52 protein-coding genes and 1 pseudogene (2 of these 53 only partly in view) are annotated in these 56,053 nt (G+C 71.2%); 21 read left to right on the top strand and 32 right to left on the bottom strand.

Annotated elements, in window-relative coordinates; genetic code table 11:
* A pseudogene (locus tag ACBR40_RS20400) lies at positions 1 to 270 on the bottom strand (IS110 family transposase) (it extends 956 nt beyond the left edge of the window).
* Between the two features lie 681 nt (positions 271 to 951).
* On the bottom strand, positions 952 to 2,175 hold the full coding sequence (locus tag ACBR40_RS20395; protein WP_344211293.1) for an oxygenase MpaB family protein: 1,224 nt from the start codon (positions 2,173 to 2,175) through the stop codon (positions 952 to 954).
* 901 nt (positions 2,176 to 3,076) lie between these two features.
* Here ACBR40_RS20395 and ACBR40_RS20390 point away from each other — a divergent pair.
* On the top strand, positions 3,077 to 3,955 hold the full coding sequence (locus ACBR40_RS20390; RefSeq protein WP_371249753.1) for a DUF4352 domain-containing protein: 879 nt from the start codon (positions 3,077 to 3,079) through the stop codon (positions 3,953 to 3,955).
* A gap of 390 nt (positions 3,956 to 4,345) precedes the next feature.
* On the opposite strand, the gene ACBR40_RS20385 is transcribed toward ACBR40_RS20390, so the two are convergent.
* The 4 genes from ACBR40_RS20385 to ACBR40_RS20370 are packed head-to-tail and all read right to left on the bottom strand — an operon-like array spanning position 4,346 to position 6,256.
* A complete protein-coding gene (locus ACBR40_RS20385) occupies positions 4,346 to 5,098 on the bottom strand; it encodes a hypothetical protein (RefSeq protein ID WP_371249752.1) in 753 nt (250 codons plus the stop codon).
* On the bottom strand, positions 5,095 to 5,508 hold the full coding sequence (locus tag ACBR40_RS20380) for a DUF4279 domain-containing protein (protein WP_371249751.1): 414 nt from the start codon (positions 5,506 to 5,508) through the stop codon (positions 5,095 to 5,097). Before ACBR40_RS20380 ends, ACBR40_RS20385 begins: the two co-directional genes overlap by 4 nt.
* A 3-nt stretch (positions 5,509 to 5,511) precedes the next feature.
* A complete protein-coding gene (locus ACBR40_RS20375; RefSeq protein ID WP_371249750.1) occupies positions 5,512 to 5,829 on the bottom strand; it encodes a hypothetical protein in 318 nt (105 codons plus the stop codon).
* A gap of 7 nt (positions 5,830 to 5,836) precedes the next feature.
* Entirely contained in the window at positions 5,837 to 6,256 is a 420-nt protein-coding gene (locus ACBR40_RS20370) for a Hint domain-containing protein (RefSeq protein ID WP_371249749.1), read from the bottom strand.
* 144 nt (positions 6,257 to 6,400) lie between these two features.
* Between ACBR40_RS20370 and ACBR40_RS20365 the strand changes: the two genes are divergently transcribed.
* The gene (locus ACBR40_RS20365) at positions 6,401 to 7,393 is read left to right on the top strand and encodes a fructosamine kinase family protein (protein ID WP_371249748.1); all 993 of its coding nucleotides are present in this window, start codon (positions 6,401 to 6,403) and stop codon (positions 7,391 to 7,393) included.
* 103 nt (positions 7,394 to 7,496) lie between these two features.
* Positions 7,497 to 7,928 (top strand): calmodulin-binding protein, encoded by a 432-nt coding sequence (locus tag ACBR40_RS20360; protein WP_371249747.1) that lies wholly within the window; start codon positions 7,497 to 7,499, stop codon positions 7,926 to 7,928.
* 503 nt (positions 7,929 to 8,431) lie between these two features.
* Here the strand turns inward: ACBR40_RS20360 and ACBR40_RS20355 are convergent.
* The 3 genes from ACBR40_RS20355 to ACBR40_RS20345 all read right to left on the bottom strand — a co-directional run bounded on the left by ACBR40_RS20355 (position 8,432) and on the right by ACBR40_RS20345 (position 11,487).
* A complete protein-coding gene (locus ACBR40_RS20355) occupies positions 8,432 to 8,887 on the bottom strand; it encodes a hypothetical protein (protein WP_371249746.1) in 456 nt (151 codons plus the stop codon).
* 450 nt (positions 8,888 to 9,337) lie between these two features.
* Positions 9,338 to 10,858: an acyltransferase gene (locus ACBR40_RS20350; RefSeq protein WP_371249745.1), complete on the bottom strand. Its 1,521-nt coding sequence runs from the start codon at positions 10,856 to 10,858 to the stop codon at positions 9,338 to 9,340.
* A gap of 194 nt (positions 10,859 to 11,052) precedes the next feature.
* Complete coding sequence (locus tag ACBR40_RS20345) at positions 11,053 to 11,487, bottom strand: Rrf2 family transcriptional regulator (protein WP_344211313.1); 435 nt, start codon at positions 11,485 to 11,487, stop codon at positions 11,053 to 11,055.
* Positions 11,488 to 11,614: 127 nt separating this feature from the next.
* On the opposite strand from ACBR40_RS20345, the gene ACBR40_RS20340 reads away from it, so the two are divergent.
* Both ACBR40_RS20340 and ACBR40_RS20335 read left to right on the top strand, forming a co-directional pair.
* A complete protein-coding gene (locus ACBR40_RS20340) occupies positions 11,615 to 12,364 on the top strand; it encodes an SDR family NAD(P)-dependent oxidoreductase (protein WP_371249744.1) in 750 nt (249 codons plus the stop codon).
* Positions 12,365 to 12,407: 43 nt separating this feature from the next.
* Entirely contained in the window at positions 12,408 to 13,469 is a 1,062-nt protein-coding gene (locus tag ACBR40_RS20335) for a GlxA family transcriptional regulator (protein ID WP_371249743.1), read from the top strand.
* 10 nt (positions 13,470 to 13,479) lie between these two features.
* On the opposite strand, the gene ACBR40_RS20330 is transcribed toward ACBR40_RS20335, so the two are convergent.
* A complete protein-coding gene (locus ACBR40_RS20330) occupies positions 13,480 to 14,037 on the bottom strand; it encodes a hypothetical protein (RefSeq protein ID WP_371249742.1) in 558 nt (185 codons plus the stop codon).
* Between the two features lie 187 nt (positions 14,038 to 14,224).
* Here ACBR40_RS20330 and ACBR40_RS20325 point away from each other — a divergent pair, with 187 nt between their 5' ends.
* Complete coding sequence (locus ACBR40_RS20325) at positions 14,225 to 17,737, top strand: WGR and DUF4132 domain-containing protein (RefSeq protein ID WP_371249741.1); 3,513 nt, start codon at positions 14,225 to 14,227, stop codon at positions 17,735 to 17,737.
* Positions 17,738 to 17,771: 34 nt separating this feature from the next.
* On the opposite strand, the gene ACBR40_RS20320 is transcribed toward ACBR40_RS20325, so the two are convergent.
* Both ACBR40_RS20320 and ACBR40_RS20315 read right to left on the bottom strand, forming a co-directional pair.
* Positions 17,772 to 18,095, bottom strand: coding sequence for a hypothetical protein (locus ACBR40_RS20320; protein ID WP_371249740.1), 324 nt, complete (start codon positions 18,093 to 18,095; stop codon positions 17,772 to 17,774).
* Positions 18,096 to 18,514: 419 nt separating this feature from the next.
* Positions 18,515 to 18,958, bottom strand: coding sequence for a hypothetical protein (locus ACBR40_RS20315; protein WP_371249739.1), 444 nt, complete (start codon positions 18,956 to 18,958; stop codon positions 18,515 to 18,517).
* 326 nt (positions 18,959 to 19,284) lie between these two features.
* Here ACBR40_RS20315 and ACBR40_RS20310 point away from each other — a divergent pair, with 326 nt between their 5' ends.
* Together ACBR40_RS20310 and ACBR40_RS20305 are read left to right on the top strand one after the other, a co-directional pair.
* Entirely contained in the window at positions 19,285 to 21,498 is a 2,214-nt protein-coding gene (locus tag ACBR40_RS20310) for a tetratricopeptide repeat protein (protein WP_371249738.1), read from the top strand.
* A gap of 2 nt (positions 21,499 to 21,500) precedes the next feature.
* Positions 21,501 to 23,045 (top strand): hypothetical protein, encoded by a 1,545-nt coding sequence (locus tag ACBR40_RS20305; RefSeq protein WP_371249737.1) that lies wholly within the window; start codon positions 21,501 to 21,503, stop codon positions 23,043 to 23,045.
* 78 nt (positions 23,046 to 23,123) lie between these two features.
* Here ACBR40_RS20305 and ACBR40_RS20300 read toward each other — a convergent pair whose 3' ends face one another.
* Positions 23,124 to 26,204 (bottom strand): DUF3427 domain-containing protein, encoded by a 3,081-nt coding sequence (locus ACBR40_RS20300; RefSeq protein ID WP_371249736.1) that lies wholly within the window; start codon positions 26,202 to 26,204, stop codon positions 23,124 to 23,126.
* A 234-nt stretch (positions 26,205 to 26,438) separates the two neighbouring features.
* Here ACBR40_RS20300 and ACBR40_RS20295 point away from each other — a divergent pair, with 234 nt between their 5' ends.
* Together ACBR40_RS20295 and prfH are read left to right on the top strand one after the other, a co-directional pair.
* The gene (locus ACBR40_RS20295; RefSeq protein ID WP_371249735.1) at positions 26,439 to 27,560 is read left to right on the top strand and encodes an RNA ligase RtcB family protein; all 1,122 of its coding nucleotides are present in this window, start codon (positions 26,439 to 26,441) and stop codon (positions 27,558 to 27,560) included.
* Positions 27,557 to 28,174 (top strand): peptide chain release factor H, encoded by a 618-nt coding sequence (prfH, locus tag ACBR40_RS20290; protein WP_371249734.1) that lies wholly within the window; start codon positions 27,557 to 27,559, stop codon positions 28,172 to 28,174. Before ACBR40_RS20295 ends, prfH begins: the two co-directional genes overlap by 4 nt.
* Here prfH and ACBR40_RS20285 read toward each other — a convergent pair.
* The 9 genes from ACBR40_RS20285 to ACBR40_RS20245 are packed head-to-tail and all read right to left on the bottom strand — an operon-like array spanning position 28,171 to position 35,751.
* Positions 28,171 to 28,620, bottom strand: a complete 450-nt coding sequence (locus ACBR40_RS20285; RefSeq protein ID WP_371249733.1) for a group II truncated hemoglobin — start codon at positions 28,618 to 28,620, stop codon at positions 28,171 to 28,173. The genes prfH and ACBR40_RS20285 overlap by 4 nt on opposite strands.
* A 50-nt stretch (positions 28,621 to 28,670) precedes the next feature.
* Complete coding sequence (locus tag ACBR40_RS20280) at positions 28,671 to 29,549, bottom strand: phosphorothioated DNA-binding restriction endonuclease (protein ID WP_371249732.1); 879 nt, start codon at positions 29,547 to 29,549, stop codon at positions 28,671 to 28,673.
* A gap of 28 nt (positions 29,550 to 29,577) precedes the next feature.
* Entirely contained in the window at positions 29,578 to 30,597 is a 1,020-nt protein-coding gene (locus tag ACBR40_RS20275; protein WP_371249731.1) for a caspase domain-containing protein, read from the bottom strand.
* Positions 30,594 to 30,941 (bottom strand): hypothetical protein, encoded by a 348-nt coding sequence (locus ACBR40_RS20270; RefSeq protein ID WP_371249730.1) that lies wholly within the window; start codon positions 30,939 to 30,941, stop codon positions 30,594 to 30,596. The genes ACBR40_RS20275 and ACBR40_RS20270 overlap by 4 nt, the downstream gene beginning before the upstream one ends.
* Before the next feature lie 32 nt (positions 30,942 to 30,973).
* The gene (locus ACBR40_RS20265; RefSeq protein WP_344211343.1) at positions 30,974 to 32,044 is read right to left on the bottom strand and encodes a VWA domain-containing protein; all 1,071 of its coding nucleotides are present in this window, start codon (positions 32,042 to 32,044) and stop codon (positions 30,974 to 30,976) included.
* On the bottom strand, positions 32,045 to 32,995 hold the full coding sequence (locus ACBR40_RS20260; protein ID WP_344211345.1) for a VWA domain-containing protein: 951 nt from the start codon (positions 32,993 to 32,995) through the stop codon (positions 32,045 to 32,047). It abuts the gene before it with no gap.
* A gap of 52 nt (positions 32,996 to 33,047) precedes the next feature.
* A complete protein-coding gene (locus ACBR40_RS20255; protein WP_371249729.1) occupies positions 33,048 to 33,932 on the bottom strand; it encodes a DUF58 domain-containing protein in 885 nt (294 codons plus the stop codon).
* A gap of 4 nt (positions 33,933 to 33,936) precedes the next feature.
* Positions 33,937 to 34,926 carry a MoxR family ATPase gene (locus ACBR40_RS20250; RefSeq protein WP_344211349.1) on the bottom strand — a complete coding sequence of 330 codons (990 nt, stop codon included), beginning with the start codon at positions 34,924 to 34,926 and terminating at the stop codon, positions 33,937 to 33,939.
* A 21-nt stretch (positions 34,927 to 34,947) separates the two neighbouring features.
* The gene (locus ACBR40_RS20245) at positions 34,948 to 35,751 is read right to left on the bottom strand and encodes a S1C family serine protease (RefSeq protein ID WP_371249728.1); all 804 of its coding nucleotides are present in this window, start codon (positions 35,749 to 35,751) and stop codon (positions 34,948 to 34,950) included.
* 98 nt (positions 35,752 to 35,849) lie between these two features.
* On the opposite strand from ACBR40_RS20245, the gene ACBR40_RS20240 reads away from it, so the two are divergent.
* Entirely contained in the window at positions 35,850 to 36,239 is a 390-nt protein-coding gene (locus ACBR40_RS20240) for an RNA-binding S4 domain-containing protein (RefSeq protein WP_371249727.1), read from the top strand.
* A gap of 6 nt (positions 36,240 to 36,245) precedes the next feature.
* Here the strand turns inward: ACBR40_RS20240 and ACBR40_RS20235 are convergent, their stop codons facing one another.
* The 6 genes from ACBR40_RS20235 to ACBR40_RS20210 form a co-directional block, all read right to left on the bottom strand.
* Positions 36,246 to 37,457: a DUF1266 domain-containing protein gene (locus tag ACBR40_RS20235; protein ID WP_371249726.1), complete on the bottom strand. Its 1,212-nt coding sequence runs from the start codon at positions 37,455 to 37,457 to the stop codon at positions 36,246 to 36,248.
* Between the two features lie 11 nt (positions 37,458 to 37,468).
* Positions 37,469 to 41,236 (bottom strand): type I polyketide synthase, encoded by a 3,768-nt coding sequence (locus ACBR40_RS20230; RefSeq protein ID WP_371249725.1) that lies wholly within the window; start codon positions 41,234 to 41,236, stop codon positions 37,469 to 37,471.
* A 29-nt stretch (positions 41,237 to 41,265) separates the two neighbouring features.
* A complete protein-coding gene (locus ACBR40_RS20225) occupies positions 41,266 to 42,309 on the bottom strand; it encodes a ketoacyl-ACP synthase III family protein (protein WP_371249724.1) in 1,044 nt (347 codons plus the stop codon).
* 27 nt (positions 42,310 to 42,336) lie between these two features.
* Positions 42,337 to 42,603: a phosphopantetheine-binding protein gene (locus ACBR40_RS20220; RefSeq protein ID WP_344211361.1), complete on the bottom strand. Its 267-nt coding sequence runs from the start codon at positions 42,601 to 42,603 to the stop codon at positions 42,337 to 42,339.
* Positions 42,600 to 43,655, bottom strand: a complete 1,056-nt coding sequence (locus tag ACBR40_RS20215) for a ketoacyl-ACP synthase III family protein (protein WP_371249723.1) — start codon at positions 43,653 to 43,655, stop codon at positions 42,600 to 42,602. Before ACBR40_RS20215 ends, ACBR40_RS20220 begins: the two co-directional genes overlap by 4 nt.
* A 328-nt stretch (positions 43,656 to 43,983) precedes the next feature.
* Positions 43,984 to 45,303 carry a cellulose binding domain-containing protein gene (locus tag ACBR40_RS20210; RefSeq protein WP_371249722.1) on the bottom strand — a complete coding sequence of 440 codons (1,320 nt, stop codon included), beginning with the start codon at positions 45,301 to 45,303 and terminating at the stop codon, positions 43,984 to 43,986.
* 361 nt (positions 45,304 to 45,664) lie between these two features.
* On the opposite strand from ACBR40_RS20210, the gene ACBR40_RS20205 reads away from it, so the two are divergent.
* Positions 45,665 to 45,883 (top strand): hypothetical protein, encoded by a 219-nt coding sequence (locus tag ACBR40_RS20205; protein WP_344211367.1) that lies wholly within the window; start codon positions 45,665 to 45,667, stop codon positions 45,881 to 45,883.
* A gap of 10 nt (positions 45,884 to 45,893) precedes the next feature.
* Here the strand turns inward: ACBR40_RS20205 and ACBR40_RS20200 are convergent, their stop codons facing one another.
* A complete protein-coding gene (locus tag ACBR40_RS20200; RefSeq protein ID WP_371249721.1) occupies positions 45,894 to 48,416 on the bottom strand; it encodes a polysaccharide lyase family 8 super-sandwich domain-containing protein in 2,523 nt (840 codons plus the stop codon).
* Positions 48,417 to 48,561: 145 nt separating this feature from the next.
* On the opposite strand from ACBR40_RS20200, the gene ACBR40_RS20195 reads away from it, so the two are divergent.
* The 3 genes from ACBR40_RS20195 to ACBR40_RS20185 are packed head-to-tail and all read left to right on the top strand — an operon-like array spanning position 48,562 to position 49,683.
* On the top strand, positions 48,562 to 48,999 hold the full coding sequence (locus ACBR40_RS20195; RefSeq protein ID WP_371249720.1) for a DUF1772 domain-containing protein: 438 nt from the start codon (positions 48,562 to 48,564) through the stop codon (positions 48,997 to 48,999).
* A 17-nt stretch (positions 49,000 to 49,016) separates the two neighbouring features.
* Positions 49,017 to 49,370, top strand: coding sequence for a PRC-barrel domain-containing protein (locus ACBR40_RS20190; protein ID WP_344211373.1), 354 nt, complete (start codon positions 49,017 to 49,019; stop codon positions 49,368 to 49,370).
* Between the two features lies 1 nt (position 49,371).
* Positions 49,372 to 49,683, top strand: coding sequence for a hypothetical protein (locus ACBR40_RS20185; RefSeq protein WP_344211375.1), 312 nt, complete (start codon positions 49,372 to 49,374; stop codon positions 49,681 to 49,683).
* Between the two features lie 36 nt (positions 49,684 to 49,719).
* Here the strand turns inward: ACBR40_RS20185 and ACBR40_RS20180 are convergent, their stop codons facing one another.
* Both ACBR40_RS20180 and ACBR40_RS20175 read right to left on the bottom strand, forming a co-directional pair.
* On the bottom strand, positions 49,720 to 50,805 hold the full coding sequence (locus tag ACBR40_RS20180) for a Gfo/Idh/MocA family oxidoreductase (protein WP_344211377.1): 1,086 nt from the start codon (positions 50,803 to 50,805) through the stop codon (positions 49,720 to 49,722).
* Positions 50,790 to 51,494: a ThuA domain-containing protein gene (locus ACBR40_RS20175; RefSeq protein ID WP_371249719.1), complete on the bottom strand. Its 705-nt coding sequence runs from the start codon at positions 51,492 to 51,494 to the stop codon at positions 50,790 to 50,792. Before ACBR40_RS20175 ends, ACBR40_RS20180 begins: the two co-directional genes overlap by 16 nt.
* Positions 51,495 to 51,683: 189 nt before the next feature.
* Between ACBR40_RS20175 and ACBR40_RS20170 the strand changes: the two genes are divergently transcribed.
* From ACBR40_RS20170 to ACBR40_RS20145, 6 genes are all read left to right on the top strand, one after another.
* Positions 51,684 to 52,619, top strand: coding sequence for a hypothetical protein (locus tag ACBR40_RS20170; protein ID WP_371249718.1), 936 nt, complete (start codon positions 51,684 to 51,686; stop codon positions 52,617 to 52,619).
* Positions 52,620 to 52,823: 204 nt separating this feature from the next.
* A complete protein-coding gene (locus ACBR40_RS20165) occupies positions 52,824 to 53,270 on the top strand; it encodes a hypothetical protein (protein WP_344211383.1) in 447 nt (148 codons plus the stop codon).
* A gap of 11 nt (positions 53,271 to 53,281) precedes the next feature.
* On the top strand, positions 53,282 to 53,881 hold the full coding sequence (locus ACBR40_RS20160; RefSeq protein ID WP_344211385.1) for a cell wall protein: 600 nt from the start codon (positions 53,282 to 53,284) through the stop codon (positions 53,879 to 53,881).
* Positions 53,882 to 53,888: 7 nt separating this feature from the next.
* On the top strand, positions 53,889 to 54,668 hold the full coding sequence (locus tag ACBR40_RS20155; RefSeq protein WP_371249717.1) for a MauE/DoxX family redox-associated membrane protein: 780 nt from the start codon (positions 53,889 to 53,891) through the stop codon (positions 54,666 to 54,668).
* Between the two features lie 38 nt (positions 54,669 to 54,706).
* Entirely contained in the window at positions 54,707 to 55,171 is a 465-nt protein-coding gene (locus tag ACBR40_RS20150; protein WP_371249716.1) for a PPOX class F420-dependent oxidoreductase, read from the top strand.
* An 87-nt stretch (positions 55,172 to 55,258) separates the two neighbouring features.
* Positions 55,259 to 55,663, top strand: a complete 405-nt coding sequence (locus ACBR40_RS20145) for a hypothetical protein (RefSeq protein ID WP_371249715.1) — start codon at positions 55,259 to 55,261, stop codon at positions 55,661 to 55,663.
* Positions 55,664 to 55,670: 7 nt separating this feature from the next.
* On the opposite strand, the gene ACBR40_RS20140 is transcribed toward ACBR40_RS20145, so the two are convergent.
* Positions 55,671 to 56,053, bottom strand: partial view of a hypothetical protein gene (locus ACBR40_RS20140; RefSeq protein WP_371249714.1) — the 3' portion only. The gene runs 148 nt beyond the window's last position; 383 of the gene's 531 nt are visible here — the last part of the coding sequence; its start codon lies beyond the right edge, outside the window — the gene reads right to left on this strand; it ends in the stop codon at positions 55,671 to 55,673.

The following is a 56,053-nucleotide window of genomic DNA, read 5'->3' as shown; positions in this document are numbered from 1 at the left end:
CGCGGTAACGGGCCACGGCCAGCGGGTTGATGGCATACACTCTGCGCCCAGTGGCCCGCAGGCAGGACACCAGCAGACCACGCCCGGTTTCGATCGCGACGGGGATCGGGTTGTCGGGACGGTCGCGTGCTCGGCCAGCAGCTCGACCAGGACCCGCCAGCCATGGGCATCGTCGCTGATGTGCCGTTTGACCACCAGCTTGCCGCCTTCATCGACGAGGGCGACGTCGTGGTGCCGTTCACTCCAGTCGATTCCGCATGTCACCGTCACCGGCGCCTCCTTCGTTCGATCCTTGGCTCAGGTGAGCCGCGCAGGGGCACGCCACGCCCTAATGAGAGAGCTCGACGGCTCGACATCCGATCAGCAGTTCGTGGCCCCAGCCCGCCGCAGGTCCGCGTTCTGCGCAAGGGCTCGAGCGCCCGAGTAGATACGAGCGGTGTCTCCTGCGGCCGGCTCACGCCACGATCGTGACCGAAGAAGCGGCCGGGCGGGCGGCGGCCGAGAGGGAACGAGGTGCACAGCCTGAGCAGAGGACTCGAGGTCCGGTAGGACCCGGGCATTGGCTCGGTCCCCGTCAACCGCTACCCGCCGGCCCTCGCCCCAGTCGCACGGCCTGCGGTCAGGAGTCAAGCTCCGATTCGAATCTAGGCATCTGGAGCGAGCGCCCGAGTCGGCGAAACTCGGGGTCGTACGGAGTCATTAGGTTCGAATCCTGCCGGGGGCACTCATCTAGATCGGCATTTCAGCCCCCTGACCTGCGGTTTCACAGCCGCAGGTCTTTTGTTGTGTGCCCGTGGTAGGCAGCAGGCGGTGCCCACATGCAACCGTAAGACCATGATCAGGGGATATCCGCAGGATGATCTTGATAGCGTTTCCCCGGCTCAGGCCCCGATTACGGCGATCCCGGCCGCCGGCAACCAATGCGACCGCACCGACATTGCGTGGACGCGATCAGCCGGGCCGGTTGCCGGTCGGGATCACGATCTTGGTCTGCGCCCCCTTGGTAAGGTAGTACGTGGTCCACTTCTTGATCATCTCGTCGAGGAGCCAAGCGGCGGACGGCACCAGCGGCAGCCCGATCACCCCCTCCCTGAACTGGACCAGCAGCGGCCAGGCGGTCTTGATGACCGGGTCCCACAGCGGCTCGCGCGGGATGCCGTTCCACTCGGCCACCTGGTCGCCGGTGAGGTAGCGGGAGAACGCGTTGACGAGCGGCTTGTCGATGCCGCCCGGGCTGGTCAGCTCCGCGAGCATGTTCCGCAGGATGTTGTTGAGCTCCACGCCCTCCGCCGTCGGCCCCATGTTCCTGGGCAGGACGATGTCCGACTGAGCGTAGGAGGTATCCCAGGTGGCGGGGATGAACTCGTCCCTGATGCCGAGCATGTGCGCGAGCAGTTGCAACGAGTGCAGGTACGCCGTGGACTCCCCGGAGGAGATGCGCACCTTCCATGCGCGCATGCCGCGCATGGAGAAGGTCGCCAGGGTGTGCCAGGTGACGAGCATGTCCTCCTGGCTGATCGGGATGGGGCCGGACCAGTGGGGCGACGACTTGAGCAGATGCCGTACGGCCGCGTGCACCAGCCGGGTCTTGACGGCCTCGACGACGGCCGTGCCGCCGGGACCCCAGGCGTTCTGCGGCCGGACCGCGTACGCCAGGATGTTCGTCTTCGCGACCCGGTCCTTCAGGTCGGCGCCACCGGCCGAGTAGTAGACCGCGCGGGCCTCCTTGGGAATGGCGGTGGCCAGCATGCCGGCGCCGACGATGGTGAGGACGACGATGTAGTTCCCCTTGAGGACGTGGAAGCGGGCCGCAGCCTCGAGCTTGGCCTGGTCGGCCCACGGCGGGAGCCGGCGTGCCTGCTCGATGAAGGCCCGGAGGTCTTCAGGAAGCCCGGCGGGCAGGGGCTGGTCATTGCGGTTCCAATCGTACAGGAGCCGGTTGACCTCGGGGATGACGCCCCGGTCGAACAGCGAGGCGAGAAGTGGATCGGCGACGTCGTCCCACACCCACCGGGGGTCGGCGCCGCTGCCGGAGCCCGCGACCGAGCCGCTGGCCGGCCAGGTCCAGCCGTCCGCCAGGGCGTTCGCCTGGGCCGGTGAGGCGATGCCCAATGCGCCGAGCGCTCCCAGCGCGGTGCCTGAGATCAGTATGTCGCGCCTGCTCAACTCTGCCATGGCCTGCACTCCTTCGAGGTGGGGGTCTCGCTCAGGGCAGTCTTGACCGGCTCGCCGGAGATCCATCCAGCAGGGAACGCACCGTCGCCGCGCCTGCCAGGTTCTCCCACGCCGCTTCCTCCTTCTCGTACGATGGCGAGAAGTGGGTGACACTAAGAAACAGAATTTGAGTCCGTGTATCATCATGAGAACACGTCGTTACGGACACCACAAGACCCGCTCTTGAGACAGACTCGATGCAGAAGGTGAGCGTGGAATCCGTGCTGTCCGGCTTCATGGCGCCGTCAGGCAGCGCGGGGTGTCGTGACGCCGAGAACAGGCCCAAGGACTTGCCTGCCTTGCCGCCGCAGTTGCAGGGCACGCCAGCGGAGTCGCGGCACGGTATGACAGCAACGAGGCTCTCCGGTAGAGGTATCGGTTCTTGGTCGACTGCTGTCTTACCGAGAGCTTCTTCTCATGCCAAACCGCCCCGGCGCCACCCCTGCCGACCTGCGCAATCAGGTCGGGAAAGCCTCACTAGTGTCAATTTATCTTTTCGGGCATGGGCTTGATACTGGCCCAACCATATCCCCCGAACGGGCAAACGGTGGCAGAAAGACCATTCGGCGACCGTCGTGGCCCGCAAGAGTCTCGCGTACTGACCTCAGGGTCAAGCTCGAGTGACCGGTTCCGCGTTCCGTCCAGCAGACCTTCCTCAGCAATAGGTCGGGAGTAGTGGCCGTTTGCACGTTGCGCCTGATCGTGGCTGAGCGCAGCAACGGTTAGAGCACATGTTGCGCGAGCCTGTTATTCGTTGGACCGTGCCATTACGATCGGCTGAGCGCATCGCAAAGGGTCTGTACGGGGATGGAATCACTCTGCGGTGGCACGGTCCCGTCTCATTCATCGTGGAGGATTCGCCATGTCCAATCCCTACGGGCAGCAGTACGACCCGAACAGAGCGCAGCCCTCTGCTCATGGTGCACCGCCTCCCGGCTACGGAACGGTGCCTCCTTACTACCATCAGCAGATGCGCAACGGATTGGGCATCGCCGCGCTGGTCATCGGTATCATCGGAGTGCTGACCGGGGTGATTCCGATCCTGTTCTTCGCCTCCGGCACCCTCGGCCTTTTAGCGGTGATCTTTGGTTTCGTCGGTCGCGCCCGGGCAAGCCGCGGCACCGCCTCCAACGGCGGTTTGGCGTTGTCGGGAGCCATCCTCGGCCTCATTTCCATGGGACTCGCAACGTGGGGACTGGTTGTCACAGTGAGCGCCGTGGGCGACGCGGCAACGCAGCTCGACAAGGCGCTCGCCTCCGCCACCGCGTCCCCTGAAGGGGCCGATCCCAGCCCGACGAAGAGCCAGACACGCAAACCAGTCCCGCTGGGTGCTGTCGCAAAGGAGCCTCCGTTCTCGTTGAAGGTCGTGTCCGTCAGCCGTGAGCAGACCGTGAGCAGTTCCATCGAGAGCCACAAAGCTCAGGGTTCCTACGTCGTCGTACAGGTCCTGGTGAAGAACACCAGCAACAGCCCTGCCTCGTTCGACGGCACCGACTCAGGCCTCCTGGACAGCGACAGCAAACAGTACAACGTGGACTCGGACGCGACGATCAGTCAAAATCTGGAGACGGGCCAGGGCTTGTACGACGAGATCAACCCCGGCCAAAAAGTCACCAGGGTGCTGGTATTCGACCTTCCGAAGAAGGCGAAGCCCGTCGTGATCGCCATGTTCGGCGCCGAGGGCTCCGACGGAGCGTTCATGTACCTGGTCAAAAACAGCGAGTTGGCCTCGCCGGCGTGATGCGGGCCTTCCGACCAACCCGGGTCTCAAGGTGTGCCGGTCTTGCTCACAGGTGTGCCGTCACGCGAGATGAAATGCCCCTGCAACCGCCTCTCGGCCACGCGCACCGCGTCCACCCGGGAGGTGCGCCAGCGGCAGTGGCAGTGGCAGTGGCGAATACGACCGAGGGGCCTCGGTGAAGCCCCACAGCCATCTTATGGGGCTTTGCGGCTGTCGAGTTGAAAGGGACTCACGGCTTGGGAGAAAAGGCAAGCCCATCGACCTTGCCGCAACTGTGTGAGGGAGCGTTTCGAGGGTGAGCACCTGCATCTGATGAACGGGAACATCTTGTAAGGCTCCGGCCGCCCGTATCGTTTTGACCAGGCTAAACACCCATCATGCGATGCTCGTCTACAAGGCGTCCGGAATGTGTCTGTGCGAGGGCAAGCCGGGCAAGCCCGCTGCGGCTGATCCGCTCACGCTCCACCTGCCCGATGGCCCGAGATTCACTGACCGCCGTCGATGACGCTCTTGCGCGGCTCCCGTCGCCGGGCGCGATGCCGAGCCAGCTGCGCGTACGTGGCCGACGCCTCGGGCAAGCGGCTGAAGAACCTGCCCAAGCCCGGCGGCTTGAGCGAAGTCGTACATGGTTCGTTCGCTGTCGGGCCTGCCGGTGTCGCGGACTTCGCTTTCGCGCCAGGCGAGGTCTGCGGAACCGAGGATCACCCGGCTCTGGTAGGTGATTCGGAAGGGACATTGGAGGTGGAGCGCGAAGTCGCTGCACCTGTCGTCGGCCAACGTGTTCGACGGTGCGGGGTCGAATTCGATGATGCCCATGTTCAGTGCCCGGCCCACGCCGATCGCGTGCAGCCCCAGGAGAGTGCGGAGACGCTCCTCCAGACGAGGATGATGACGAGGCGGGTCGGGAAACAGGGTGGTCCTCCGAACGGCTCCGGCGCTGGCGCTGACCTTGAAGAGGCGGTTCGAGCGGCTCGGGGATCCGCGCTGATGTCCAGAACTGGTCTGGCGACTCGGACGCCGTCCGTCCTTCACCAGGACCTGCTCCAGATACGCGAGCTGGGCATCATCCTCCCCCGCCTCCCTGGGCAGCAACGCCTTGCGCCCGGCGGTCTCGCGAGCGTCGCGCGTGCCGATCAAGCTCATTCTGGCGAAAGCATGAGGTACTGATCGACCTCGACACCGGCCCGCGCCGCCGCCAGCCAGCCGATGAGGTCCGCGCCGATCGAGATGCCCTTCTCCCGAGGCTCCTCGGCGTCGCGGAACTCCTGCACCACGATCAACGTCGCCTCCCAGCCCCGGTCACCGGCGAGATCGCGCAGCGTCCGCGCACCCCGGCCGCCCCACGCCGTCAGCCTGCCGAACACCTCCTCCAACTGGTCCGACCCCACCTGCCGGCCGAGTGCGAGGGTCCATGAACTGAACCCGTACGGCCTGCCCGTCTTAGGGGACGGGCGGCCGTGCCGGGTGGACTCGTCGGGTGCGACACCGAGCGCCTGGGTCACCGATTCCGGGTCACCGTCATCGGCGACCAGGCGCAGGTACACGTTGAACATGCGCTACTTCCACTTGTACGCGTCCTTGCTGATGAGCCAGTAGTAGCCGTCCGACCCCTTGTAGACGTCGAAACTCGAGACCTTGGCGCCACGTCCGAGCTCTTCACGCTTGAACTCGTGCGGATCGAGATCGTACCGCTCCCGCAACTCCTGCTCGAGACGCCGCTCCTTCACCTTGTTGAAGTCGACGCTCTCCTCGGCGGCCCTCTCGGCGGCCGCGCAGTCCTCGCCGGGCCGCTCATCCTCGTTGTGGACGAGCACGTCCACCCCGCCCACGACGACGTGGTAGCTGTTCAGACCGGTGACCGTGAGGTTGTGCACACGCTGCTCACCCGCCGTGCGCTTGGTGACGCCGGCGACCCTGACGCGGGTCTGGCCGCTGGTGAGCAGCCAGTTCGGCCGTGGCCTCGACGGTGCCCTCGACCGTGCTCAGGTCACCGTCGGTGTCGACCGAGACCTTGACCAGGTTCTTGGCGCCGTCACCCACGATGACGGCCTGGACTCGTCTGACGCCGCGTTCACCGGTCCGGGGATCGGCCGCCAGCACCTCATCGCCCACCCGGACCTTTTCGATCGGCTTGGTGCTTCCGTCAGCCATCACCACATGGGTGCCGGGCACGAAGCTGTTCGCCCGTTTAGGCCGTGAACAGGCGCGGCCGAGCGCGGCGGTGGCCTCCGCACCTTCTTCGAGGCCAACTTCAGCCGGTCCTTGGCACTCAGCCAGTTTTTGAAGCGGCGATGGCGTCACCCGTCAGGCCACATTGACGCACCCCAGTCAGTCGTGCAGAGCGCAGGTCGCTCGAAACGATCCTTCGACATCCACCAATGGGTCGACGCCAGGCCGAACACGACTTCTTGGTGATGGGTGCCACGAACCAGGCAAGATGACCTCATGCCCACCGCGCCGGAATCAACCACGTCCTTCTTGCTCGAACGCCTGCACGCGGCCGGTCTGACCGACGTCGTCGCGGTCGAGCCGGTCACCGGAGGCCTCGCCGCGACCGCGGGGCTCGCGCGCCGCGGTGACGGCACGTCGGTATTCGTCAAGGCGTTGAGCGAGCCGCCATCGGGCGACGTCTTCGCCGCAGAGGCAGAAGGGCTCACCGTGCTGCGCGAGGCGGGCGGCGCCGCCACACCCGAGATCATCCTCGCGGACCGCGCCCTGCTCGTGCTGTCCCCACTGCGACCCCGGCCGGCGACCGAGGAATTCTGGGAGCAGTTCGCTCACGCGCTCGCCCACCTGCACACCACCACGCGGCACCCCCGATTCGGATGGCGCCGAGACAACTGGCTGGGCCGTCGCCGGCAGGTCAACACCTGGAACGACGACGGCCACGAGTTCTTCGCCCAGCATCGCCTGCTGCGCTGGCTCGACGAGCCTCGCGTCAGGGAGGCGCTCGACGCCGCGGACCGAGCGGCACTCGAGCGGCTGTGCGGCCGGCTGCCCGAACTCCTGCCGGTCAGGCCCGCGTGCCTGACCCACGGCGACCTGTGGGCGCAGAACATCATGGCCACCCCCGACGGGCACCCCGCGCTCATCGACCCGGCCGTGTCGTACACATGGGCCGAGGTCGACCTGGCCCACCTGTGGACCACGGCACCGCCGCCCGAGTCACACGTGTTCTTCGACCTGTACGCCGAGCTGACCGGACTCGATCGCGACTGGCGCGAACGCATGCCGATCCTCCAATTACGCCAGCACCTGGCAGTGATCGCCCAATTCGAGCCCGACTGGGGCGCCGCCGACATCGTCCGCGCCGCACTCGCCCCCTTCCGGCGACGGCCCGGAGATCAGTCAAGGGGACGCCACACGACATCTGCCGCTGATCCAGCGTCCGAAGAGCTTCCGAAGCCGACCACGACCTGCTGGCCGCCCGGTCGGTGACCACGTTGTCACCGTGACGCAAGAGGCCGTTCTCATCCTGGCGTGATTACTTTGTGTAGTGATGCAATACGCACAGTAGTCGCAGGTTGCGAGAGGGGTCTCCATGCACCACGTCCTGACCAAGATCATGGCGGTACTCGCCGCCCTGGCGACGCTCAGCGTCGCCACCCCCGCACCCGCCCAGGCGGCGGTCCCGGCCTACTTCGTGATGACCGACATCACCCGCGAGAACTTCGTCGTCCAGCTGACCGACCCCGCCAAGATCCAGCACGCCCGCGACCTGATCAGCGGCACCACCACGGACAAGCCACACGTCCTCGGACACATCGTCAAGAGACCCGCCCCCTACAACCCGCGCTGGAGCTACCAGCTGAACCCCGACACGATCAGCTTCTTCGACTTCGGGATCGAGGTCTGTGACGCGACCATCCCGTACGTCGAAGACCACCTGGACGAGGCCGGCGGGGCGTTCCTGCCCGGCCTCGTCTGGTGCCCGTGGACCTCCAGACTCGTCCGCGAGATCCCGGCGCTGTAGCCCTGGCGTCAACACCGCTGTCGCGGCCCCCGGAAACCGCTCCGGGGGCCGTTGGTATCACTTGGCACGGCTCCATCCGGCGCTTTGGTAGATCTTTTTACGCTCTCGCGTCCGAACGAAATGCCGTCGGCGCCTCTTTCGCCGGGGCTTCACACTCGGCCAGAGCCGTCGATCGCGCCTTCCGGAGCGCTTGACCTGCGGGAACATCCGGTACGCTCGCGCTACCCACAGGCTTCCGGTTTGTCCCCATAAATCACTTGCCATCATCATTGTCAGGGATCTGTATGGGTAAATCCGGACTCGTCCGGGAGGTCCCCCACTTCCATGACCTCAGATATCCAGAACGAACCTCATGGTGGGCCGCGCACCGACACGGACGGCCGCCAGGACACGCAAGCGACGCACCAGAGCGCGCACGGGAAGGGCACGGCCTCCCAAGAGCTGGGCCACGACTCTCCGGAGAGGCCGGACACCCCCTCGGGCCCCGACCGGGACAGCACGGGTCAGAACGGCATGTACCAGAACGGATTCCCCCAAGGCGGCTCCCACCATGAGGGTGCCGGCTCGTCATCCGTGGCAACCCGTCCTGCACCAGAGCCGACCCACGCCTCCGACGACACGCTGCCGCACGAGAGCACGCCACCGCACGAGAGCACGCCACCGCACGAGAGCACACCGCCGCACGAGAGCGCATCGCCGTCCGGCACACCAACGGCAACGCCTACCTCAACGTCAGGCGGTCCTGCCCCCACGATGATCCCGCAGCCCACTTCGGGCACACCGACCTTCACCGCGACCCCGTCACCGACCCCGACTCCCACGACGTCGGAGTCGTCCTCCCCCACGCCTTCCCCCTCCGAGTCCCCGTCGGCCACCCCCACGGCCACCAGCGAAGCCGAACCGGCCGCCACCTCCACTTCAGCGGCGGCGACGGCACCTTCGACCTCGCCGGCCTCCACGCCGGAGGCCGTGGCCGACGAGGGCTCCAACGCCCCACCGCCGGCCCCCAGCGCCACGGCTTCCGCCACCGTCCCCGCACACTTCAACGCCGCGGTGTCCACCGAGCAGGCGGGCTCCTCCTCAGCGACACTGGTCACCTCGGCCGTGGTGCTCGTGGTCGCCCTGCTGGCCGTGCTCGCGGTGCTCGTGGTCAGGTCCCGCCGGACCCGCCCGGCCACCGCCGTTCACGTCGAGCCCGTCCCCGTAGCTCCGGTCCCCCAGCACGGCTTCGCCAAGCCCGACGAGGACTACCCGTGGACGCGACAACTCCTCGAAGCCCTCGAGGCCGTCACCGCCCTCGACGAACAGGACAGTGCCAAACCGAGCGCGCCGCACGACCTGGAACAGCCCGGGACCGGCTCCGGCACGGACCCTGAGGCGACCGCCGCCTGGACCCCGCCCTTCAAGCCCTACATCCCGCCTGGCCCCCTGGAGTCGCTCTTCAACTCCGGGTCCCGCGATCCAGGCACCGACCCCGCAGCCGCCTCCCCGTCGGACAACCTCGCCCCCACCGAGAACGAGCCCGTACGCAGGCGGCTCGGCGACCAGCCGGCCGGCGATGACGACGACACCATGCCGGGAAGCACCACTCCGTAGTCCTGGCGCGGCGATAAGCGACCGGGGCCCCGCAGGACGGGCCGGGTTCGTACCACGCGCAGCACAGCGGCGCCGCACAGGTACGAGAGCACCCCGGCCCATGGCAGCCCGGTCGGCCCGTGGTAGCCGGGGCCGGAGAAGGCGACGAAGAGCAGCCCGGCCAGCACGGCGGCCAGGCCGAGCACAGTCGCACCATCCCGCCACGGACCGCGCCGCTCGGCGGAACGCAGCACCGACCGGCGCAGCTCGATCCGTGCGAACAGGGCGACCAGGACGACGAGGACGAGGGCACAAGCCGCTGTCCACGGCACCCGCCACAGCAGCCACGCCGTGGAGTGCGGCGGGGGCTGCCGCAGTACGCCGGTCGGGAACAGCAGAGCGGCCGCGACCGCCGCCGCTGTCATATGCCAGAGGAACACGGTCAGGATGACCGCGTTGACCGCGATCACCACACTCCACGGGCCGGTCCGGCGAAGCCATCGGTTGGCCGCGGGCGCAAGGGCCAGGACCAGTCCGAGCTGCGTGGCCGCGAGCGCCATCAGTGCCAGGGTCGGCGGAGCCGTGTTGTACCCGACCATGGCGACCGGGTACGGGCCCACCACGGTCAGTCCGATCAGGGCGACCAGGCCGCCGGCCATGACCGCGAGCGCCTTGCCGCGGCTCAGCCGCAGGAGCCCGTCCCGCCAGCAGAAGCCGAGCTGGTAGATCGCCATCCAGGCGAACAGGTAGGTGCTCTGACCGACGACCGGCACATGCAGGCCCCTCCGCAGCAGGTCGGCGACGGCGACGATGATCACCGTCGCCAGCGGGGCGGCAAGCCCCGCGCGGCGGTGCAGCGCGTGCAGCCACGGCGTGAGCACCGCCAGGACGAGGTACGCCAACAGGAACCACAGCGGGATGGAGGCAAGCCACGCCGCATGGCCGAGCAGCTCGCTGCCCACCCCGGCCACCGTTGCCGCCACCGATACCAACGGCAGCACCACGAACAGCGCAGTCGTCGGCCGCAGCAGCCGGTCGGTCCGTCTCAGCACCCAGCCGATGCCGTCGCCTCCGGAGGCGCGGTGCGAGGCCATCGAGGCACTGCCGGCGTAGCCACCGACCAGGAAGAAGATCGGCATCACCTGGAACAGCCAGGTGACCGGGTCCAGCCAGCGCAGGGTGTCCAGCGCGTTGTACCCGGACAGCCTGCCGTCCCGGTAGGTCACGGCGACGACGAACCAGTGCCCGAACACCACCAGGCAGATGGCCAGCGCGCGCCACATGTCGACGCTGCGCTCACGACTTTCCGGCGTACGCGCCGCCAGGTCGCGCACCATCGCCGCCGGCCCCCGCATGACTGCAACCCTCGCTCACCGTGGATCATCGCGCGACACTTCGCCACCGGAGCGGAGGCGATGGTGGCCCCGTCCCCCTGACCTGCGGTTTCTAATCTCGGATGGAACGATCCGTCCGTCGTCCGTCGTGGAAGCCCTGTCGGCGCGGTCCGCTCGATGGAGGACCGGGCCGAGGCGACCCGGCGCAGGACCGCCTAGCGAGGTGCTGCGAGGACGTCCTGGAGCACGTCCTTCAGCGTGACGCGGGCCAGCTCGCGCCGGAGGGTCTCCTCGATGCCGTCGTAGATGCGCTGCATCGCCGGCTGGATGCCGTAACCCACCACGCATTCCTGGTCCGGGGTGGCGCGGTGGAGGGCGAACAGCGGGCCGGGTTCCACCGCTTCGTACACGTCGAGCAGCGTCATCGACTCCAGGTCGCGTGCCAGCGACCAGCCCGCACCCACTCCACGCCGCGACTCCACCAGCCCCGCCCTGCGCAGGTCGCCGAGCAGCCGCCGGATCACCACGGGGTTGGTGTTCACGCTGGACGCGATCTGCTCGGAGGTGGCGATCTCATGGCCCTGGCGCTGGTAGAGGCCGATCCAGGCCAACGCATGGGCGGCGATGGTCAACCTGCTGTTGGCGCTCATGCACTCGTCCTCTCGGTCGCAACTCTCGATGTTACGACACGTCTGTCGTAACACATATGGTTGCGACAGGATGTCGTAACTACTACTGTTACGTCAGTCGAGATGGACAACCAGTGAGGTGAGAAGAATGAACAAGCCACTGACGGGCAAGGTCGCCCTGGTCACCGGAGGGGCCCGCGGGCTGGGAGCCGCGACCGTACGGCTGCTTGCCGAACAGGGCGCCGACGTAGCGTTCACCTACGTCAGCTCCGACAAGCAGGCGCAGGCCGTCGTCGACGAGGTGCGCAGCAAGGGAGCGAAGGTCGTCGCGTTCAAGTCCGACCAGGCGGACGCGCGCCAGGCGCCGGCCCTGATCGACGACGTGGTCGCGCACTTCGGCGGCCTGGACATCCTCGTCAACAACGCGGCGATCTCGGTCAACGCCACGGTGGACGACCCGCATGCCGACACCGCCGCGCTGGACCGCATGCACGCCACCAACTACCTCGGCGTGATCGCCATCATCCGGGCCGCCTCCCGGGTGCTGCGCGAGGGCGGCCGCATCATCACGGTGAGCTCCGGGCTCGGCACTCGAGCCGGCGTCCCGGGCGTGGCCGACTACGCCGCGACCAAAGCGGGGATCGAGCGGTACACCATGGGCGCCGCCCGCGACCTCGGCCCCCGAGCCATCACCGCCAACGTCGTGGAAGCCGGGCTGATGACGGGCGGCATGGAGCCGCCGGACCCCGAGACTCTCAAGGCCCTGCTCGGCTCGCTGTCCCTGCAGCGCTTGGGCCACCCCGACGAGATCGCCGCGGCGATCGCCTTCCTGGCGAGCCCCGCGGCGTCGTACGTCACGGGCGCCGTACTGGACGCCCACGGCGGCTACAACGCCTGAGCATCCCGGATGTGGCCACCTACAGCGCTGGGACACACACCTGATGAGTACTGTGATCCAGGCATCGACGGAGATCGACCTGGAGGACGCCGCGGTGGCGCGCAAGAAGCCGGAGGACTCGACGGACCCGGAGAGGGCGATGAGCGCGACCGGTGACGTCGTCTTCGCCGTGTCCGACGGTGTTCTGCTGCTCGACGTGGCCGGACCTCTGCAGGTGTTCGACAGCGCCGGTGGATACCGGGTCCGGCTGGCCTCGGTGGACGGGCGGCCCGTTCGCGCCGACGTCGGCATCTCGCTGAGCGTCGACCTCGCGCTGTCCGAGTTGGACGGCGACGTGGACACCCTGGTGGTGCCGGGATACCCGCGGGACGAGTACGCCGGCGTTGCCCCTGAGCTGGTGGACGCCGTGCGGCGGGTGGCGGCCGGCGCCCGGCGGGTGGTCTCGGTGTGCACGGGCGCGTTCCTCCTGGCACGAGCGGGGCTGCTCGATGGTCGGCGGGCCACGACGCACTGGGAGGCCTGTGCGGCGTTGGCGGAGACATTTCCCGAGGTGCGCGTAGAACCTGACGCCATCTACGTGCGGGACGGTCCGATCGTCACCTCGGCGGGGGTGACCGCAGGGATCGACGTCGCCCTCGCGCTCGTCGGCGAGGACCGGGGCGAGGAACGGGCCCGTGCGGTCGCGAAGTACCTGGTCGTGTTCCTGCAACGTCCTGGCGGCCAGTCGCAGTTCCGTGACCGCGACGCCGTGGCCGGTCCGCGCTCCGCGACCCTGCGTCGGGCGCTGGACCTCGTGGCCGCTGACCCGTCCGGCGACCATCGCCTCACCACGATGGCCGCCGCGCTCGCGGTCAGCGAGCGCCACCTGAGCCGTCTGTTCCGCCGCGAGCTCGCGATGACGTGCGGCCAGTTCGTCGAACGCCTCCGGGTCGAGGCCGCGCAGGCCCTCCTGGAGTCCGGCGAGGACACGGTGCCGGACGTCGCCCGTGCCTGCGGCTTCGGCTCGGGCGAGACGATGCGGCGGGCGTTCCTGCGCGTGCTCGGCGTCCCGCCGTCGGCCTACCGGCACCGCTTCCGGCTCGCCGGTCAGAGAACCGCACCGTGACGACCGGCGGTCAGCCGACGAACCCGAGAACGATGAGCCCGAGGCCCAGAGGCACGTCGAGGGAGATGCAGGCTTCGGCCAGCGACGGCGCCACGACCAGCTTGCGCCGGAGGTGGATCACGTCCCAGATCGCGTGGCTCGCGAGCGCGAGTCCGGCCACGACCACGCCTGCCTGAGGTGTGCTGAACACCGCGAGCACGGCGGCACCGCCGAACCCGACCACCGCGAGGGCCTGGGCGAGGAGCGCGGACCGTGACACCCGCAGGGCAAGGCCGACGACGACGAGGACGACGGCCGTGCCGCCGAGGCCGGCCCACCAAGCTATCCCGATCAGCTCGCTGACGACGACGACCAGGCTGACGCCGAGGGCGGCAGGCCACACGGTCCAGGGTTCGCCCAGCGCCGCTGCGGCGAGATAGCACGTGGCCGCGACGGCCAGGGTGATGGCCAGGGACTCCTGGTTGCTGCCGGTCACCAGGGAGAGGATGGCGACCGCCAGTCCCAGTGCGGTGGGCCAGCGATGCAGGACGACGTGCCGGCGGCCGGCCGTCGGCGAAGGGGCGCTCATGACGGGGACAGTACGAGAGCGCGACACGGCCGTGAACAGAATGACCAGACCTGTGGAATTGATGGCCGGGAGCGTGGAGTCGTACGCATTGTCAGGCCACCCCGGCTGACCTTCCGCCCGACTTTGTCGGTCGTTCTCGCCATACTCGCCGCTGTCGATCAAGAGGATGCAGGGTGGAGGCATCGGCATGAGCGTGGAGCGCACGCTGACGTTCGTCGGCGGGGGTACGGCCAAGTTCTGGGCGGTTCGCCAGGACGGCGCGGAGCTGCACATCCGGTACGGGCGGCTGGACGCGGCCGGTCAGACGCAGGTCAAGTCGTTCGGCTCGGCCGCCGCCGCCACGGCGGCCGCGGACAAGCTGGTGACGGAGAAGTTGCGCAAGGGCTACACGGAGGACGAAACGGTCTCCGCGCCGCAGGTGGCTTCGGCCGCAGGCGCCGGCAGCGTGGACGACGAGGACCGGCTGACGATGCCGGCCGCCTGGTTGCGCGCTCTCCACCCCCGGCGGGGCGGAGCGAAGGTCTCCGTGAAGCGGCCGGATGCCGACGCGCCCGAGAAACTGGCCGCCGAGCTGGACAAACGCCGGAAGGTGCTCGCCGAGATGGTGGCGAAGTGCCCGGATCCTGAGCTCGCGTCCGCGGGCACGGCGTACCTGTCAGGGGATCCGGCCGGCACGCCGCTGGGCGCAGCGGTGGTCGCCAAGGCGGTGGCCGTGTCCCTGTCGTGGGCCGAGCGCGAGACGCTGTCCCTGTTCGCCGAGACCTGGCTGACCGAACGCGGCCTGGTGTTCGCGGCGGTGGCCGTGACCGAGCTGGCCTCGCTGGATCACGTCCACGACGGGGGCGGCACCTGGACGATCCGGCAGCTGGCCGACGGCGAGGCCCCCAACCAGTTGTACGGCTGGACCTCCACTCAGCAGATCGACGCCCGGGTCCGCGCCGTGCTGGCCGCCGCGTCCGACGCCGAGTACGCCGAGGTCGTCGCGGCGCTCGCGGTGAGCCGCGAGGGCGGGCTCCACCACCGCGTGGCGGCCTCCCACCTGGCGCCTGCCGAGACCGGCTGGGTCACGGCCGACTGCGCCGAGGTGAGCCAGAACCTCCCGGCTCTCGCCTACCGCCTGATCGCCGCCATCAGCACGCCGGAGCACGCCGAGCTGATCACGGACCATGCGCGCGGTCACTACATAGGGGACTCCTTCGCCCTGCCCGCCACGGTCGTCGACGGCATGGGCGAGGCGGCCGTGCCGCTGCTGGCCGTCTGGGTGGACCACGCCTACGGCGCGGACAGCCGGAAGCGGCTGCTGAGCGTGCTCGCCGACCTGCCGTACGACACGGCGATGCGGGCCCTCCTCGACCGCATCGAGCAGAAGTACACCCAGCCGGCCTTCCTGCGCGCGGCCTCCCGCTTCCCCCGCCGCGCGATGCGGATGCTGGCCGAGTCCGGCGGCAAGGTCGTGGACCTGCTGCTGCGCGCCCATGTGGCGGCCCATCCCGACCTGGTGGACGAGGTGCTCGCGAGCCTCGACGACGCCGCCGCCGAGCGCGTCAACAAGATCGCGGCCGTTGGGACCGTCGCCGCCGCTCCGCCGGAGGCCCTGCCCGCGGTGCTGGCCAGCCCGCCCTGGACCCGCCCGCGCAAGGCACGCAAGGTGGTCGTGGTGAACGGCCTGGTCTGCACCGACGAACCGGCCCTCGTGTGGGCGCCGGGCGAGCAGGACAACTGGCGTTCCCCACGGGCGGGTGAAGGTTCATGGGATCGGACCTGGGGCCGGAGCTGGGAGGACATCGCCCGCGGGATCGCCAAGGGCCAGGACGGCCACTGGCGTGAAGAGATCGCCCTGTTCGTCGCCGGGCCCGAGGAACTGGCCGCGCCGCTGCTCGGGAAGTGGCGCCCTCGCGACCTGTGGGGGGCGGGCGACTGGATGCCGAGTGTGGTGGCCGAGTTCGGGGCGGCGGCGCTGCCCATGGTGCTCGACAGCGCCCGGCGCGCCCCCGGCTCGGTCGCCGCGTCGCTGCTGCCGTACGCGGCGCCGGAGGTCGCCGTGCTGATGGCCGAGTGGCTGGCCCGGCTGAAGTCCGTACGCGCCACCGCCCTGGCCTGGCTGCACCGCCACCCCGGAGCGGCCGCCAGGGCGCTGATCCCGGCGGCTCTCGGCAAGCCCGGCGTGGCCAGGCTCCGGGCCGAGCAGGCGCTGGCGGCGCTGGTCGCGGGCGGCCACCGCGACACCGTGGCCGAGGCCGCCGCAGGGTACGGGCCCGCCGCCGAGGCCGCGATCGCCGACCTGCTCATGGCCGACCCGCTCGACGCGCTGCCCGCCAAGATGCCCGTGCTGCCCGAGTGGACGGAGGTCGCGATCACGACCCCGATCCACCTGCGCGGCGGCGCGGGCGCGCTGCCTCCCGAGGCGGTACGCCACGTGATGACGATGCTGGCGATCTCCAAACCCGGCGCCCCGTACGCCGGGCTCGCCGTGGTCAAGGAGACCTGCGACGGCCGCAGCCTCGCCGACTTCGCCTGGGCGCTGTTCCAGTGCTGGCAGGCGGCCGGCTACCCGTCCAAGCAGAACTGGGTGATGGACGCGCAGGCGCTGCTCGGCGACGACGAGACCGTACGGCGGCTGACCCCGCTCATCAGGACCTGGCCTGGTGAGGGCGGGCACGCGCGCGCGGTCACCGGCCTGGACCTGCTGGCCTCCATCGGCTCCGAGGTCGCGCTGATGCACCTGCACGGCATCGCCGAGAAGAGCAAGTTCAGCGGGCTGAAGAACCAGGCCAAGCTCAAGATGGACGAGGTCGCCGCCGAGCTCGGCCTGACGCCGCAGGAGCTGGCCGACCGGCTGGTGCCCGACTTCGGCCTGTCCGCCGACGGCAGCCTGACGCTCGACTACGGCCGCAGGCAGTTCGTGGTGGGCTTCGACGAGCAGCTCAAGCCGTACGTGGCCGACGCCTCGGGCAAGCGGCTGAAGAACCTGCCCAAGCCGGGCGTCAACGACGACCCGGAGCTCGCGCCCGCCGCCTATCGGCGCTTCGCCGGGCTGAAGAAGGACGTGCGTTCGGTGGCAGGGGACGCCATCCACAGGCTGGAGCAGGCCATGGTGAACCGGCGTCGCTGGAGCGCCGGCGACTTCGACCGGCTGCTGGTCGGCCACCCGCTGCTCTGGCACATCGTACGGCGGCTCGTATGGGGGCTGTACGGTCCGTCGGGCGAGCTCACCGGCACCCTGCGGGTGGCCGAGGACCGCAGCTTCGCCGACGTCGAGGACGACCCGCTGACGTTGCCCGAAGACGCCCTCGTCGGCGTGGTGCACCCGCTGGAGCTGGGAGAGGGCCTGGCCGCCTGGTCCGAGGTGTTCGCCGACTACGAGATCCTGCAGCCGTTCCCGCAGCTGGGCAGGGAGACGTACGAGCTGGATCCGGCGCTGGTGGCCGAGATCGAAGCCGCCAAGATCCCCACCCGCGCGGTGATCGGCCTGGAGCGGCGCGGCTGGCGGCGCGGCGCGCCCCAGGACGCCGGCTGGCAGGGCTGGATCGAGCGGGACGTACCCGGCGGCAGAACCATCACGATCGGCCTCGATCCGGGCATCTCGATCGGCTACCTCGACTTCGCCGACGAGCAGACCCTGGTGGAGCTCGGGCTCGACGGCCTCGACCCGATCACCACCTCCGAGATCCTGCGCGACCTGAGGGACATCACCCGATGAACGAACACGCCGGCGTGATACCCCTGTCGTGCGATCAGCCGAATGCGCACAACCTGTTGAACTCCGTGACGTCCGTATTGATATCCGCGATCACCTGGTTGGGGTCGCCGCCGGTCATGCCGGTCAGGCGGAAGCCCAGCTCCTGGAACTCTGAGGCCAGTCGCCTGATCTTCGCCCCTACCGCTCCCTCCGCGTCGAGGGCCGCGCCCATCAGGTCGCGGTACGTCTGCTGAGCCGCGGCCGCCTGGCCGCTGCTGCTGGTTCCGGTGTCCCTGCGGTAGGCGGTCAGGGCCGCCGCCGCCTCGTCGCAGCCGGCGGACCGGACCTCCGGCAGCGGTGGAGGGGAATCCTGGACCACTTGGGTGCGGGTCGGCGGTGGGGATGTTCTGGGCTCAGGCGACGAGTCCGCGGGCGATGGTGAAGGCTCGGTGATGACCCGATCCGGCGAGGATGGAGGCGGGGGCGGACTGGAAACCACGGTGCTGGGCGGGGTTGGAGTGGGCGGCATCAGGTAGGCGAAGAGCGCGACCACGGCCGCGATCGAACCTGCCAGAGCGCTCACCGCCGTCCAGTTCAGGCCCGAGCCTGCTCCCCCGCCGCCCGCCCGCGCTGATCCGCTTCCGGCCATGTCCTCATCGTGGCCGAGCCGCCGAACTCGGTCCAGGACGACTCCTGCAGATGTTCCTCCCGGGTGATGCCGCCAGCAGGGCCAGCTCGTACACCACTCCCGCGCGGCCACCGCTGGAGGCGTATCTCCGTGTAATGGCTCCTTCTGGCCTAGGAGGGCAGCCAGAACTGGAGGGTGTACAGGTCCACCTGATAAATCTCGCGGGGAAAGAGAGGCTCCCGGTCGTTGTCCAGGAATTTCCACCGGATGCGCAGCCGCCAGGTTGTGGCGCGGCGGCCGAGGTCGAAAACCCAGTTGCGGTGGATGAAGCCGCCCGTCATGCTCAGGGCGCTGATTCTTCCCGTGCTCAGGTAGATGTCGCCGCTCCAGGCGTGTGGCCAGGAGGCGTCGTCGGGCGGCTCTGTGTCCCAGGTCTCGCAGCGGACGTACAGAGCGGCGCCTGGGCTGGTTGTCGGCTTGACGATATTGGGACCGACCGCGACCCATACACCGGGTTCGTCCCGTAATCCTTCTTCCTCGACACCGAGGTCTTGAATTGCATAGAAGTCGCTAATTGCTGTCTCTCCGGTCAAGACGGCGATCATCTCAGCCATGCTGCTCAGCCTTTTCATTCATGAGGCCCGCCTTTCCTAAGGCGGACCTTTTCATGGATCAGTCGAGTTTCACGTAGAACATATCCGCGTACGTGCCGTTGGTCGCACTCCAGATGGCGACGAGCTGCCCTAGAGACGCCGCAAGAGACGACGCCCTATTGACGCAATCAGCTCGCCACCTGCCTGCGGCCGCCACGGACTCTGAACCGCCCCTGACCAGAAGGCGCGGCCAGGCAGGTGCCGGAGCGGCTCCGGCCGGGCACGCTTGGAGCGTGTGGTTATGGCGCGTTCGCCGGTCGGCGGGCCGGACTCGAGGGATCCTGCTGGTGGTCGCCGTGGGCCTGCTGGGGCTGGGGGTGGCCGGGTTTCTCGCCGATGTCGTAGGGCTGCCTCATGATGTGCTGGCGTTGCTGGATCAGCGTGCCAGCGTGATCAGCATGGTCGTCGGGCTCATCGGCCTGGTCGTTCAGGTTCGCCCGACCGTCCGCGCGCCGGAGCCGCCCCTGCGGGTGGTGGAACTGCCCCGGCCGCCCGCCCGGCACTTCCTCGGCCGCGACCACGCTCTGCGGCAGCTCACGGCTGCCCTCCGAAGCGAGGCGGGAGTGATCAGTCTGGCGATCTGTGGCCTCGGCGGCATCGGCAAGAGTGAGCTCGCTCTGCAGTACGCCCACACGCACCGTGACGACTATGAGCTGATCTGGTGGATCCCCGCGGAGAGCACCACCCAGATCAGAACCGCGCTGGCCCAGCTGGGACGTGCCTTGGCCGCAGCCGTGACTCACCGCGACCAGGGCGGGCCGGCCTCGGTCGCGCCGCTGGCGGAGCAGGACGCGCTCGCGTACGCGTTGGCCTGGCTCGCCGGGCGCCGAGGATGGCTGCTGGTATTCGACAACGTCGAGGACCCGCACGAACTGGACCCCTATCTGGGGCGGCTGGAACGGGGACAGGTGTTGATCACTTCCCGGCGGTCGACCGGATGGGACGCGATCAGCGGCCGGATTCTGCTGCCCGAACTGTCCCCGCAGGAGGCCGTGGCGCTGCTCGCCGACCTGATCGGCTCACCGGTCGCAGAGCCGACGAGCCTGGAGAGCCTGGCCGACGAGCTGGGATTCCTGCCGTTGGCCCTGGTGCAGGCCGGCGGCTACATCGCCGAGACTCCCGGCATGACGGTGGCCCGCTACCGGCGTCTGCTGGCCGCGGCGCCCGGCCGGATGCACGCCGCCTCGCCTCCGGGGCAGAGCGAGACCGATCGACACGTGATCGCCCGCGTGTGGCAGGTCACACGGCACGCCCTGGCGGACCGCGACTCACTGACCGTCGAACTGCTGCGCCTGCTGGCCTGCTACGCCCCTGCCGCCCTGCCCATGAACGCGCTCGGCACCTCGGTGGACGTGGCCGAGTCCGTCTCCCTGCTCGCCTCGTACAGCATGATCACTCTCACCCGGCCGGAACGGGGCCGCCCCGGCGACGCGCCCGAGCAACCCCTGGTCGGCATGCATCGCCTGGTCCACGCCGTCATCCGGGCCGAACTCACCGACGAGCACCGCCATACGCTGCGAGAACGAGCCGCCCGGCTTCTCGAAGCCGCCCTGCCGGCCGACCCGGAGGACATACGCTCCTGGCCGCTGTACGCCCGATTCCTGCCCCATGCCCGCATCGTTCTGGCCCCTGACTCCGCCGGAATGCTCCAGGCGATCCGGTACTTGGCCGCCAGCGGCGACCCGCGTACCGCACACGCCTGGCAACGCGACCGGCACACCGCCCTGCACGCCGCCCTCGGCCCCGAACATCCCGACACCCTCGCCGCCCGGCACGACCTCGCCCACTATCGGGGCGAAGCAGGCGATGCCGGAGCGGCGCGCGACGAGTTCGCCGCGCTCCTGCCCCTCCAGGAACACATCCTCGGCCCGGATCATCCCCGCGTGCTCGCCACCTGGCATGCCCTCGCCCTGTGGACGGGAAAGGCAGGCGACCCCGCGGCGGCCCGTGACGGAGCTGCGGCGCTCCTGCCGATCCGCGAACGCGTACTGGGAGCCGAACACCCCGACACCCTCGGCACCCGGCACGACCTCGCGTACTGGACCGGCCAGGCAGACGACCCGGAAGCGGCGCGCGACCAGCTCCTGGCGCTGCTGCCCATCAGCGAGCGCGTCCTCGGACCCGAGCACCCGCAGACGCTCGGAAGCAGGCACGTGCTCGCTGTCCTGCTCGGCAGGCTGGGAGACCCGCCGGCGGCCCGCGACCGGTTCGCCGCCCTGCTCCGGATCCGAGAGCGGGTGCAGGGACCCGACCATCCCGTCACCTTGAACGCACGACACGAGCTGGCCCGCTGGACGGGCGAGGCAGGAGACGCGGCGTCGGCGCGCGACCGGTTCGCCGCGCTGCTGCCGGTCCGACAGCGGGTCCAGGGGCCCGACCACCCCGACACCCTCGTCGCCTCCGAAGCGCTGGCGTATTGGGAGCGGCGGGCCGGCCCCAGTGCTTCCGCGCTGACGGACCGGATTCCCTTCCGACGGCGACACAGACGGGAGGACGAGTGATCGTGCCGGGATTCAGCGCACGCCCTCCCCGGGACTGGAACCCGGCCGAGCGGCGGTTATGGCGGGCCTTCCAGGAGGGACAGGAGCTGGATCTCCGTACCGGCGTCCCCGACGAGGACGATCCCGCGACCGGTCCTGCCTGGACCGCCGCAAGGCGGATACGGGCGCAGGTCATCGCGGCCCTGCTGCTGAACGGGCCCGCGTCGGCCTCGGGACGAGTGCGTTCGCTGCGGCTCACCGGCGCCCGTGTCACCGGCAGGCTCGACCTGCGCGGCGCGGTCATCGCCTGCGGCCTGGACCTGGTCGGATGCTTCTTGGACAGCGAGCTCGACCTCACGCTGGCGTCGGCGGAGAGCGTGTACCTGAACGGATGCCGACTACCGGAGCTGTCGGCCGAAGTGCTGCGCGCGCGGACGTTCATGATGCGCGACGCCCATGTCGAAGGTGACGTGCGCATCCAGGGCAGCCGCATCGACCTGGACATCGACCTGGATCGGACCCGGGTCGGCGGTCTGCTCAACGCCAACCTGGTGATCGTCGGAGGTGACTTCAACGGCCGCAACTGGCACCGGCACGAAGAACGGCCGGGCGCCGGGCTCGTCGTCGGAGGTTCGCTCAACTTCGCGGGTGCCCAGGTGAACGGGATCGATCTGTTCGCCGCGCAAGCCGGTGAGGGCGTCTGGCTGCAACGGGCCACCGTCGGCTACCTGTGCGCCGCCTCCTCCCAGGTGAACGGCCGGATCAGCCTGCAAGGCAGCACCGTCACCGGCGAACTCGACCTGGCAGGAGCGCTGGTCCGGGCCGGATCTCCGGACGAGGTGATGATCGACCTGTCCGATGCCCAGGTGGGCAAGGCCGTCCTCACCCCCGCACCGCACAGCTTGGGCGTGGTGTCGCTGCGCAACGCCACGTTCGGGACGCTGCAGGACCTGTCGCAGGACGGGCCGAGCCTGTCGCAGGACGGGCCGAGAACGGAGCTCGACGGCGCCGTCTACGAACGGCTGCAACCGCTGCCCCCGCATTCGGCCCGCCGACGGCTGGCCTGGCTGCGCCGCGGCAGCGACAACTACACGCCGCAACCGTACGAGCAGCTCGCCTCCGCCTACCGCGCCTGCGGCCTGAACCGGGAAGCCGGCCAGGTGATGCGCGAGAAGCTCCGCCGAGCCGCAGCTGGACAAGGCCTCGTCCAGCGGGTGTGGGGCCGGGTCCAGGATCTCGTCCTCGGGTACGGTTACCAGCCGTGGCGTGCGGCCGTCGGCGTCACCGTCCTGCTCACACTCGGCACGCTGTACTTCTCCACCGCCCAGTGCCACGCCGCCCCGGCCGGGACCAAAGGACTCTGCCCGATCAAATCCGACGAACATCCCGCGTGGGATCCCTTCCTGTACACACTCGACCTGCTCATCCCGCTGGTGAGCCTGGGCCACGACACCGCCTGGGACCCTGTCGGCCCGGCAAAAGCGGTCGCCCTGGCGCTCACGGTCGCGGGCTGGGTGCTCGCCACCACGATCGCCGCCGCAGCAGCACGCACGATCAACCGCTCGTAGAGGCGTCGAACGGGCCCAGAGAAATCACCAGGTTCGGACCCGAGGCTAGGGCGTCGTCCACCGGGGTCCAGGAGGGGCTCAGCCGGCGATGGCGGCGCGGCGGAACAGGTCTGCAGGCATTTCCTCGTCGAGTCGCCACGTGATGCCCATCGGCCGCTCGCCGCGGTGCTCCACGTAGTGGGCCTTGCCGTGGAAGACGTACGCCTCGGGGTGGCCGAGGTCGTTCTTCTTGCGCTCGCGGGTGAACAGCAGCACGTGGCTGCCCTCGGCCGCGTGGTTCTGGTAGCGGCGGCCCGTGGCCGAGGCGGCGCTGGTCCGGTTCTGGGATTCCCAGTGGAACAGGCGCGAGGTCAGGGCGTAGTCGTGGTACATCGTCTGCGGTGAGAACTCCTTCTCGTTCTTGCGCAGGGTGACCAGCAGGGCGTCGCACCGGGTCGCCGGGCTCCAGGCGACGCCTTCGCGCGCGTTCGAGGGCACCTGGCCGTTCAGCGAGGCCCAGCCGATCGCGGTGAGCACCTCCTCGGAGGAGTAGGAGGCGTTGACCGCCAGCGGCACGCCGTCGAGCTCCACCGGCTTGGCCACGTACCGCGGCCGGTCGACGCCGTAGGCGAGCACCTGCCTGAGCTCGTCGCACAGCGCCGTCTCGCCGCGCAGGCGGTCCAGCGCCTCGTCGTAGGAGGCGAATCCGCCCCCATCGCGCCAGAACGAGAAGAACAGCATCCGGGCGAAGGTCTGGTCGGACGGCGACAGCGACGCGTAGCGCGGACCGTCAGGCTGCAGCAGGCGGGCGTAGGCGTCGCCGCGGGTCCGGTCGTCCACGTGCAGCAACGCGCGGACGCGGCGCCCCAGCTGCTCTTCCAGCAGGGAGCCAGGCCCGGGCAACAGGCCGGTACGGCGCAGCAGCGAGGTCCAGCTGCGATCGTTGCGGTAAAGGTCGCTGATGTCGCGTCCGCTCTCCTCCAGATAGCTGATCAGCGACAGCTCCCCGACGGAGCGGATCTCCTGCGACAGCGTGTTGACCGTCACCCCGAGCTGGACCTTGAGATCGGCCAGCAGCCGCTCCTTGGTCACCCGGTCCAGCACGATCTGGCTGCCCGACGGCAGCAGCGGGAAGTCGTCCTTGACCTGCGTGTCCAGCCGGCCCCTGGAGAACCCGGTCAGCGCCTGGAACCGGTTGGCGAACCGGTACTCCTTGCGGTGCTGCCCGACGAAGTCGAGCACGGTCAGCACGTCCTTGTCCGGCGTACGGCGGAGCCCGCGCCCGAGCTGCTGCAGGAAGATCGTGGCGCTCTCGGTGGGCCGCAGCATGAGCAGGGTGTCGACGTCGGGCACGTCCAGGCCCTCGTTGAACAGGTCCACCGCGAACAGGAACCTGATCTTCCCGTCCGCTAGCGCCCGGAGCGCGGCCTTGCGGGTGCCGTCCTCCGTCGAGCCGTCCACCGCCTGCGAGGGCAGCCCGTGCCGGGTGAAGAAGCCGGCCATGTAGTGCGCGTGCCGTACCGAGACGCAGAAGCCCAGCCCGCGCATGGTCTCCAGGTTGCCGACCTTGTCGCGTACCGCGTTGAACACCAGCCGGGCGCGGGCGTCGTCGCCGGTGAAGACGTTGTCGAGAGCGGCGGCGTCGTAGGAGCCGCGCGTCCATTTCACCCCGGACAGGTCGGTGCCGTCGTTGATGCCGAAATAGTGGAACGGGCACAGCAGATCGGCGTCCAGCGCGTCCCACAACCGCAGCTCGGAGGCGATCCGCCGGTCGAAGAACGCGTCCTGCACCCAGGTGCCGTCCGACCGCTCCGGCGTCGCGGTCAGGCCGAGCAGTTCCTTGGGACTGAGGTGATCGATGATCTGCCGGTACGTCGGCGCGGCAGCGTGGTGGAACTCGTCGATCACCACGACGTCGAAGTGCTCGGGGTCGAACTCCGTGATCCGCCGGGTGAGCGACTGCACGCTCGCGAACACGTGTCGCCAGTGCCGCGACTTCTCCTCCCCCACGTGCAGCTCGCCGAAGTCCGGGGCCGCGAGCACCTGCCGGTACGTGCGCATCGCCTGGGCCAGGATCTCCCGCCGATGCGCCACGAACAGCAACGACGGCCGCCGGCCCAGCCGCTGCTGCAGGTTGCGGTAGTCGAAGGCGGCCACGACGGTCTTGCCGGTGCCGGTCGCGGCGACCAGCAGGTTGCGGTGCCGGTTGTGGACGGTGCGCTCGCGGTCGAGGTCGGCCAGCATCTCGCGCTGGTGGTCGAAGGGATGCGGCACCAGCTCGGGGATGTCGAACAGCTGCTTGCCCACCTGTGAGCGGGCCAGCGCCTCGTCCAGGCGGTCGGCGTCGGTCGCGGGGTCGTACGGCTCGAACTGGGAGCGGTTCCAGTAGGAGTCGAACGTCGCCTCGAACTTGTCCAGCAGCCGCGCGGTGGTCACCGACGACAGTCGAACGTTCCACTCCAGCCCGTCCAGCAGGGCCGCGCGGGACAGGTTGGAGCTGCCGACGTAGGCGGTGTCGAAGCCGGTACGGCGGCGCAGCAGCCAGGCCTTGGCGTGCAGCCGGGTGGAGTTGCGCTCGTAACTGATCTTCACCTCGGCGCCGAAGTCATTGACGAGACGGTCGAGCGCTCGCCGTTCCGTCGCGCCCATGTACGTCGTCGTGATCACCCGCAGCGGCACGTTCCGGCGCCGCAGCTCGGCCAGCGGCTTCTCCAGGATGCGCAGTCCCGACCACTTCACGAACGCGCACAGCAGGTCCACCCGGTCGGCGCTCTCCAGCTCGGCCGCCAGTTCGTGCGCCAGGTTCGGGTCCTCGCGGGCGTTGGTCAGCAGGGCGGCCTCCGCCAGCGAGGTCAGAGGGCGACGCGGAGCGGCTTGTCCGGGAACGTCCTTGACGATCGACAGGAGCTGGTTCGGCCCCTCCGCGACCGTCTCCGGCTCGGCGAGCTGCGCCAGCAGCCGGTTGGCCAGGGCCACCTGCTGGTCGGGGCGCCCCTTCAGCTCGGCGAAGGCCCTCGCCGCCGTCTCGCCGACGAAGCGGGCGAGCAGATGGGGGACCTCCTCGGCGTCGATCTTGGACACCTCGACCAGATGACCGGTTCGCCGCCAGGTGTCGATCTTGGCTTCGAGCGTGCCGCTGAGCAGGGAGTCGTAGAGACCCGGGATCGGAGCGTCGGTCATGTCAGGCCCTCGGAGCATAGGAAGATCACATGTCTAGCCGATGCCTGCGGAGGGCGGCAAGGGGTTCTTGGGCGGCGGGAAAATGGTTTGCCTCGGGTGGTGGGCTCGGGGAAATGTGGTGTTCATGAGGCTCTGACGGACAACACCCCCCTTTTTCGAGATGCCGCGGCGCGTACTCGGCGCCGTGATGCCGCATGCCCATCCCCCTTGTTCAGCGAAGCGAGAAGAGCGTCTTTGTCTCAGCACCCCTCCCCCAAGGCCACGGTCGCCGTGTTCGCCTCCCCCACGAGCTGGATCGAGTCCGATGCCGTCGCGCAGTGCCATCAGGTGGCCGCGCTCGACGGGATGAGGCACGTCGCCGGCATGCCCGACCTGCACCCCGGCAAGGGCGCGCCCATCGGGGCGGCCATGCTGTCGGCCGTCCTCTATCCGTTCCTGGTGGGGTCCGACATCGGTTGCGGGATCGCGGTGTTCCCCATCAAGCTCAGGCGCGTCGTGCCCGAGAAGCTGGCCGCGCGGTTCCCCGATCTCGATCGGGTGCCGGATGCCGACGATCCCGCCTGGGACGTGGTGAAGGGTGACATTCCAGCCGGTTACGTGGAAGGGCTCGGGACGGTCGGCCGGGGCAACCATTTCGCAGAGCTGGCGCGGATCGGGACGGTTTTCGAGCCGGAGCACGCGAACCGGCTCGGGCTCGACGCCGGGGACCTGGTGCTCGTCGTCCACAGCGGCTCCCGGGGGCTGGGCGAGCGGATTCTGCGGGCGCACACCGAGGTGCACGGCGCGGGGCCCGCGCCTGATCCCGGCTCCTACCTGGCGCTGCACGACGACGCCGTACGGTGGGGGGCGCTCAACCGGCGGCTGCTGGCCGCGCGCGTGGCCCACGCCCTGGGGGCCGAGCCCACCGAGCCGATCGTCGACCAGTGCCACAACCTGGTCGAGGTCCGCGATGGGCTCTACCTGCACCGGAAGGGGGCGGCGCCGGGTGACGGGCGTGACGTGCTCATCGCCGGTACGCGCGGCACCCCGTCCTACCTCGTCGCCGGGCACGCCGGGGCGGACGCCGGGCATTCCGTGGCCCATGGCGCGGGCCGCAAGATGTCGCGGGCGGACGCCCTGCGCCGGGGGCGGGCCAAGCACACGGTCGAGGAGCTGCGGCGTACGCCGGTGGGGTCGGTGGTGGTGTGCGGGGACCGGCAGTTGTTGTTCGAGGAGGCGCCGACGGCGTACAAGCGGATCGAGCAGGTGATCGCCGATCTCGTCGCCCACGGTCTGGCCACGCCGGTGGCCACCACGGTCCCGCTGGTGACGTACAAGACGGCCGAAGTCGGCAAGGGGCGGCGGGGGCGTTCGTGAGCGTGCATCTGCTGCTGTCGGCCGGGCGTGGCCCGCAGGAGTGCGCGTGGGCGCTGGCCCGGCTGCTGCGTCGGCTGGAGGTGGACGCCAAGCGGCACGGCCTGGAGACCCACCGGGCCGACACCGTTCCCGGGGAGCGGGCCGGCACCTATCGGTCGGTTCTCGTCCGGATCTCCGGGGCGGGCGTCGAGGAGTTCGCCGCCTCGTGGACCGGGACGTTGTGCTGGCAGGCCCCCAGCCCGTACCGGGCCGGCGCCGGGCGCAAGAACTGGTACGTCACCGCCCAGCCGTGCCAGGTCGACGCCCCGCGTACGGCGTTCAGTGAGGCGGACGTCGACATCGTCGCCTGTCGTACCGGCGGTCCCGGCGGCCAGCATCGGAACAAGGCCAGCACGGCGGTGCGGGCGACCCACCGGCCCACCGGGATCGTCGTCGTGGTCGACACCGAGCGGCAGTTCGGCCTCAACCGGCGCATCGCCCTGCGGCTGCTGCGGGAGCGGATCGAGCAGGGTGACGAGGCGGTGGAGCGCGCCGTCACCGCCGCCCGCCGGCGCGTCCACGACGAGCTCGTCCGCGGCGACCCCGTACGCGTCGAACGCCCCGAGGGCGCTTAGCGTTGCGGGCCGTCCCAGGACCAGCGGGGGATGGGTAAACCCTCCGGCACGTCGGCGGCGGACTCCGGATAGCGGGACATGGTCGTGGTGGTGGCCCAGGCGAAGTAGTCGTGGAGCACCTGACGGAGCGGCTCGCCCTCGGCCAGCCCCACGTCGTCGAGAGCCTGGTCGAAGCAGGCGATCGCGCGGCGGTCCATCTCCTCGTGCTTGCCGTTGCCGCTGTGGAGGCGCACGACGGACGTCTCGTCGCCGTACTGGCCGGAGTAGACGGCCGGGCCGCCGAACGCCTCGGCCCAGTAGGCGGCCAGCCGCTCGCTGTGCCGGGGGTGGAAGCCGTGGCTGAAGGCATGGCCGACCACCTCGTCCGCCATCACCCGGACATGCCACGCTTCGGCGAGACGGAGCAGGCCCTCGTCGCCGCCCGCGGCGGCGTACACGGTCTCCATGACCCGAGGATGCCAGGACCCACCGACAATTCACGGCCCCGCGTCGAGAGTCAGGCGCGGGCCGGTGGGCGGAAGACCTGGCGGCTGTGCCAGGTGATGTGGTCCTGTTCGAGCGTGTCGAGGCCGGCCTGGGGCTCGCGGGCGGGGCGGCCCGCCAGGGAGAGGACCAGGTCGCGGGAGGACTGCGAGCGGCCGGCGTACCTGGCCGAGACCGTGATCGTGTGCTCCGCCGTCAGGCCGAGGACGCCCTTGTCGAACAGCTTGTGGTGGATCGCGCACAGGCACAGGCCGTTCGCGACGTCGTCGGGGCCGTCGAAGGCCCACCAGCGTACGTGCGCCGCGTCCAGGCCGACCACCATGCCGTCCAGCCAGCCCTCGTAGGAGCAGAAGGCGCAGCGGTACTCGTACGCCATGAGCACCCGGTCGCGGAAGGCGGGGTCGCGGCGTACGGCGGGTCTCGCGGCCGGAGCGGTGGCGGTTTCGAGGTCCAGGCCGGTCAGCAGGCACAGGTCCTGGTGCAGGGACGGGGCGAAGTTGGCGTCCAGGAGATGGCGGGCGATCCGCCCCAGCAGGCCGGGCTCCTCCGCCAGGGCGCGGGCCAGGTCGGGGTGGAGGCGGCCGGCGGCCTCGCTGTCGCGCAGGCGGCGCAGCTCGGGGCCCGGGCTGCCGGGACCGTGACGGGTGTCGACCAGCCAGAGGCCGTCGGTCGTCAGGTGGTGGAACGGGTAGCCGGGGCTGGTGTCGCGGGGCGGGCCGTACTCCTTGAGCAGCTGTTTGAGCTCGGCCTCGGCGGCGCTGAACGGGATGGGCCGGTTGCCGTCACGCTGGAAGCGGCCGAGGGCGTAGAGCAGGAGGAGCGGCTTGTGCGGGGCTCGCTCGCCGCCCCTGGTCCAGCGCTTGATCCCGGCGATCCGCTCGATCCAGTCCACGGTGGGCCAGTGTAGAGCGATTCCCCCATCACAGCGTGGTGCGGAGCGTCCGGAGTGCTCGTTCGCACACGGCATGCCAGGTGTCCTTGCCTCGATCACGGACCCGCACGCTGGCGACCACTTCTTCGTCACATGTGCGTCCGTGCCACGAGCACTTGCCCTGGACCGCCAGTGGCCCTCCCGTGTGGTAGCGGGGGTCGAAGTCGTGCACCTCCACCAGCCGGGACTTCATGGCGGTCGCAGGCCGGTGGCGGTGCTCCTCAAGACGTGCCCGCGATTCCCGCTCCAGATCTCGGACGTCGCGGGCCGGCTTCGCGTGGGCGCGGTTGCGGACCAGGGTCAGCCGGCCTGCGGTGTTGCGGTCACGCTTCTGCGGCAGCGGACGTCCCTTGGCGCGCATCGCGGCGCGTACGTGGGTGTAGATGGTGTCCAGGTCCAGCAGGGGACCTCGCCCCTGGATGCCGTCCTGGAAGATCCGCAGCAGTTCGGCGGTGAAGGCGGTGTGCGGCTCGCCCACGGGCGCGAGGGCCTTCTGGTTCTCCGCCGTCGCGGCGAGCACGTAGGTGCCCTCGGTGCCGGCCTCGTCGATGGCGGCCGTGACGGGGTCGGACATCGTGCCCAGTGCCCGCCCGCTGTGGCAGCAGTCGAGGATGACGATCCTGCGGGTCGCGCGGCTGTCCAGCAGAGCGTCCCTGACGTGGGCGTAGGAGACGGCTGTGTACGGGCGCTGCGCGTCGGATCCCTTCAGTGCCAGGTGCAGCTCTCCGCGCCGGGGATCGGTCAGCCCGTGGCCCGCGTAGTAGAAGACCAGGGTGTCGGTGGCCTCGTCGGCCGCCCGCACCACGGGATCCAGCAGGTCCGCGCCGGTCACCGGATCGGCCACGATGGTCACGTGATCGGCGGGGAGCCCCCAGACCTCCTCGGCGGTCAGGACGTCGGCGAGGGACAGGAGGTTGTCCTCCACCGACGCGAGGGCGGGGAGGAAGTCGTAATGCGCCGTCCCGATCAGCACGACCCTGCAGAGGGCGGGATCCGGGACCCTGCTCATGACCGCTTGGCTTCGAGCGCTCGGACGATCTTCTCGACCGTCTCGGGATCGCCGTCCGCCAGGACGATCTTCGTCCCGTCGTGCTCGATGGTGACGGACGGTTTCGCCGGTCGCGTGGCGCGCCAGGCGACGTAGGCGAGCGCGAAGTTGAGCGCCTCGAAACCGCTGTCGACGATCAGCTCGATCACGTCCAGCGCGGCGCCCATCTCCCCGTCCCGGACGGGAGGCCCGCCCAGTCTGACGCGCGCGTGCCTGCGCACCTCCGGGTCGTCCAGCAGCCATTGGCGAAGGGACTGTAACTCCTGCTCAGAATGATCGCCGTCGAAGCGCACGCGGATGGACATCCTGACCCTCCTCTACGTCATGACCACATTACTCACCGGATCGGCGTACGAGGGCGGTTCCACCACAGGGAGAGGGACAGGGCCGTGACGACGAGGAGGGCGCCGCCGCCGGCGAAGAACGGGGCCGTGTCCACCCGCTCGCGGATCACCTGGAAGGAGCCGGGCAGCGAGTCGAGGGCGTCCTGGAGCTGGCCGGCGTTCTCGGCGCGGTGGTACGTGCCGCCGGTCGTCCTGGCGATCTCCTTGAGTGCGGGCTCGTCGATCGAGCGGATGTTGCGGCCGCCCCGGTCGAAGCCGCCCCGGCCGCCGCCCCAGCCGCCGAAGCCGCCGAAGCCGCGGCCGTCGAACTGGGAGTTCTCGCAGACCATCGGGGCCGGGGTCGTGGTGCCGAAGCCGATGGGGAAGACGCGCACCCGGCGCAGCGCCGCCTCCTCGGCGGCGGTCTCCGGGTCGACGCCCTGGGTGTTGGCGCCGTCGGTGAGCACGACGATGGCGGCGCTCGCGTAGCCCGGGTCCGGGCCGCCCCCGGCGGCGGCGTTCGCGCCCGTGGGCGGGACCGACGGGTCGACCTCGGCGATCGCGTCGATCGAGGCGAGCATGGCCTGGCCGATCGCGGTGCCGCGGGCGACGGTGAGGCCGTCCAGCGCCTCGATCAGCTCGTCGGTGTCGTCGGTGGGCGGCACGAGCAGACCGGCCGAGCCGGCGAAGGTGACCAGGCCGATCCTGGGCCCGCCCCGCTGCGACTCGATGAACTCCGCGGCGGCCTTGCGGGCGGCGGTGAGGCGGTTGGGGTCGACGTCCGTGGCGCACATGGAGCCGGAGGTGTCCAGGGCGAGCATGATCGTCGCCGACCTCATCGGCACCGCCACCGACGCCTGCGGGCGCGCGGCGCCGACCGCGAGCAGCACGAGCCCGGCCACGAACAGCGCCGGCGGGATCCGCCGGGTCCAGCGCGTACGTCCGGGCAGCGCGGCCCGTACGAGCGCGATCGAGGTGACCCGCACCGCGGCCCGCCGCCGGCGGCGCAGGGCCCACCACCGGATCGCGAAGATCAGCGGCACGACCAGGACCGACAGCAGCGCCCACGGCCACGAGAACGTCATTCAGATCACCCGCCCCGACCGGAACACGGTGAGCGCCGCTCCCCCGGTGAGCAGCGCGAGGGCGAGCCCGATCAGCCCGCCGGCGAGCGGCAGCGGCTCGTCCGAGACGGTGACCCGCAGGTCGATCGTGTCGGCGATGCCGTCGAGCCGCGCGGCGTCGGAGGCGGGGTGGTAGGCCCCGCCCGTGGTCTCCGCGATCCAGGTCAGGACGTCCTCCTCCAGCGCGGTGTGCAGGCGGTAGCCGTCCACACTCACCGTCGCCCCGGCCGTGGTGCCGACCCCGACGGTGTGGATGTGGACGCCCGCCTTCTGGGCCGTCTCGGCGGCGCGTTCGATGTCGCCGCCCCGGTTCTGGCCGTCGGTGAACATCACGATCGTGGCCGACGGCCAGTAGCCGAGGTCGGGGATGTCGGCGTCGGGGTCGAGGGGCACCTGCTTGCCGGTGATCGCCGTGAGCGAGGCCCTGATGGCGGTCCCGAGCGCGGTGCCGCCGGTGACCTTCAGCCGGTCGACGGCCTTGAGCGCCACGGAGTGGTCGGCGTCGGGGCGGGCGGTGGTGCGCGCGCCCTGTTCGAAGGTGACCACGCCGATGTCGACGCTGTCCGGCTGGGCCTCGATGAACGCGCGGGCCGCCCGCTGCGCCGCGGCCAGCCGGTTGGGGGCGACGTCGTCGGCGCCCATGCTGCTGGAGACGTCCATGGCGAGGATGACGGTGCCCGCGGTGCGCGGGACCGGCACCATGGCCGCCGGTCCGGCGGCGGCGACCGCGAGCACGCCGACGCCGGCGATCGTCAGTCCGGTCCCGAGCGACGCCCGCCGCCCGCCGGGCATGGTGACGCCGGCCGCCGCGAGCGCCCTCGTCCTGCGGCGGCCCAGGACGACGGCCGCCCAGACCAGCGCGGCCGTGACGAGCAGCCCGGCGACCAGCAGAAGGGGGGAGGAGAGCGTCATGATTCCCCGTCCCGGGTCATGACTTCCGCCCCACGTCGGATTCCGTCCCCGGTCATGGCTTCCTGCCCCCGGTGCCGGCGACGACCTCGACCAGCGCCTCGCCCAGGTCTCGGTCCGTGTCGACGCGATGGACGGGAACCCGGGCCCGGCGCGTGCCCGCCGCGAGCCGGGCCTCGCGGTCGTCGACCGCCTCGCGCAGGCGCGCCCGCAGCAGCGGGTCGGCGGAGTCGACGACGAGCTGCTCGCCGGTCTCGGCGTCCTCGACCACGATCAGCCCGGCCTCGGGCAGCACGTCGTCGGCGGCGTCCACGATCCGCAGGGCGACCACCTCGTGCCGGCGGGCCAGGCGTTGCAGCGAGCGTTCCCAGTCGCCGTCGCCGATGAAGTCCGACAGCACGACGACGAGCGCGCGGCGGCGGGCGAGCCGCCCGGCCGCGTCCAGCATCTCAGCCAGGTCGGTGGTAGCGCCGCCGGAAGCGGCGGCGGTGCGCTCCAGCTCGGCGGCGATCCGCAGCGCGTGCCGCCGGGACGTGCCGGGCGGCACGACCCGCAGCATCCCGGTGTCGTACAGCAGCGCGCCGACCCGGTTGCCGCCCCTGCCGAACAGCCGGGCGAGGACCAGCGCCAGCTCGGCCAGCACGTCGTGCTTGCCGCGCCCCGGCCGGCCCGCCGCCATGGACGCCGACCGGTCGAGCACGAGCCACACGGTCAGCTCGCGGTCCTCGGTGAACACCCGCAGGTGCGGCTCGTCCAGCCGGGCGGTGACGTTCCAGTCGATGTGCCGGGCGTCGTCGCCCTCGGTGTACGCCCGCAGCCCCGTGAAGTCGATGCCGGAGCCGCGGTGCGCGGTGCGATGGGCGCCCTGGAGCCGGCCGTCCAGCCTGCGGACGACCTTCCACTCCAGGCGGAGCAGGAGTCTCTCGGGGGCGGTGGCCATGGCGTCAGCGGTTCTGGAGGACGACGTCGGGCGCGCGGACGGCCCCGAGCACCCTGGCGATGATCGTGTCGGAGTCCACGTCGTCGGCCAGGGCCTCGTACGACAGCACGAGCCGGTGGCGCAGCACGTCGAGCGCGAGCTCCGACAGGTCGTGCGGCAGCACGTAGTCGCGCCCGCGCAGGAACGCCAGCGCCCGCGCGCCCGTGACGAGCGCGATCGACGCCCGGGGGCTCGCGCCGTGGGTGACGTAGTGCTCCAGCTCGCCGAGCCCGGCCATGGCCGGGGAGCGGGTCGCGGCGACCAGCCGTACGGCGTAGTCGACGACGGCCGGATCGACGTACACCTGCCTGGCCCGCTCGCGCATCGCCATCAGGTCCTCGGTCGTCACCATCGGCTGCGGCGGCTCCGGCGGGCGCAGCGCCCGCTGGACGATCGCCTGCTCCTCGGGCTGCGTCGGGTAGTCCACGACGACCTTCATCATGAACCGGTCGACCTGGGCCTCGGGCAGCGGGTACGTCCCCTCCGACTCGATCGGGTTCTCCGTCGCCATGACCAGGAACGGCTCAGGCACCCGGAACGTCTCCCGCCCGATCGTCACCTGGTGCTCCTGCATGACCTCCAGCAGGGCGCTCTGCACCTTGGCCGGGGCACGGTTGATCTCGTCGGCCAGCAGCAGGTTCGCGAACACGGGGCCGAGCTCCGTCCTGAACTCCCCCGAGTGCTGGTGGTAGACCCGGGTGCCGACGAGGTCGGCGGGCACCAGGTCGGGGGTGAACTGCACGCGCTGGAACTTGCCGGCGATCGCGGCGGCCAGCGACCGTACGGCGAGCGTCTTGGCCAGGCCGGGCACGCCCTCCACCAGCAGGTGACCGTCGGCGATCAGCGCGACGGCCATGCGCTCAAGCAGCAGGTCCTGGCCGACGATCGTGCGTTTGACCTCGTACAGCACCTGTTCGAGCGGGTGGCCGTGGCCCGGTCCTGGGGGTTTCGTCATACCGAGTTCCTTCTCGTCGGTTCAGATGGCGCCGGTGGGATCGTCCCCCTCGTCGCCCAGGGCCGCTCCGATCGGAACGGCGAACGCGATCCCGGCGAACGCCTCGTCGCCGCCGGGGTCGGCGATCGACACGACGACGCCGACGACCAGGCCGCGGGCGTCCAGCAGGGGGCCGCCGGAGCTGCCCGGGTTGACGGAGGCGTCGAACTGGATGAGCCCCTTCAGGTCGCTCCCCTTGACGGCCCCGCCGGTGGTGCGGTTGAGGCCGGACACGACGCCGGTGGAGACGCTGTAGGTGAGGCCGAGCGGGTTGCCGATCGCCACCACGGGAGCGCCGACCTCCACGCCGCCGCCGAGCGTGGCGGGGACGACGATCTCGGGCAGCTTCGCGGGCTTGAGCGTGGCGACGTCCCTCTCGGGGGCGGAGGACGCGACGGCGGCCTTCGCCTTGGTGCCGTCGGCGAAGGTCACGGTGACGTCCGCGCCGCCGTCGCCCGCCGCGCCCTTGACGACGTGGTACGCGGTCAGGATCGTGCCGTCCTCGGCGGCGATCACGCCGGTGCCGAGCGAATCGCCCGACCGGATGACCACCACGGAGGGCCCGACCCGCTCGAAGACGTCGGGCACCGTGAGCGACGCGCTCGGCGTCGGCGTCGGGGTCGGCCGGGGCTCGGCTTCCTCGCCGCTCCCCCCGCCGCCGCCCAGCCAGTACGCCAGCGCCGCCACGACGACGAGCAGGCCGCCTCCGGCGGCGTACCGCCGAGCCCTCCCGGCCCCGGCTCCCCGGCCCTCGGCCGGATCAGCCTCCTGCGGCGCGTGCTCCATCGCTCCATCGTCATAAAAGTCCGCTCAAAGTGCCACAAACTTCACCTGAGAACTCCATGAGAACCGCTCACGGCCGAGACGCTGACTAGAGTGGCGGGGTGGCAGGTGAGCAAGCCGGCGCTCGGGTGGACAGCTGGATCTGGTCCGTACGCCTGACCAAGACCCGGTCGGTCGCGTCCGACGCCTGCCGGGGCGGTCACGTCCGGGTCAACGGGGTGCGCGTCAAGCCCGCGCACGTCGTCCGGGTCGGCGACGAGGTCCGGCTGCGGCACGACGGGCGCGAACGGATCGTGGTCGTCTCGAAGATCATCGCCAAGCGCGTCGGCGCGCCCGTGGCCGCCGAGTGCTACGTCGACAAGAGCCCGCCGCCCCCGCCGCGCGAGCAGGCCGGGCCGGTGGCCGTACGCGACCGGGGCGCGGGCCGCCCCACCAAGCGCGAGCGCCGCAGCATCGAGAAGCTGTTCGGCCGCCGCGACCGGCCGCGATGAGACCGGTCAGCGGAAGGGGATGTTGACCCACGGGCTGTTCGGGTCGCTCGTCAGGACCCGGTGCGCGTGGAGCATGTCCCCGTACCAGTCGCCGAACTCCTCCTCGTCGAAGTGGAGGCAGCGCCCGAGGACGTAGGCGGCCGAGAAGTCCTCCCACGACCGGTAGGAGATCCGGCTGAGCTGCCCGGCGCGCAGGACCGCCCGCTCGGCCTCCGCCAGGTCGCAGTAGCGGGCGCCGAGCCCCCAGCGGGCCATCTTCGAGGCGCGCCCGTAGTCCCATGCCTCCACCGAGTGGACGAACCCGTTCTCGGGGAGCAGCCCGTCGGCGCGGAAGCGGGACTCGTACCGGGTGATCCGCCCGATGAGCCGCTGCGCCCCCGCGACCTGGGCCTCCGTCTCGGCGTCGGTGCCGCCCGCCGGGAGGCTCCGCAGGACGCGGGCGGTCACCTCGCGCCAGTGGGCGACCTCCACCAGGCCGCCGAAGTCGCGGGCGAGAGCGCTGCGCACCTGCAGGACCGTCCCCCAGAACGGGCTGCTCATCCGGCAGTCGAGCAGCGCCTCGACGGCGCTCGACCACTCCTCACGGCTGGTGATCCCCCACCATTCCTTGAGCCGTTTCCGCTCGCGGACGTAGCCGGTGCCGTGCCAGCCCATCGCGTTCCAGAGCGAGGCGTTGGCCACGCACAGCAGGGCTCCGCAGGCGAGGCCGTGGGCGACCGGGCCGTGCAGCGGGCCGCCGATCCATAGCGTGCGCAGCGCGTTCCTGCGGGGGTAGGCGGCGCGTTCGGCGTGCCGGCGCCACACCGCCCGGTGCTCGGCGGTCGCGGGGAAGTACCCCTCGCAGGGGCTGCCCGGGTTGACGCACAGCCACTCGTCGTCCTGCGGCCAGTCCTTGGCGAGCTCCCCCAGGTCGTCCTGGAAGAAGACCGGGTCGGGCGCCGGCGCCGGCAGCATCCCCGCCGTGTGGAACACCAGGACCTTGGTGCCGGGCCGCGCGCCCCAGGGCGTGGGGGTGTAGCTGACCCAGCCGGGCCGGGAGTCCGCCGTGGCGCGCGGCATCGCGTGATAGAGGTCGGCGGTGGCGAGGACGTCGAAGTACGCGGCCCAGTCACCCCGCGTCCTGGCCGCGTACAGGCCGGCTTCGACGTCCGTGGGCGGACGCCACCCGGGGACAGGTGGCGCCGCCGCACCGGGGCCCATGCCGTTCCACGTCTCCACGCCCCGTGATGTTAGCCCCCCGGCGGGGTGGCGAGGAGCTCCGCCAGGTGCTCGGCGATGGCCGCGATCGTGGGCTGCTGCCACAGGAGGGTCGCGGGCAGCCGGCGGCCGAAGCGCTGCTCCAGACGCCGCCTGACCATGACCGTCATCACCGAGTCCAGCCCCTGCTCCACCAGCGGGCGGCGGACCGCCAGGTCCTCCTGGCCGAGCCGCATCACGGCCGCGATCTCCGCGCGGACCTCGGCCTGGACGCGCTCGCGCAGGTCCTCGGCGGACAGGCCGGCGAACGACTCGACGGTCTCCCCCAGCTCGTCCTCGGCCGCCGCGGGCGCGTCGATCACCGGGTAGCGGAGCCCGGACAGCCGTCCCACCACGCGGCCGTCGGCGTCGGCGACCAGCGCCCGCACGGTGTCCTCGCCCGCCGGATCGACGGCGGCCTCGATGATCACGGTCTCCGGCGGCGCGCCGGTCAGCACCACCTCGTCGATGTGCACGACCATGCGCAGCACCGGGTCGCCGGGGAACACGCACGGGGCGACGGACATCACCGCGTCCATCGCCGCCGCCCAGGTGGACCCAGCGGCCGTCCGTACGGTCGCCCGCAGCACCCCGTCACCGCTCAGCAGCGTGCCGATCGTCCAGTCGAAGCCCGTGGAAGGGACGCCGACGGCGGCCAGCCGCTGATGGACGTACCCGGGGTCGATCGGGGCGAGACCGGCCGCGTCCGGCAGGGTCCCGGAGAGCGCAGGGGCGGGGCCGCCGACGGACGCCGTGACGTGGACCAGCCAGTTCGGCTCCGGCTCGCCGGGCCCTGCGGGCGTGCGCGAGGCGAGCCTGATCGCGGGCGGCTCGTGCACGACCTGGACCTGCCGCCGTCCCGAGGTCATCAGCGGGTGCGTCATCTCCACGTCGGTGAGCACGGGCAGCTCGCCGGCCGCGTCCAGGAACGTGTTGACCAGCACGGCGGCGGGCACGATCTCGACCCCGCCGACGGCGTGGCTGCCGGGGTAGGGCCGGTTGGCGTCCTCCAGTACGGTCCGCCACATCCTGGCCTGGCTGCCCGCGAGGCTCGTCCCCGCGCCGAGCAGGGTGTGGGAGCCCACGTCGTGGCCGCGGTTCTCGGCGGACCCGGCGGCGGGATCGCGCCAGTGGCGACGGCGCTGCCAGGCGTACGGCGGCAGCGGGGCGAGGCCGCCGTCAGGCTGCAGCCGGCTCCAGTCCACCTCGACGCCGGCGCAGTGCGCGCTGCCCACGGCGGTGAGGAAGGCCGCGCGTTCCGGCTGGTTCCTGCGCAGCGAGATGCCGACGAACACGTCCTCGTAACCGGTCTCCGCCAGCGTCTCGGTCAGGGAGTGCGCGACCACGGGGTGCGGGGAGATCTCCAGGAACGCGCGGTAGCCGTCCTCGGCGGCGGCCGTCGCGGCCGCGGCCAGGCGCACCGGGTCGCGCAGGTTCGCCGCCCAGTACGCGGAGTCGAGCACGGGCGTGGACCGGGGATCGACCAGCGCGGTCGTGTACATCGGGATGCGGGGCGCGCCGAAGGGCAGGCCGGCGGTGACCTCGGCCAGCTCGGCGGCCAGCGGCTCCATCTGCGGGCTGTGGAAGGCGACGTCCGAGTCGACCCGGCGGACCATGATGCCCTCGGCCGGCCACTCCTGCACCACCTCCTCGACCGCCGCGACGTCGCCGGACAGCACGGTCGAGCCGGGCGCGGAGGCGATGGCGGCCACCAGGTCGCTCCGCCCGGCCAGCCGCTCGGCCGCCTCCTCGAACGACAGCCCCACCATGGCCATGGCCCCCTTGCCCTCGGCCCGGCGCAGCAGCAGGGAGCGGCGGCAGATCAGCCGCGCGCCGTCGGCGACGCTCATCGCGCCGGCGGTCACCGCCGCCGCGATCTCGCCGACGGAGTGGCCGATGACGGCCGCCGGGGTCACGCCGTGCGCGGTCCAGAGCCTGGCCAGGCCGAGCTGCATCACGAAGATCATGGTCTGGACGCGGTCGATCCCGTCCAGCTCGCCCTCGGCCAGCACCTTGCGGGGGGAGAAGCCGATCTCCTCGGCGAAGATCGGCTCGACCTCGTCCACCAGGGCCGCGAACTCCGGCTCCGTGGCCAGCAGCTCCCGTCCCATGCCGCGCCACTGGCAGCCCTGCCCGGCGAACACCCACACCGGCCCCGGGCCCGGCTCGGGCAGCACGTCCCCGGTGAGCACGGCCTCGGCCGGCAGGTCCCAGGAGAGCCTGCGCAGCCCGTCCGCCAGCTCGTGCCGGTCGGCCGCGAGCACCACGGCCCGGCGGCCCAGGTGGGTACGGCGCCGCGCCAGCGTATGCCCCACTGAAGCCAGGTCGAGCCCGTCGCCGTTGAGCCGGTCGGCCAGCGTGCCGGCGTACTGCCGCAGGGCGGTCCCCGACGCGGCCGACAGCGGGAACACGCGCAGCCCCGTCCCCTCTCCGCGCGGCGTCTCGGAGGCCGGCGGCGCCTGTTCGAGCACGATGTGCGCGACCGTGCCGCCGTAGCCGAAGCTGGAGACGCCGGCCCGGCTGGGGTGGCCGCGGTCGGGCCAGACCGACCGCTTCGTCACGATCTGGAGTCCCGAGGTCTCCCACGGGATGGCCGGGTTCGGGGTGGCCAGCACGCTCGGGGGGATCTCCCCGCGGTCGAGGGCGAGCACCGCCTTGATGACGCCGGCGATGCCCGCGGCCCCTTCGAGGTGGCCGATGTTGGACTTGACCGAGCCGATGAGGCACGGGTCGTCGGCGGTGCGTCCCGCGCCGTAGACGGCGCTCAGCGCCTCCGCCTCCTGCGGGTCGCCGAGCCGGGTGCCGGTGCCGTGCGCCTCGATGTAGTCGAGCGTGCCCGGCGCGACGCCCGCCTGCCGGCACGCCCGGCGCATGACGTGCTCCTGGGCCTCCCCGCACGGGGCCATGATGCCGTTGGTGTGCCCGTCCTGGTTCACGGCGCTGCCGATGACCAGCGCGAGGATGCGGTCCCCGTCGCGCCGCGCGTCGGAGAGCCTCTTGAGCACGACCACGCCGCAGCCCTCGCCGCGCCCGTAGCCGTCGGCCGCGGCGTCGAACGACTTCGACCGCCCGTCGGGGGCCAGCGCTCCGGCCGCGCCGAGCGTCACGGTCTGCCCCGGCGTCACCAGCAGGTTCACCCCGCCGGCGAGGGCGACGTCGCTCTCGCCGAGCCGCAGGCTCTGCGCGGCCAGGTGGAGCGCGACCAGCGACGCCGAGCACGCGGTGTCCACGGCCATGCTGGGCCCGCGCAGGTCGAGCGAGTAGGAGACGCGGTTGGCGACGGCGCAGCCGGCGGCGCCGATCCCGGTCCACGCCTCGATCCGGGGCACGTCCTCCAGCAGCATGCCGCCGTAGTCGGCGGTGCAGACGCCGACGAACACCCCGGCGTCGGTGCCGGCCAGCTCGTGCGGCGGCAGGCCGGCGTGCTCCAGCGCCTCCCACGCGGTCTCCATGAGGATGCGCTGCTGCGGGTCCATCAGCTCGGCCTCGCGCGGCGACAGGCCGAAGAACTCCGCGTCGAAGCCCTCGATGTCGCGCAGGAAACTGCCGTGCCGTACGGCGTCCCGCAGCGCGGCGGCGTGCTCGGGCCCGCGGTCCTCGTACGGGCGCCAGCGCTCGGCGGGCAGCGGGGCGGTGGTGTTGCGGCCGGCGCACAGCAGGTCCCAGAACTCGTCCGGTGAGCCGGCGTCGCCGGGGAAGCGGCAGCCGATCCCGATGACCGCCACCGGTTCGGCCTGGACCCCGCTCGGACTGTCGGCCATCGCGTTCTTTTCCCTTCGCTGACTGCGGATCAGGACCATGAGGGCTTGCCGAGGATCTGGATCACGGCGCTGGAGACGGTGACGCCCGGTCCGGTGCCGAGCATCAGCAGGTGGTCGCCGGGGCCCAGCTCCCCGGTCAGGAGCAGCCGGTCGAGGGCGAGGACCTGGTCGCTGGCGCCGCAGTGGCCGATGGTGCGGCCGTAGTCCCAGGTGGAACGGGACATCGGCAGGTCCAGCGCGGCCATGCAGCGCTGTTCGACGATCTCCTCGGAGTAGTTCATGAAGGCCACCCTGGCGAGGTCGCGGGCCTCGACGCCGCTCTCGGCCAGCGTGCGCTCGACGACCTCCATCAGCGCCCGCTGGATCTTGAACAGCGCCGCCGTGCTCTCGCCCTTGGGCATGACCTGCTGCCGGAACTGCTGGTTCCGCGTCTCGAAGCTCATCCGGCGGCCGACGGTGACGCCGGGCGGGAACAGCGGCTCGGTGCCCCGGTGCAGCTCCTCGGCCTCGGGCACGGTGACCGTGCAGACGGACGCGAGGCGGGCGAAACCCTCCTCCTTGGTGAGGACGAGCGCGCTGGCGGCGTCGCCGCCGATGTAGCCGGGGCCCATCCGCCACCGGTCCATCAGCGGGGTGCCGTAGTTGTCGGCGGCCACCAGCAGCGCGGCCTGCCGGCCCGGCGCGGCGGCGAGGTGGCTCGCGGCGAGGTCCAGGGCGAGGAACATGCCGTTGCAGCCCTGCCTGATCTCGGTGGCGAGCACGTCGCCGCCGACCAGGTGGCGTTGCAGGTAGGAGTGCGGCGGCCAGCCGTCCGGGCCCTGGTGCCAGGTGGAGGCGTACAGCAGGAGGTCGAGGTCGGCCGGTGCGCGGCCGCTGCGCTTCAGCGCGCTGCGCGCCGCGTGCAGGGCCATCTCGGGGGCCGGCAGGTCACCGGCGACGGCCGCCCCGGCCAGGTTGTGCAGCTCGGCCTCGTCGGCCGGGTACCAGCCCTTCTGCACGGCCTTCTCGACGCTGACGATCGTGCGGGGGACGAAGGCGCCCACGCCGCTGATGTAGGTGTCCGTCCACTGCATGACTCTGCCCTCGTTCGCTCGGGACGGCTAGCCGATCTTCGCCGACTCGAGTTCCCTGATCAGCGCGACGATGGTCGCGACGTCCTTGAAGTTGTCGGGGTCGAGCTTGGCGGCCGGGACGGGGACGCCGAGCTCGCGCCGGATGAAGTTCAGCAGCCGCGCCGTACGCAGGGAGTCGAGCAGCCCCGACAGCAGCAGCGGGGTCGTCTCGTCGACCTCCAGCTCGACGTCGTCGGGCACCAGGTTCTCCTGGACGAACGCCACCAGGCGGTCGCTGAGCCGGTCGGCGGTCACGCGCGCGCCCCTTCCTTGGTCACGGGGGCGGGGGCGAGCACGCGGAACACGGCCGCGGCCACGGACGTCCCCGAGCCGAACCCGACCATGAGCAGATGGTCGCCGGGCACGAGCCCGCCGGTCGCCAGCAGGTGCTCGAAGGCGATGAACTGGTCGACCGCGCCGCAGTGCCCGACGCGCCGGCCGTAGTCCCAGGTCGTCTGGTCGAGGTCGATGCCGAGCCAGGACATCTGCCCGTCCAGGTCCTCGCGGCGGCCGTGCGGGAAGGCCACCTTCGTGATGTCGGACAGCTCGATGCCGGCCTCGTCCAGGGTCTGCTCGACCTGCTGCATCATCGTCTTCTGGATGGTCAGGTGGATCCCGGTTCCCCGGTCCTTGAGCAGCCGCTGGCGGAACTCCTCGTGCCGGTCGCCGAAGCTCAGCCCCCGCCCGACGGTGGCGTCCGGCGGGAACAGCGGATAGGCGCCGTCGTTGACCGCGTCGGCCTCGGGGATCGTGGTCGCGTTCACCGCGAGGAGCTCGGCCATGCCGTAGTCCTTGCCGAGGACGAGCGCGCAGGCGGCGTCGCCGATCAGCGCGCCGGGCGTCATCCGCCAGCGGTCCACCAGCGGCGTCCCGTGGTTGTCGGCCGAGACCACCAGCGCGGTCTCCCTGCCGGGGTCGGCCCGCAGGTAGCTCGCGGCCAGCTCCAGCGAGCTGATCATGCCGACGCAGCCGCTGCGGATCTCGTACGCGGGGACGGCGCCGCCGAGGAGGTGCATCTGCAGGTAGTGCTGGGGCTGCCAGCCGTTCGGGCCCTGGTGCCAGACCGACGGGTAGAGCAGCAGGTCGAGGTCCTTGGGCGATGACTCGTTCCAGCGCTCGTACGCGTCGAGGACCGCGCGGCGCGCCATCTCGGGGGCGGGCATGTCGCCGGCGACCGCCGCGCCGAGCTGTCCGAAACGCTCGGCCTCGTCGGGTGGGTACAGCCCCTCCTCGACCGCCTGCTCGACGCTCACGCTGCCCGGCACGAAGACGCCGAGGCTCCGGACGAACATGTCAGATGTACGCACACGTCCCCTAACTGATCGACGGGCACCACGAAGAACGGCGTCTCAAGGGGACGCCGGCGAAGCTTTCCGTAAACGGGTCAGGCGATAACGCGGGATGGGCCGCCGGCCGCCGAAATATTTCGGTCCGCTCTTTGATCGGCCCTCACGAGAGCGAAAGGATAGGGGCAGCTCGCCGGGAAAATCAATATAACTGTCCGCGATCTGGATGATTTCCTTCCGTAACCGGAATCCAGCGGAACGTGGCGGATTTGGGAAATGCCGTATTTCCCGGCGAGCTGCGGTTCATCCTTTGGACGGTTCCAGAGCGCCTTTCCGAAATTATCGGCGCTCAGGTCGCCGGGGTGCAGACCACGCCGTTCAGCCTGAACTCGGCCGGTTTGGCGTTCGTCCCGCTGAAGGTGCCGTTGAGACCGAAACTCTGGGCGGAGCCCGGACCGATATAGGCGTTGTGGCCGGCGTCGCGCGCGGTCGCCTGGGCGCCCGCCTGCGTCACGGTGGCGTTCCAGGCGTCCGTGACCTGCTGGTTGCCCGGCCACGTCCAGGTCACGGCCCAGCGGTCGACGGGCGTCGTGCCGGTGTTGGTGACGGTGACGGTGGCCGAGAAGGCGCCGTCCCAGGTGGTGGGCGCGTAGGCGACCTTGCAGGCGGTGCCCATCTTGAGCCCGCCGCGGATGTGGTTCGCGAAGGTCTCCCAGGTGGGGTTGGGGGCGCCGGCCGTGGTGGTGCTGGAGCAGTTGGCGGTGGTGTAGGTGGTCTGGGAGCCGTAGTGGGCGGGGTCCATGACGAAGTCGATGCCGTGGTCCGCGCCCGGTACCGAGATGAACTGGCCCTGGCCGCAGCTCGCCTTGATCTTGTTGTAGAGCAGGACGCTCTGCCCGTGCGGCACCAGGAAGTCCGCCTGGCCGTGCAGGAACAGCAGCGGCGGGTCGTTCGCGTCGACGTAGTTGACCGGGTTGGCGAGGGCCACCTGGGCGGGGCAGGTCTGGATGGGGCAGCCGATCAGCATCGACTCCGGCGAGGCCGGGGAGTTGTGGTCCAGCCCGCCGGTGGGCAGGTTCTGGGCGTTCATCTGCAGGAAGTCGGTCGGGCTGAAGAAGGCGAGCCCCGTCTGCACGGCGCTGGAGACGCCGGTCGTGCCGACGGTGCCCTCCAAGGATGCGACGCCGCCGGTCAGCGTGGCCATCTCCGTCAGCCAGCCGCCCGAGGAGGTGCCCATCATGGCGAAACGGTTGGGGTCGAGCTGGTAGGTGGCGGCGTTGGCGCGCAGCCAGCGGATGGCGGCCTTGACGTCGTGCACCTGGGCGGGGAAGACCGCCTGGGCGCTGGACCTGACGCTGACGCCGGCCACCGCGAACCCCAGGGGGTTGAACACGGCGGCGATGGCGGCCGCGCCGGTCTTGCCGTCGTCGCTCGACCAGGCCGAGCCGCTGTGCCAGATGATCAGCGGCCGGGGGGCGGTGCCGCCTGACGGCAGGTAGAGGTCGAGCAGGTGACCTTTGGAGCCGGCCGGTTGCGCGGGCGCGTACGCGATGTTGCTGATCACCTGGTCGGCCTGGGCCGGGGGCGGAAGGACGAGCGACACTGCGAGGCCGGCCAGCATGGTCATGACCATGCCGACGATCGCGGCCGGGCGGGAACGAACTTGCATGGTGCGCCTCCGGTGTTTCGGATGATCGCCGCTTGGCAGGTGGCCGTCCGGCTCTCACCCGTGCCGGGGCAGCCGCGATCGGCGCGTCAGCCGTCGCGCAGGTGAGAACAACACACGCCCCCGTGCGGATTCGCCCTCGTCATCGATCGGGCTCGCGATCGATCAGGGCGAGGCGACGATATGCCAGGGATGTGACGGTGGTCAAAGCCCGTCCGGAAACGTCCGGGAATCACCGGTGAAACATGCGCCGCCCTCACGAAAAGGCGGGTGGAAAGTTTCGGGCTCCCGGTGTTGATCTCAGCCGCGATGACTGCCAATGTAATGATCCGCTCCGTTGATCCGCCCCATCGCAGGAGGATTCATGCGAAAGGTTCGTGCGGTTCTCTTCCCGGTCCTTCTGGCCGCGGGATTGTCGTTGACGCTCGGCGCCGCGCCGGCGAACGCGGAAAGGCTGGCCGGTATCTACCGCACGTCCGCGGAATGCCAGCGCGTCGGCGCCTACGGCGAGAGCCAGGGCTGGTGGGACGAGTGGCGCTGCGAGTGGAAGGCGGCGTACTCCTACTACTTCCTCTACTCCTGACCCTCTCCGGTCAGCGCAGGGTGGCGGTGAGCGTGCGGCCGTAGGTGCGGCGGGTCACGGCCTCGACGAGCGTGCCGCCGGGCACGCGGCGGACCGTCACCCCCTCGTCGGCGCGGTCGAGCCGCAGCGAGGGGCCGCGCAGCAGGAAGCTCACGCGGTCGCGCCTGGTCGTCGGGTCCGCGACGGCGACGCTCACCCGGGACCCTGACGTCCGCACGATGACCGCGGCCGGGCCGTCCACGCGCAGGCGGCCGGCGTGGCGCGGACCCGCGGTGAAGACGTTCGCGGCGATCAGGCCCAGCCCCTCGTGCTCGATCGCCTGCACGTGCCGGTCGTTGGCCAGCACGGTCAGCGGCCCTCTCGCGTAGGCGCGCAGGCGGGCCTCGGTGGCGTTCGGGACCAGGGCGTAGGCGAGGGCGGGCAGCGCGCCGGACGCCGGATGGGTGACGGAGGCGGTGAAGACGTTCTTCGTGACCGGAGTGTCCGGGTTGGACGTGCGGACGACGCGGCGGCTGCGGGTCACCGTCTCCAGGACGGCGCTGACCGGCTGGCGGCTGAGGAAGGCGTAGCCGACGGCGGTGCCACGGGTGGCGTTGGCGTAGCGGAGCCAGCGCGGCTCGCCCGTCGCCCCCGGCCGCCACGGCGAGCCGGTCCAGGTCTCGCCGGTGAGCGCCACCGCGTCGGCGGGGGCGGCGATGCGGCTGTCCACCGTGGTCACCGCGGCCCGCCCCGACTGGCCGGAGACGTCCGCGGCCAGCACCACGATCTCGTCGTCGAGCAGGAACCACGACTTGGTGGCGCGGGCGTTGCGGTAGGCGACGAAGTCGTCGGGCAGCAGGCCCGCCTGCTTGGCGGCCCAGGCGGCGTCGTCGGACTGGACCATCCCGGCGATGCCGTACGCGCCGAGCGTCGCGCCGCCCGAGAAGGCGTTCCCTGCGACCGGGAAGTACACGTAGGCGTTCTGGGACTCCGAGGACGCGGTGAAGTTCAGCGGATGGTCCGGGTTGTCGTACCAGAGACGGCCGCCGTACAGCTCGGGGACCGTGCGGCGCTCCTCGGCCGGCGCGGTCACCCCGGCCAGCCGGTACGGCGAGACCGTCGTGAAGTAGTCCACGCCGAACACCGCCCGCTGGTCCTCCCCCGCCAGGTAGAGGTAGTGGGCGCCGTCGCCCTGGAACCAGGGCATGAGGTTCTCGCCGCTCATGTACTCGTACTTGCTGATCCGCTCGGAGCTGCGCGCGAGGGCGAAGGCGTAGCCGGGGCGGCGGTGCACGGTGCGGTCCATCGCGTTGAAGGCGACGCTGCGCTCGGGCGGGTTGAGGTCGGCGGCCTCGATCGAGGCGTCGGCCCGGATCGCGGCGTAGCGGGCGATGCTGACCGGCGAGACGAAGGCGGCGGTGTCGGCGGCCGGCAGGTGCTTGACGTACTTCTTCAGCGCGAGCGCCTGCTCGGCCGGCACGTGGTCGGCCAGGTCGGCGACGGCCTCCACGACCACGCCGACGTCGGCGTAGCCGGTGCCGGTGCGCGAGACCGCCCGCCCCTTGACGATCTCCATCATCCAGCCCTCGAAGATGAGCGGGGCGAAGCCGTCGGCGACCCAGCGGTAGACGACGCCCGGCAGGTCGCTTGTGCCGGCCGCCGCGGTCGCGCCGTCCAGCGTCTTGAGCGTCTGCACGACGCGCGTGAGCAGGGCGCGGCCGTAGGAGCCGGTGTAGGCCACCGAGCCGTGCTGGATGAAGGAGCCGTCGCGGTAGTAGCCGTCGGTGACGCCGTGCTGGAGCGCGTACGGGTCGACGGTGGCGAAGACCGTGGACTGGTCGGCGACGGCCTTGGCCACGCGGGCGTCGTCGCCGGACACCGCGCCCTGGAGGATGCGGTTGGCGGTGATGTCGGCCAGGTTCGCGCCGGTGTGGAAGCGCGAGTCGAGGTCGACGTCGCCGTTCCTGCCGTTGCGGAGGTAGGCGTCCATCGAGGCCACGTAGGTGGCGGTGAGCTCGGGCCGCTCCGCGCGCAGCCGGTCGGCCAGCAGCGCGAGCGTCCTGGTGACGTGGGTGGGGATGCCGATCTCCCACGTGTGCCAGTTGCCGTAGTAGCCCTTCGCCTGGTCGCCGTAGTAGCGCTCGTGCAGCCACAGCAGGCCGTCGGCGGCCCGGCGCTGGGCGGCGGCGTCGTCCGCGAGCTCCCCGCCGGGGACGCGGGTGGCGAGCGCGATCTCGTACAGGTACTGGAAGGCGAGGCGCAGGTTGACGTCGTCGGAGCCGAGCGCGAGGCCGGCGAACAGCTCGCCCTCGCCCGCCCGGTCCATCGCGGCGAGCCGCTGCCTGGCGGTGGCGAGCACGGCGGCGAGCTTGGCGGCGACCTCCGGCCTGGCGTTGACCTCGGGGGTCCCGGCGAGCATGGCGACGGTGTTGGCGATCAGCCGCGCGTGGTCGAACCCGCCCGCCTCGGCGGCGGCGCGCAGCGGGCCGGCCACGGCCAGCAGGCCGGCGGCGGGGAGCAGGGAGAGAACCTGGCGGCGGGAAGGCTGCGGCACGGCGGGCTCCAGGCCGTTGGGGGACGGGCCGCGCTCACCTTACATGATCTCTTTCAGCCCGCACAGGACCCGAGGAGAGCGTCGCTTATGGGAGTGAGCGTCCTGTGCATGGACCGTCTCACCCGCCCGCCGCCACGATGGGGACATGCTGATTCTCGCCCTGCTCACGCTCGTCCTGCACGGGCTGCTCGCCGGTCTCTTCTACGCCTTCTCGATGTCCGTCATGCCCGGTCTGAACGCGATCGAGCCCGCGCAGGCCGAGGCGGCGATGCGGAGCGTCAACCGCAAGATCCTCAACCCGTGGCTGTTCCTGGTGTTCCTGGGCTCGCCGGTGGCCGCGCTCGTGGCCGGGCTGCTCGCGGGCGGCGCGGCGGCCGGGTGGTTCCTCGGGGCGGCCGGGGTCGGCTTCGCCGGCTCGTTCCTCGTCACCGTGGCGGTGAACGTCCCGATGAACAACGCGCTCGACGCGGGCACGATGCGGTGGAAGGACTATTCGCGCAGGTGGACGGCGTGGAACACGGTGCGGGCGGCCAGCTCCACGGTGAGCCTGGCGCTGGTCGGGGCCGCGATTGGCGCGCTGTGACGGGGTAGGGGGCGGACATGCTCGAAAATCTGTGGCAGTACCGTCCTGAGCTGGGGCTACGCGAGTCGCTCGACCTCGTCGGCTTCGAGGTGGACGCGACCGACGGCAAGATCGGCACGGTGGACGAGGCGAACAACGCGGTCGGAGAGAGCTACGTGGTCGTGCACACCGGCCCGTGGATCTTCGGCAAGAAGGTGCTCATCCCCGCGGGGGCGGTGGAGCACATCGACGAGGACGCCCGCACGATCCATGTCGGGCGGACCAAGGAAGAGATCAAGAAGGCCCCGGAGTTCGACGAGAAGACCTACCGGGACACCCGCTACCACGACGAGGTCGGCGGCTACTACGCCGGCTTCCCCGATTCGAGGTGACATGCCGGGACGCAGACGGGGCGAGCCCTCCGTCGCGGCCTCCGGGCAGTGGCGCGACGACGACGGCGTGCGCATGCCCGCGGGCGAGGCGCACGCCTGGCAGCCCGGCACGAACCAGACCCTGTGCGGCCTGCAGCTGAGCCGGGCCCGGCTGCTGCGCTTCCACCACGTCCGCTGGCCCGAGGTTTTCCCGGAGTCCGGCGGCGCGGCCGAGGAGATCAGCGAAGTGTGCCGCAAGTGCGTGGCGGCGTCGGGGCGGCGCTCGCACCGCGGATGGAGCGGATCATGGACGCGGACCTCGCCGCGCCCATGATCCGGGTTCTCAGAGGGGCAGCAGGGGCACCGGTTCTCAGAAGGTCAGCAGGGGCACCGGCGACGGCCGCTCGCAGGTGCTGGCCACCGTGACCGCGGCCCCCGAACCGGCCGAGGCCAGCAGCGACTCCATGACGTCGAGGACGTGGAAGGCCAGCGTCCCGCTCGCCCGCGGCTCCTCGCCCGCCGGGGTGGCGGCGAGGTCGGCCAGCCCGACGCCGCGGCCCGCCGCCACATAACCGGCCGAGTCCGGCAGATCGCGCCAACCCCCCTCGCCCACGGCGGAGAGCTGGACGACGCCGTCGAAGTGGTTCGGGTCCGGGACGACCAGCGAGCCGCGCTCGCCGTGCACCTCGATGTTCGGCGCCTTGGTGGCCGGCGCGTCGAAGCTCATGACGAGCGTGGACAGCGCGCCCGACTCGTGCACCAGCACGCCGGTGACGTGCGTGTCCACGGACACCGGGATCTCCTCGCCGCGCCGCGGCCCTGAGCCGATCGTGCGCTTGCCGCGCAGGCGGGAGGCCGCCCCGATCACGGAGGTGACCGGGCCGAGGAGCGTCACCAGGCTGGTGACGTAGTACGGCCCCATGTCGAGGAGGGGGCCGCCGCCGGGGACGTAGTAGAAGTCGGGGTTGGGGTGCCAGCGCTCGTGGCCGGCGGTGACCATCGTGGCGGTGGCGGCGACCGGGCGGCCGATGAGGCCGTCGTCCACGGCCTTGCGGGCGGTCTGCGTACCGGTGCCGAGCACGGTGTCGGGCGCGCAGCCGACCCGTACGCCGGCCGCCTCTGCCGCCTGCAGCACCCTCGCCGCGTCGGCGGAGTTGGCCGCCAACGGCTTCTCGCCGTAGACGTCCTTGCCGGCCGCGATCGCCTGGAGCGCGACCTCGGCGTGGGCGGCCGGGATCGTGAGGTTGAGCACCACGTCCACGCCGGGGTCGGCCAGCAGGTCCGCGACGGACAGGACGGGGGTGCCGGGCCAGGCGGCGACCGCCTCCGCGGCCCGGCCGGGGTCGAGATCGGCGACGGCCGCGAGACGGAGCCCCGGCAGGCGGTCGATGGTGCTGAGATATTGGGCCGAGATCGCGCCGCAGCCCACGACGCCGACGTTCAGCGGCTGGCCCACAACATGCCCCTCTCGATGATCGTGCGTACGGTGTCGTGCTGGAGGACGTCCAGGCTGTGGCCGGGGGTGGTGACGAAGATGCGGCCCTCGCCCCAGCGGCGGGTCCAGAGCGCGGGCGAGGTCACCTCGCGGTGCCACGGGTCCCAGGAGCGGACCTTCTGGGTGGTCGTGGCGAGCACGTCGATGTAGTCGTCGGTGAGCACCCAGTACTGCTCGGTGACGAGGTCGAAGTCGGTGAGGCCCGCCGTGATGGGGTGCTCGGCGGCCTCGGGCAGCAGGTTCACCGTGTAGGGGACGAAGTTGTCGGCCTGCGTGCCCTCCCGCTCGTCGGGGTGCTTGCCGGGGTGGCAGGCGAACTGGCCGCCGATGAGGTGCAGGTAGTCGGAGGAGTTGCGGTAGGAGTCGGCGATGCCGCCGTGCCATCCCGCCATGCCGGTGCCGGCGCGGATGGCGGCCTCCAGGCCCTTCAGCTCGTCGGGCTGGATGGTTCCCATCGTGTAGCACTGCACGATGAGGTCGACGCCGGACATGTACGACGCGTCCGCGTACGGCGCGGGCGAGTCCGCCCTCCGCACCTCGAACCCGTTCTTCTCCAGGAAGGGGATGAAGAGCTCCGTGGCCTCCACGGGGGCGTGCCCTTCCCAGCCGCCCCGGACCACGAGAGCCCTGCGGCCCTGGTCACTTGCCATGCTTTCGCCTATCGCCGAATGGGTCGAACGATCCGATCGTCGCATCCCGGCATAAGCAACACGGAAGTGGGCAGCGCTTTCCGGGCAGGACCCCACGGCGCGGCACGAGGGGCGGCAGCTTACGGATGCCTTAGTCGGGCGGGGTTCTCATGAGTTGAATGTCGGCGAATGACACGAAAGGTAACGCCTATGCAGGCCCATCAACCTCGCGACAGCCGGATCCGGCGACCGGTGTTCGTCGCCGCCACCGCCGTGTTAATGGCGGCGGGCGGAGCCGGCGTGGCCACGGCGGCGGCGGGCGCCACGCCTGCCGAACCGTCGCCCACCGCGACCCCGACCGAGACCCTGACCCCGACCCCCACGGAGACGGTCACCGTCACCGACGCCCCCACCGAGACCCCCACCGATGCCCCTGTTCCCGAACTCGCGCCGCTCAGCCCCTGGGGCTTCGTCGGAGCGATGCACGGCGAGTTCGCGGTGCCCACGAAGGACGGCTGCGGCTCGGTGACGCTCTCCGCCCAGACGGGCCGGGCGACCGCCGTCGCCGAGGACTCCATCACGGTACGCAGCCAGGACGGCTTCGAGCGGACGTACACGATCGGCGAGGACACCCGGACGATCGCGGGCCGCCGCGGGAACAGCGCGGTCAAGCAGGACGACTGGGTGTCGGTCACCGCGCTCTCCCCGGCCGCCACGACCCCGGCCACCCCCACTCCGGCGGCCCCCACGACCCCGGCGGCCCCCACTACCCCGGCGACTCCCACGACCCCTGAGACCCCCGCGACCCCTGCGGCCCCTGCGGCCCCCGCGGACGGCACGGACGGCGGCGCCGCTCAGGAGGCCACGGACGGCGGCACCGCCCTCTACGTCTACGACCTGTCGCGGCCGGTCAAGCGCTCGTGGAAGGGCTGGGGCCAGCTCCGGCAGTGGTGGGCCCCGGCGCCGTCGTGGCGTAAGCCCGCCGAGTGCCCCACGCCGGCCCCCACCCCGACCGTCACTCTGCCCGAGAACCCGACCGAGACCCCGACGGCGACCCCGACCGAGACGCCGACCGAGACACCCACCGACACCCCCACCGACACCCCGACCGAAACCCCCACGGAAACGCCGACGCCGGCTTCCTGACCCGCCGCGCGTCCGTTCCCGGGCAGCACCCCCGCGTCCCTGGTCACCGCCCGGGACGTCACCCCCCTCCTCCCTCTCTGGCGACTCCGGCCACAAGTCAGGCATTGACGAAAAATCCTTACATGGTACTCATAGATCGAGTCGGAAAGCTTCAATCCCTCGATCCGTCGAGACCCCCCGGAGCTCACCCGAAGGGAGACGCGCATGGCGCGTACCACGTCCGGCCCGCCCGCCGACTTACTCGGCCCCGTCCAAGGAGAGGTCTCCTGGTTCTGCTGCGGCAATTCCTGGGGACCATGCAGCAGCACCGGCAAGGGAGCCTGCGGAACCTGCAACTCCGGCAGCCTCCAGCACGCCTGGCCCAACACCTCCGACGCCTGCTGGGCCATCACCCGCCCCGACTCCTGCGGAGTCAGCCTGTCCCGCCGCACCTGCGGCTACCGGCACCGCACCACCGCCCTCTGCACCGGTACGAGCGTCGTCACCTCCATCGCCGACTGCGGCCCGCAGACCGACCTGTTCTGCGGCGAGCGGAGCTGCTGCGGCGCGACCTGCGCGAGCAACCGGCTGATCGACCTCACCCCGGCCGCCTTCAGCGCGATCGCCAGCCTGTCCGCGGGCCTGCGACCGGCCGAGATCTCGACGGCGTGAGGGGGACGGACATGCGCAGCAGACGGGATGTGCTCAAGTCCGCCGTGCTCGGCGGCGGCGCCGGCGTCGTGGCCGCGACCGCGCTCGGCTCGCTCGGCCCCGAGGCCGCCTTCGCCACCACCGCCGCCCCCGGCGTGGAGCCCGGCGCTCTCGACCCGAACTTCGCCGAGGGCAGGATCCGCTCGATCAAGGACAACACGCTCCTCGTCCTCGGCTCGAACATGGTCTTCCACACCATCCGCGTCGTGGACGGCACCAGCCTGTGGAAGCTCGGACCGGTCGGCTTCGACCAGGCCAGGCCGGGCGACGGCCTGTACGCGCGCGGCGTCCGCATGCCCGACGGGATGCTGGCCGCCGAGGCGGTGTGGCTCAACATCGTCAACATCAAGGGCCACATCACCGACATCAAGGACCAGACCCTCCGCCTGGACCACAACGGGCACGAGGTGCTGTGCCACGTCGTGCCCGGCAAGTCGGTCGCCATCCATTCCGAGTCGCCGCCCACGGCGGACCTGTCCCTGCTGAAGGTCGCCCAGCACGTACAGATCCTGGGCGCCTGGCGGCCGGACACCAACGAGGTCGACATCGCCACCGTGTTCTCCCCCCACTAGGAGAAGCATGATGAACGGGATCGCCGCGTCGCAGCCGTACGTGATCGCCCTCTTCCTCCTCTGGGCCGGGCTGATGAAGCTGTTCGGCAGGCGGATGCGGGCCCAGGCCGGGCGGAGCGCCCTGGCCGGGCTCGTCGGCGCGGCGCGCGCGGTCCCTGCGCTCCGCCTCGTCGGGCTGGCCGAGCTCGCCGTGGCCGCCGCACTGCTCGTCCCGCCGCTCCACCCCCTGGACGGCGCGGCCGCCGCGCTGCTGGCGGCGGGCTTCCTCGGCTACCTCGGCTACGCCCGCGTGGCCGCGCCGGCCGCGTCCTGCGGCTGCCTGGGCGACCACGCCAAGCCCGTGGACGTACGGTCCTTCGCCCGCGCCGGGCTGCTGCTCGCCGCCGGGCTCCTGGCGACGACCGCGCCGGCCGCGCAGCCGCCGCTGGTGCCCCTGGCCGTGCTGGAGGTCGTGGTGCTGCTCGCCCTCTCCTCCGAGCTGGACCGGCACTGGCTCGTCCCGCTGCGCCGCCTCCGGGTCCGCCTCCGCCCGCCGCTCGCCGTCCCTGCCCCCTCCGGGGACGTGCCCCTGGAGACCTCGCTGCACCTGCTGCGCCGCAGCCCCGCGTACTGCTCGGCGTCGGCGCGGCTCACCTCCGACGTACGCGAGACCTGGGACGAGGACGGGACCAGGTTCGTGGTCTACGGGGCGGGCCCGAGCACGGCGGTCTTCGCGGTGCCGCTGTCCGGCGACGACCCGCGCGCCGTCCGGGTCGCCCTGGTCGACGAGGCGGCGCTCGCCCAGTGAAAGGATCGGATCACGTACGATCCGAAAGGCACCTGCACATGGCTCCGAACATCGCCACCGCGCGCCGGGTCGACCGGCCCGAGCTCCTCGACTTCCTCCGCACCCGGCACCACGGCCTGCTCTCGACCGTCCGCGCCGACGGCCGCCCGCAGCTCTCGCCGGTCACCTGCGGCGTGGACGCCGACGGGCGGATCGTGGTGTCCACCTATCCCGAGCGCGCCAAGACCCGCAACGCCAAGCGGGACGAGCGCGTGTCCATCTGCGTGCTGTCCGACGACTGGAACGGCCCCTGGGTGCAGGTGGACGGCCGCGCCGAGGTGCTCGACATGCCCGAGGCGCTGGACGGGCTGGTCGAGTACTACCGGTGCATCGCCGGCGAGCACCCCGACTGGGACGAGTACCGCGAGGCGATGCGCCGCCAGGACAAGTCGCTGATCCGTATCCACATCGACCGCTGGGGGCCGATCGCCACCGGCGGTTTCCCCGCCCGGCTCGCTCCTTGAGCGGACCACTGGTCTTCAAGCCGATCGCAAGTACCAGGGCCTATCTGTAGTGGGGTGAAGTTCTTTGCCCGATCACGGAGACCCCTCATGCGTCGTCTGCTCGTCCTGTTCGCCGCCGCCGTCCTGCCCCTGGCCGGGGCCGCCGCGCCCGCCTCGGCCACGCCGGCCGTCTGGAAGTGGGGGCCCGTCTACTCCGCCGACGGCATGGCCGGCTCGTGGGGGAAGGTCTACCTCCACCAGTTCGGCTACCTCGTGGAGGGCAAGCTGGAGGACACGCGCGGCAAGGGCTGCGCGTGGGCGGTGCTGAAGGCGCAGGACGCGCGCAACGGCCGCTGGAAGTCGTACGGCTTCTACAACTGCCGGCCGGGCGTGGGCTCGTTCAAGAAGGACTACCGCAACGTGCTGCAGATCCGCATGCAGGTCTGCCGCGGCACCGCCTCCCGTCCCACGGGCGAGTGCTCCAAGTGGAAGCCCGTCCTCAAGCAGGGCTGACCCCGCTTCAGAGCACGTAGACCGCCAGCAGGGCGAGACCTGCGGCGAGCGCCGTGAAGGCGAGCGTACGCGGCTGCCTGGCGGCCTCGCGGCGCGAGGACACCACCAGCGTCACGAGCACCGCCAGGGCCGCCGCCAGGTGCAGGCCGTACCAGACGGGGATGGGCAGCCGCACCAGGACGACCTCGTCGGCGGCGCCGTATCCTGCCGCCCCGGCGACCGCGATCAGGCCGAGCACCGCCAGGGCGTACCTGACGCGGCCGAGCAGCGCCCAGAGCACGGCGCCCACCGCGAGCACCATCATCACCCTGGTGTGGAACGCCCGCGCGAACAGCGCGCGGGGCTCCTCGAAGCTCATTGTCAGGATCGACTCGTACGCGGCCGTCATCA

Source organism: Nonomuraea sp. AD125B, from assembly GCF_041402765.1.
Lineage (GTDB): Bacteria > Actinomycetota > Actinomycetes > Streptosporangiales > Streptosporangiaceae > Nonomuraea > Nonomuraea bangladeshensis.
This window is presented reverse-complemented; position numbering and strand designations above follow the sequence as displayed.

Excerpts from the sequence above, each read along its gene's own strand:
- ACBR40_RS20395 (WP_344211293.1), bottom strand. The coding sequence starts at position 2,175 with ATGGCAGAGTTGAGCAGGCGCGACATACTGATCTCAGGCACCGCGCTG.
- ACBR40_RS20390 (WP_371249753.1), top strand. The coding sequence starts at position 3,077 with ATGTCCAATCCCTACGGGCAGCAGTACGACCCGAACAGAGCGCAGCCC.
- ACBR40_RS20385 (WP_371249752.1), bottom strand. The coding sequence starts at position 5,098 with ATGAGCTTGATCGGCACGCGCGACGCTCGCGAGACCGCCGGGCGCAAG.
- ACBR40_RS20380 (WP_371249751.1), bottom strand. The coding sequence starts at position 5,508 with ATGTTCAACGTGTACCTGCGCCTGGTCGCCGATGACGGTGACCCGGAA.
- ACBR40_RS20365 (WP_371249748.1), top strand. The coding sequence starts at position 6,401 with ATGCCCACCGCGCCGGAATCAACCACGTCCTTCTTGCTCGAACGCCTG.
- ACBR40_RS20360 (WP_371249747.1), top strand. The coding sequence starts at position 7,497 with ATGCACCACGTCCTGACCAAGATCATGGCGGTACTCGCCGCCCTGGCG.
- ACBR40_RS20350 (WP_371249745.1), bottom strand. The coding sequence starts at position 10,858 with ATGCGGGGGCCGGCGGCGATGGTGCGCGACCTGGCGGCGCGTACGCCG.
- ACBR40_RS20345 (WP_344211313.1), bottom strand. The coding sequence starts at position 11,487 with ATGAGCGCCAACAGCAGGTTGACCATCGCCGCCCATGCGTTGGCCTGG.
- ACBR40_RS20340 (WP_371249744.1), top strand. The coding sequence starts at position 11,615 with ATGAACAAGCCACTGACGGGCAAGGTCGCCCTGGTCACCGGAGGGGCC.
- ACBR40_RS20335 (WP_371249743.1), top strand. The coding sequence starts at position 12,408 with ATGAGTACTGTGATCCAGGCATCGACGGAGATCGACCTGGAGGACGCC.
- ACBR40_RS20330 (WP_371249742.1), bottom strand. The coding sequence starts at position 14,037 with ATGAGCGCCCCTTCGCCGACGGCCGGCCGCCGGCACGTCGTCCTGCAT.
- ACBR40_RS20325 (WP_371249741.1), top strand. The coding sequence starts at position 14,225 with ATGAGCGTGGAGCGCACGCTGACGTTCGTCGGCGGGGGTACGGCCAAG.
- ACBR40_RS20315 (WP_371249739.1), bottom strand. The coding sequence starts at position 18,958 with ATGGCTGAGATGATCGCCGTCTTGACCGGAGAGACAGCAATTAGCGAC.
- ACBR40_RS20300 (WP_371249736.1), bottom strand. The coding sequence starts at position 26,204 with ATGACCGACGCTCCGATCCCGGGTCTCTACGACTCCCTGCTCAGCGGC.
- ACBR40_RS20285 (WP_371249733.1), bottom strand. The coding sequence starts at position 28,620 with ATGGAGACCGTGTACGCCGCCGCGGGCGGCGACGAGGGCCTGCTCCGT.
- ACBR40_RS20275 (WP_371249731.1), bottom strand. The coding sequence starts at position 30,597 with ATGAGCAGGGTCCCGGATCCCGCCCTCTGCAGGGTCGTGCTGATCGGG.
- ACBR40_RS20270 (WP_371249730.1), bottom strand. The coding sequence starts at position 30,941 with ATGTCCATCCGCGTGCGCTTCGACGGCGATCATTCTGAGCAGGAGTTA.
- ACBR40_RS20265 (WP_344211343.1), bottom strand. The coding sequence starts at position 32,044 with ATGACGTTCTCGTGGCCGTGGGCGCTGCTGTCGGTCCTGGTCGTGCCG.
- ACBR40_RS20260 (WP_344211345.1), bottom strand. The coding sequence starts at position 32,995 with ATGACGCTCTCCTCCCCCCTTCTGCTGGTCGCCGGGCTGCTCGTCACG.
- ACBR40_RS20255 (WP_371249729.1), bottom strand. The coding sequence starts at position 33,932 with ATGGCCACCGCCCCCGAGAGACTCCTGCTCCGCCTGGAGTGGAAGGTC.
- ACBR40_RS20250 (WP_344211349.1), bottom strand. The coding sequence starts at position 34,926 with ATGACGAAACCCCCAGGACCGGGCCACGGCCACCCGCTCGAACAGGTG.
- ACBR40_RS20245 (WP_371249728.1), bottom strand. The coding sequence starts at position 35,751 with ATGGAGCACGCGCCGCAGGAGGCTGATCCGGCCGAGGGCCGGGGAGCC.
- ACBR40_RS20230 (WP_371249725.1), bottom strand. The coding sequence starts at position 41,236 with ATGGCCGACAGTCCGAGCGGGGTCCAGGCCGAACCGGTGGCGGTCATC.
- ACBR40_RS20225 (WP_371249724.1), bottom strand. The coding sequence starts at position 42,309 with ATGCAGTGGACGGACACCTACATCAGCGGCGTGGGCGCCTTCGTCCCC.
- ACBR40_RS20210 (WP_371249722.1), bottom strand. The coding sequence starts at position 45,303 with ATGCAAGTTCGTTCCCGCCCGGCCGCGATCGTCGGCATGGTCATGACC.
- ACBR40_RS20205 (WP_344211367.1), top strand. The coding sequence starts at position 45,665 with ATGCGAAAGGTTCGTGCGGTTCTCTTCCCGGTCCTTCTGGCCGCGGGA.
- ACBR40_RS20195 (WP_371249720.1), top strand. The coding sequence starts at position 48,562 with ATGCTGATTCTCGCCCTGCTCACGCTCGTCCTGCACGGGCTGCTCGCC.
- ACBR40_RS20190 (WP_344211373.1), top strand. The coding sequence starts at position 49,017 with ATGCTCGAAAATCTGTGGCAGTACCGTCCTGAGCTGGGGCTACGCGAG.
- ACBR40_RS20185 (WP_344211375.1), top strand. The coding sequence starts at position 49,372 with ATGCCGGGACGCAGACGGGGCGAGCCCTCCGTCGCGGCCTCCGGGCAG.
- ACBR40_RS20175 (WP_371249719.1), bottom strand. The coding sequence starts at position 51,494 with ATGGCAAGTGACCAGGGCCGCAGGGCTCTCGTGGTCCGGGGCGGCTGG.
- ACBR40_RS20170 (WP_371249718.1), top strand. The coding sequence starts at position 51,684 with ATGCAGGCCCATCAACCTCGCGACAGCCGGATCCGGCGACCGGTGTTC.
- ACBR40_RS20165 (WP_344211383.1), top strand. The coding sequence starts at position 52,824 with ATGGCGCGTACCACGTCCGGCCCGCCCGCCGACTTACTCGGCCCCGTC.
- ACBR40_RS20160 (WP_344211385.1), top strand. The coding sequence starts at position 53,282 with ATGCGCAGCAGACGGGATGTGCTCAAGTCCGCCGTGCTCGGCGGCGGC.
- ACBR40_RS20155 (WP_371249717.1), top strand. The coding sequence starts at position 53,889 with ATGATGAACGGGATCGCCGCGTCGCAGCCGTACGTGATCGCCCTCTTC.
- ACBR40_RS20150 (WP_371249716.1), top strand. The coding sequence starts at position 54,707 with ATGGCTCCGAACATCGCCACCGCGCGCCGGGTCGACCGGCCCGAGCTC.
- ACBR40_RS20145 (WP_371249715.1), top strand. The coding sequence starts at position 55,259 with ATGCGTCGTCTGCTCGTCCTGTTCGCCGCCGCCGTCCTGCCCCTGGCC.